The sequence below is a fragment of the Micromonospora sp. NPDC050695 genome (assembly GCF_040654415.1).
Lineage (GTDB): Bacteria > Actinomycetota > Actinomycetes > Mycobacteriales > Micromonosporaceae > Micromonospora.
In genome coordinates, this window is the sequence record NZ_JBFAHZ010000046.1 from 1 (window position 1) to 43314 (window position 43314).

General features: G+C 70.7%; 36 protein-coding genes and 4 pseudogenes. 17 read left to right on the forward strand and 23 right to left on the reverse strand.

Annotated features, from left to right (window positions below):
- Positions 1-92 precede the first annotated feature (92 nt).
- From AB0H52_RS25290 to AB0H52_RS25315, 6 genes and pseudogenes are all read right to left on the reverse strand, one after another.
- Positions 93-269: a hypothetical protein gene (locus AB0H52_RS25290; RefSeq protein ID WP_192580188.1), complete on the reverse strand. Its 177-nt coding sequence runs from the start codon at positions 267-269 to the stop codon at positions 93-95.
- 515 nt (positions 270-784) lie between these two features.
- Positions 785-1249, reverse strand: coding sequence for a GNAT family N-acetyltransferase (locus AB0H52_RS25295; RefSeq protein WP_151488977.1), 465 nt, complete (start codon positions 1247-1249; stop codon positions 785-787).
- A 190-nt stretch (positions 1250-1439) separates the two neighbouring features.
- Positions 1440-1853, reverse strand: a complete 414-nt coding sequence (locus AB0H52_RS25300) for a contact-dependent growth inhibition system immunity protein (protein WP_357950494.1) — start codon at positions 1851-1853, stop codon at positions 1440-1442.
- Between the two features lie 508 nt (positions 1854-2361).
- Complete coding sequence (locus tag AB0H52_RS25305) at positions 2362-3585, reverse strand: hypothetical protein (RefSeq protein WP_192580189.1); 1224 nt, start codon at positions 3583-3585, stop codon at positions 2362-2364.
- 146 nt (positions 3586-3731) lie between these two features.
- A pseudogene (locus AB0H52_RS25310) lies at positions 3732-3809 on the reverse strand (DUF1330 domain-containing protein); the annotation flags it as partial.
- Positions 3810-3941: 132 nt separating this feature from the next.
- Positions 3942-4709, reverse strand: coding sequence for a TetR/AcrR family transcriptional regulator (locus AB0H52_RS25315; RefSeq protein WP_357950497.1), 768 nt, complete (start codon positions 4707-4709; stop codon positions 3942-3944).
- Between the two features lie 110 nt (positions 4710-4819).
- Here AB0H52_RS25315 and AB0H52_RS25320 point away from each other — a divergent pair, with 110 nt between their 5' ends.
- Positions 4820-6016, forward strand: coding sequence for a DUF418 domain-containing protein (locus tag AB0H52_RS25320; RefSeq protein ID WP_151488981.1), 1197 nt, complete (start codon positions 4820-4822; stop codon positions 6014-6016).
- 79 nt (positions 6017-6095) lie between these two features.
- On the opposite strand, the gene zwf is transcribed toward AB0H52_RS25320, so the two are convergent.
- Positions 6096-7589 carry a glucose-6-phosphate dehydrogenase gene (gene zwf / locus AB0H52_RS25325; protein ID WP_151488982.1) on the reverse strand — a complete coding sequence of 498 codons (1494 nt, stop codon included), beginning with the start codon at positions 7587-7589 and terminating at the stop codon, positions 6096-6098.
- A 298-nt stretch (positions 7590-7887) separates the two neighbouring features.
- Positions 7888-8946, reverse strand: a complete 1059-nt coding sequence (locus AB0H52_RS25330) for a toprim domain-containing protein (RefSeq protein WP_192580190.1) — start codon at positions 8944-8946, stop codon at positions 7888-7890.
- On the opposite strand from AB0H52_RS25330, the gene AB0H52_RS25335 reads away from it, so the two are divergent.
- The 3 genes from AB0H52_RS25335 to AB0H52_RS25345 all read left to right on the forward strand — a co-directional run bounded on the left by AB0H52_RS25335 (position 8917) and on the right by AB0H52_RS25345 (position 11070).
- Complete coding sequence (locus AB0H52_RS25335) at positions 8917-9378, forward strand: PhzF family phenazine biosynthesis protein (RefSeq protein ID WP_225854238.1); 462 nt, start codon at positions 8917-8919, stop codon at positions 9376-9378. The genes AB0H52_RS25330 and AB0H52_RS25335 overlap by 30 nt on opposite strands.
- A gap of 238 nt (positions 9379-9616) precedes the next feature.
- Positions 9617-10846: a cytochrome P450 gene (locus AB0H52_RS25340; protein ID WP_151488984.1), complete on the forward strand. Its 1230-nt coding sequence runs from the start codon at positions 9617-9619 to the stop codon at positions 10844-10846.
- Positions 10843-11070 (forward strand): ferredoxin, encoded by a 228-nt coding sequence (locus AB0H52_RS25345; RefSeq protein ID WP_151488985.1) that lies wholly within the window; start codon positions 10843-10845, stop codon positions 11068-11070. Before AB0H52_RS25340 ends, AB0H52_RS25345 begins: the two co-directional genes overlap by 4 nt.
- A 195-nt stretch (positions 11071-11265) precedes the next feature.
- Here the strand turns inward: AB0H52_RS25345 and AB0H52_RS25350 are convergent, their stop codons facing one another.
- The 4 genes and pseudogenes from AB0H52_RS25350 to AB0H52_RS25365 form a co-directional block, all read right to left on the reverse strand.
- A complete protein-coding gene (locus AB0H52_RS25350; protein ID WP_255473660.1) occupies positions 11266-11400 on the reverse strand; it encodes a hypothetical protein in 135 nt (44 codons plus the stop codon).
- Between the two features lie 215 nt (positions 11401-11615).
- Complete coding sequence (locus AB0H52_RS25355) at positions 11616-12041, reverse strand: hypothetical protein (RefSeq protein WP_357950502.1); 426 nt, start codon at positions 12039-12041, stop codon at positions 11616-11618.
- Between the two features lie 376 nt (positions 12042-12417).
- The gene (locus tag AB0H52_RS25360) at positions 12418-12684 is read right to left on the reverse strand and encodes a hypothetical protein (protein WP_151488987.1); all 267 of its coding nucleotides are present in this window, start codon (positions 12682-12684) and stop codon (positions 12418-12420) included.
- A gap of 131 nt (positions 12685-12815) precedes the next feature.
- Positions 12816-13322 (reverse strand): annotated as a pseudogene (locus AB0H52_RS25365) (response regulator transcription factor); the annotation flags it as partial.
- Here AB0H52_RS25365 and AB0H52_RS25370 point away from each other — a divergent pair.
- Positions 13312-15003: a multicopper oxidase family protein gene (locus AB0H52_RS25370; RefSeq protein WP_225854239.1), complete on the forward strand. Its 1692-nt coding sequence runs from the start codon at positions 13312-13314 to the stop codon at positions 15001-15003. The pseudogene AB0H52_RS25365 and the gene AB0H52_RS25370 overlap by 11 nt on opposite strands.
- Positions 15004-15244: 241 nt before the next feature.
- Positions 15245-18430 carry a penicillin acylase family protein gene (locus AB0H52_RS25375; protein ID WP_357950505.1) on the forward strand — a complete coding sequence of 1062 codons (3186 nt, stop codon included), beginning with the start codon at positions 15245-15247 and terminating at the stop codon, positions 18428-18430.
- Between the two features lie 90 nt (positions 18431-18520).
- On the opposite strand, the gene AB0H52_RS25380 is transcribed toward AB0H52_RS25375, so the two are convergent.
- The 4 genes from AB0H52_RS25380 to AB0H52_RS25395 form a co-directional block, all read right to left on the reverse strand.
- Positions 18521-19075 carry a hypothetical protein gene (locus tag AB0H52_RS25380; protein WP_151488990.1) on the reverse strand — a complete coding sequence of 185 codons (555 nt, stop codon included), beginning with the start codon at positions 19073-19075 and terminating at the stop codon, positions 18521-18523.
- 98 nt (positions 19076-19173) lie between these two features.
- Positions 19174-21021, reverse strand: a complete 1848-nt coding sequence (locus AB0H52_RS25385; protein WP_151488991.1) for a glycoside hydrolase family 15 protein — start codon at positions 21019-21021, stop codon at positions 19174-19176.
- A gap of 95 nt (positions 21022-21116) precedes the next feature.
- Positions 21117-21941, reverse strand: a complete 825-nt coding sequence (locus tag AB0H52_RS25390; protein ID WP_151488992.1) for an SAM-dependent methyltransferase — start codon at positions 21939-21941, stop codon at positions 21117-21119.
- A 185-nt stretch (positions 21942-22126) separates the two neighbouring features.
- On the reverse strand, positions 22127-22444 hold the full coding sequence (locus AB0H52_RS25395) for a DUF6331 family protein (RefSeq protein ID WP_357950509.1): 318 nt from the start codon (positions 22442-22444) through the stop codon (positions 22127-22129).
- Positions 22445-22596: 152 nt separating this feature from the next.
- Here AB0H52_RS25395 and AB0H52_RS25400 point away from each other — a divergent pair, with 152 nt between their 5' ends.
- The 4 genes and pseudogenes from AB0H52_RS25400 to AB0H52_RS25415 all read left to right on the forward strand — a co-directional run bounded on the left by AB0H52_RS25400 (position 22597) and on the right by AB0H52_RS25415 (position 26673).
- Entirely contained in the window at positions 22597-23199 is a 603-nt protein-coding gene (locus tag AB0H52_RS25400) for a hypothetical protein (protein WP_225854242.1), read from the forward strand.
- Between the two features lie 77 nt (positions 23200-23276).
- A pseudogene (locus AB0H52_RS25405) lies at positions 23277-24508 on the forward strand (aminotransferase class I/II-fold pyridoxal phosphate-dependent enzyme).
- Between the two features lie 825 nt (positions 24509-25333).
- Positions 25334-25663: a hypothetical protein gene (locus tag AB0H52_RS25410; protein WP_357950512.1), complete on the forward strand. Its 330-nt coding sequence runs from the start codon at positions 25334-25336 to the stop codon at positions 25661-25663.
- A 227-nt stretch (positions 25664-25890) separates the two neighbouring features.
- Positions 25891-26673: a DUF2336 domain-containing protein gene (locus tag AB0H52_RS25415; protein ID WP_151488996.1), complete on the forward strand. Its 783-nt coding sequence runs from the start codon at positions 25891-25893 to the stop codon at positions 26671-26673.
- A 158-nt stretch (positions 26674-26831) separates the two neighbouring features.
- Here the strand turns inward: AB0H52_RS25415 and AB0H52_RS25420 are convergent, their stop codons facing one another.
- Together AB0H52_RS25420 and AB0H52_RS25425 are read right to left on the reverse strand one after the other, a co-directional pair.
- Positions 26832-28067: a hypothetical protein gene (locus AB0H52_RS25420; protein WP_151488997.1), complete on the reverse strand. Its 1236-nt coding sequence runs from the start codon at positions 28065-28067 to the stop codon at positions 26832-26834.
- Positions 28068-28129: 62 nt separating this feature from the next.
- Positions 28130-29158: a hypothetical protein gene (locus tag AB0H52_RS25425; RefSeq protein WP_225854245.1), complete on the reverse strand. Its 1029-nt coding sequence runs from the start codon at positions 29156-29158 to the stop codon at positions 28130-28132.
- A gap of 148 nt (positions 29159-29306) precedes the next feature.
- Here AB0H52_RS25425 and AB0H52_RS25430 point away from each other — a divergent pair, with 148 nt between their 5' ends.
- Together AB0H52_RS25430 and AB0H52_RS25435 are read left to right on the forward strand one after the other, a co-directional pair.
- Positions 29307-29672: a DUF2207 domain-containing protein gene (locus tag AB0H52_RS25430; RefSeq protein WP_151488998.1), complete on the forward strand. Its 366-nt coding sequence runs from the start codon at positions 29307-29309 to the stop codon at positions 29670-29672.
- Positions 29673-30281: 609 nt separating this feature from the next.
- Positions 30282-30791 (forward strand): annotated as a pseudogene (locus AB0H52_RS25435) (ATP-grasp domain-containing protein); the annotation flags it as partial.
- A gap of 452 nt (positions 30792-31243) precedes the next feature.
- Here AB0H52_RS25435 and AB0H52_RS25440 read toward each other — a convergent pair.
- Complete coding sequence (locus AB0H52_RS25440; RefSeq protein WP_151488999.1) at positions 31244-32755, reverse strand: PLP-dependent aminotransferase family protein; 1512 nt, start codon at positions 32753-32755, stop codon at positions 31244-31246.
- A gap of 74 nt (positions 32756-32829) precedes the next feature.
- Positions 32830-33690 carry a helix-turn-helix transcriptional regulator gene (locus AB0H52_RS25445; protein WP_151489000.1) on the reverse strand — a complete coding sequence of 287 codons (861 nt, stop codon included), beginning with the start codon at positions 33688-33690 and terminating at the stop codon, positions 32830-32832.
- A gap of 140 nt (positions 33691-33830) precedes the next feature.
- Here AB0H52_RS25445 and AB0H52_RS25450 point away from each other — a divergent pair, with 140 nt between their 5' ends.
- The gene (locus AB0H52_RS25450; protein ID WP_151489001.1) at positions 33831-34517 is read left to right on the forward strand and encodes an SDR family NAD(P)-dependent oxidoreductase; all 687 of its coding nucleotides are present in this window, start codon (positions 33831-33833) and stop codon (positions 34515-34517) included.
- Between the two features lie 82 nt (positions 34518-34599).
- Here AB0H52_RS25450 and AB0H52_RS25455 read toward each other — a convergent pair whose 3' ends face one another.
- The 3 genes from AB0H52_RS25455 to AB0H52_RS25465 form a co-directional block, all read right to left on the reverse strand.
- Positions 34600-35745, reverse strand: coding sequence for a DUF6596 domain-containing protein (locus tag AB0H52_RS25455; protein ID WP_151489009.1), 1146 nt, complete (start codon positions 35743-35745; stop codon positions 34600-34602).
- Positions 35746-35753: 8 nt separating this feature from the next.
- The gene (locus tag AB0H52_RS25460) at positions 35754-36161 is read right to left on the reverse strand and encodes a YciI family protein (protein WP_151489002.1); all 408 of its coding nucleotides are present in this window, start codon (positions 36159-36161) and stop codon (positions 35754-35756) included.
- Between the two features lie 168 nt (positions 36162-36329).
- Positions 36330-37358, reverse strand: coding sequence for a glycoside hydrolase family 11 protein (locus AB0H52_RS25465; RefSeq protein ID WP_151489003.1), 1029 nt, complete (start codon positions 37356-37358; stop codon positions 36330-36332).
- 678 nt (positions 37359-38036) lie between these two features.
- Here AB0H52_RS25465 and AB0H52_RS25470 point away from each other — a divergent pair.
- From AB0H52_RS25470 to AB0H52_RS25485, 4 genes are all read left to right on the forward strand, one after another.
- Positions 38037-39263: a sensor histidine kinase gene (locus tag AB0H52_RS25470; protein WP_151489004.1), complete on the forward strand. Its 1227-nt coding sequence runs from the start codon at positions 38037-38039 to the stop codon at positions 39261-39263.
- Positions 39251-39907 (forward strand): response regulator transcription factor, encoded by a 657-nt coding sequence (locus AB0H52_RS25475; protein WP_151489005.1) that lies wholly within the window; start codon positions 39251-39253, stop codon positions 39905-39907. Before AB0H52_RS25470 ends, AB0H52_RS25475 begins: the two co-directional genes overlap by 13 nt.
- 111 nt (positions 39908-40018) lie before the next feature.
- Positions 40019-40780: an ABC transporter ATP-binding protein gene (locus AB0H52_RS25480; protein ID WP_151489006.1), complete on the forward strand. Its 762-nt coding sequence runs from the start codon at positions 40019-40021 to the stop codon at positions 40778-40780.
- On the forward strand, positions 40777-42771 hold the full coding sequence (locus AB0H52_RS25485) for an ABC transporter permease (protein ID WP_357950520.1): 1995 nt from the start codon (positions 40777-40779) through the stop codon (positions 42769-42771). Before AB0H52_RS25480 ends, AB0H52_RS25485 begins: the two co-directional genes overlap by 4 nt.
- Positions 42772-43314: the final 543 nt, after the last annotated feature.

Here is a 43314-nt window from a genome sequence, read left to right on the forward strand (position 1 = left end):
ACCACCGCACGCCCCACGAAACGCGTGCCTGCTACCGTCAAGCCCACGCCCTCGCGGCATGAAACCCCGGTGACCGGTCCCAGGGTGGAACTTCAGACCTCGTCAAGAACATGCCGTGGTACGTAAAGGCGCACCGCGCCGTGATGCAGCGCCGCGAGCAAGCTCGTCAGGCTTGCGCGGCGGGTGCCTTCGAAGACCTCATTGACCAGCGCGCACGTGTCACCAACGAGGATCCGGGAGGTACTCAGCGGTGCGTGCGAAACGTTCACACGAGCAATGTAGGGCGGAGGTCCGACATGACGCATCGGCATATCGTCCGCCCCTGTTCAGTGGCGATTTGGCCGGGTCAGCCCAGACGTGGCTCATGCACATGCTCACGGCAACGAATACCTAGCGGGGGCCGGTCACCCAGCGGGAGCCGTGGTCGGCGGGGGTCGTCGGCGATGTTGGTGGGCATTGGTGCGACAACTCCTTTACTCGGCTGGTTTATACTTCAGGCGACCTGGACAAACGTGCGTGAGCATGCCGCTGGGCCACCGGACTACTGGGGGTCAAGGGGTCGTCGGTTCGAATCCGGCCGTCCCGACGCAGGTTAGAGGGCTGATCCGGATATCGGGTCGGCCCTTTCGCCGTTCTGGGGACCAAGATCATTAAAGTTGGAGCTCGCTGGCGCTGCTTAGCCGACGGTCAAGTCTCAAGTGTCCAGCCGGGATGGCTGCCGAATCGTTCGCTTTCTGGATCGAGGCGGCCCGCAAGCGGGCCGCGCCGGCCGGCCTGTCGTGAATCAGGGCAGAGTCAGACGGTAGACCTGTCGAGATCCACCTTCCGGACCCGGATCCGCAGCCTCCGAAGCAGTGAAGCCGAGGCGCTCGTAGAAGACGCGGGCACCACTGACGTAAGCACCCGGATGGTCTGCCCCGAAAGTGACGACTTCTACGCTGCCTGGCGGTCGCACGAACCTACGGAACGCGTCGCTCAGCAGTGCCCGCCCGACTCCTTGTCCCCGTGCCTTTTCCGAGACGACAAGCCAATGAACGTGGTGCACCGGGGGCTTCGCCGCGAACATCAGGCCGCCGAGGAGATCCGAGTCGGGGGACGCAGCGACGAGCGCAGTGGACCGGCGAATCTGCTTGGTGACGGCGTTGTGGAAGCCAAGATCCTCGACCATCGGGCCAAGCCAGTGCTCGACCTGAGCTGCCAGGGCGAGGAAGCCGGGGAAGTCTTGCTCTTCCGCGAGTCTGACGATCACGTAAGAAAGTCTGACAGGAACAAGGCCGGTCTCTGTGCACCAGGACCCCAAAGACCTCGGGGCTCCGCCCCGAACCCCGACCCTCAGAGATGCCGCCCGCGGGTCCCCTCGGCGGGCACCACAAGGGCTACCAGCCTCCCCGTCCGGGGAGGCTGGACGGTCTACGACTGCCCGACGAGGAGATTCGCTCTCATCGACCTAAGAATCGCAGGATGGCGTCACGAATCTCTCGGTACGGATCACGAGGCCTAAGGTCAGGATCGGAGAACGGGGGAGTAGCTACGAGCTTGGCCAGCACCAGCACCAACCTCTCGCGTTCCGCTCGAAGGTTCGACCAGGCCGAGCCGGGCAGCCGCAGCACGTTGCGGAGCAGGTCGCCCGGATAGTACTCACCTTCTGCCAGGGGCTCGCGGAGCAGGACTTGTACCGCGAGAGGCAGCAGAGCCGGCACACCGATCTCTTGCCCGAGCATGATGCGCAGGTCTTCAACCGTGAACTCAGCCAACGGCTTGCGTCGCAGTTCGGTGCAACGTCTCACGAGGAACGTGTCGTCCGGGTGGGGCTCCGGCCACACGTCCCGTTCAAGCTGCTCGACGGTCGTCACGGCGGTCAGGGTAGTCCGCACCAACCTGGGATGCCGACGAGGATGGCGGGCCATCCACGGGCCACAAGGTGGTGTCGCGGGAGGCCAAACGAGGCCATCGCCGGCCAGGTCGACAAGGCGAAACGCCATGCCCTGAGCCGATCTTGTGCAATTCCCAAGCTGACAGTCGGCCCGTGCCCGTTGCGTGCCCGTCGCGATGGGCGACGGCGGTGAACGGCGGTCAGTTCCTGGGTGTAGATATCGGCATGAAGCAGGCCGAGCCAGGTCATTGCCGAACGACTTCGGGCCGTGTCCACATTTCCTCCCGGTGCGCCCCACCCGTGTCAGCGTCCCGGGGACCAAGTGGGGACCACGCGGCCTGCACGATGGTGCGCGGCACGACGTGGACCGCACGGCCTGATCTTGGGGAAAGCGTGTGTGGCGTGCGTGGACGTGTGGCGAACGGGGGAAGCTCAAATACACGCCCCTGCCAGTCCCAACCCTGGAGCAGGTGGCCCGGCCTCGCCGGTCAGCACTGAGACGGCGTCAGTGCCCGGAGGGGAAGGACCGCCAGCCGGGCCACCGCCTGGACGTACGGCACGTACACATCGGGATCCGCGTGGTCCACCATTGGCGTGCGCACGTGGCGGTACATCCCGTACTGCTCCGTGTAGGAGATCCAGGCGGGCACGAGGCTGTTCGCGAAATCCTCGGGGCCTTGCTTCCACCACCTGTGCCGCTGTGCCATGCCGTTGGCGATGCTCTCGGTGGTGACCGTGGCGAACTGGTACCCCGACATGGTCGGCGTGAACAGCCTCCGGTCCGGCAGGTACAGGTCGTAGTCCCACCTCCCGCCAAGCAGATGGCCGACCGGCATGTCGGGCGGGACGCGCAGTACCGCGCTGTCGGGCAGGCCCGACCAGTCGAACGCGATCCACCAGCCGAAAAGCTGCTCGTTGGGCGCTTCCTTGTCGGCTATCAGGCCGGGTCTGCCCGCCGCGTCCAGCGCGGCAGCGGTGGCGTTGATCGCCTCAAGGATGTCGCGCACGGCCCCGGCGCGCGCCTGCTCGTTGCGGACCGACGCGCGCAGGCCCGACCACCACACGCCGACGTCGGCCACCTGCGCCACCAGCTCCGCCGGCCAGCTCGCCGGCTCGTCGCCGGTGGCCGCCAGCTCGCGCGGGGTCGGCCCGTCGGGCAGCGGCCGGTCCGCAAGCGCCTGACGCCGCTCCCACTCTCGGAACCGGACCTCGGCCTTCTGCCGCCGGCGCTCCTGCTCCTCGTACGCCCGGACGCCGGCCGCACGATGGGCCGCCGCCTGCTCCGCCAGCCGCCGCTCGATGACCTCTCGGACCGGCCCGTAGGCGGTGTCGGCCGCGCGCACTCGGGCCAGGTGGACCTCCCTTGCCTTCGCGTACGCGGCTCGCGCCAGCCCGCCGGTCAGCCGCCGCCGTCGCCGGCGCGACGTCCGCTGGGCGACCACGCGCAGTTCGGCGGCGGCTGCGGCGACCGCGTCCAGGTATTTGCTCGCCGCCGCGGTCCAGTCGGCGATCTCGTCCGAGGTGGCGGGCGGGTCCACCGGTTTGTGGGACATCGCGTTGCCGAGTGACTTCCGCAGCGGGCCCGAACGCCAGTCCGGCTCCTCGGCAAACCAATAGAGCGTGTGGGATTCCGCGCTGTACGCCGAATAGCTGTGCCATGAGATCCGGAAGGCCACCACCCGATCATGCCCCAGTCCCACACCGAATGCCATCTGTCCACATCGATCTGGTCAGCCCCGGGCTGCTGCTGCGCCGGTCGATGCAGGTCGCTGGTGCGCGCGCGGCGCCTGGGGAATCTTGGCACCGCCGCTCGGAGGCGTCTCTCGTACGGTAAAAGCGAAAAAGATCCAACGCACTCCGCCAGCGTGTTGTAGGCAGTCAGCGTCTCAGGGTCGGAAATGGCGGGGTAGACGCTGACCCAGTAGCCCTTGGCCATGGAAACCTCCTGTGTTCGACCGGACACGTCCGATCCGTGCCATCGCCAAAGCCCTGTCGCACGAGCTGCACTGGCTGCCGGACTGACGCGCACGAGGTCAGGCGAGACGGACGGGGTGCAGCTTGGACGATCTCACGGGTTCGCGACGATGGGCGTCGGCCGATCGTCAGCCTTGCGGGCTATGAGCGCTTCGATGCCGTCGAGCAGCAAGCTGAGGCCGAAGGTGAAGTCGGCGTCGTCGATCCAGACCTCGGCCGCGCCGAAGGCGTTCGCCCGAACGGCGTCGTCGAGCGCCGGGAACTCGGCGGGGTCGAGCACAGCGCCGAGGATCTCGCCGTACTCGACCAGCCCGCCGACCTCCTCGCTCACGGTGCCAGTGGTCGCGGTCATCGCGTGGGTCAGGGCCGCCTGACGCGAGGCGTACCCGGTCAGGGTTGTGGTGATGTTGATGCCCTCGGCGTGGCTGAGGCCGGTGCTCTCGAGCGCGGCGAGGGCCCGGTCGAGCCAGCGCAGCGTGCGCGGGCCGAGCGGCGGGGCGTGCTGGCCGAGCGTCAGCAGCCAGGGCCGCTGGAGGAGGAAGTCGCGGTTGGCCCTCGTCCACCCGGTCAGGTAGGGCCGCCAGGCCCGGCCGTTGATCGGGGGCGGCTCGGGGGTCGCCGCGTCGGCCATCACGACGAGCAGTTCCTCTTTGCTGCCGACGTAGCGGTACAGCGACATGGTCGCCACCCCGAGCTCCGAGGCGAGACTGCTCATCGTCACACCCTCCAGGCCGTCACGGTCGGCCAGCCGCACCGCGGCACCGACAACGGTGTCCAGCTCGAGGCCGGGTCGGGGGCCACGCCTGGAGGGGATCTCGCGCCCCCACAACCGGGCCACGACGGGTGGGAGCCTGCGTTCCACGTCCCTGACCTTTCCCCTAAGTCGGCCGCCCGGTCTTGTCCTCAACGCTCCGACCAGAAACTCTGTATTGCATACAGTGTACGCGATACAGAGTTTTGGGAGGTACGGGTATGACAAGACGTGTCCTGGACGTGGACGCTGTTCGAGGCTTCGCACTTCTCGGCATCTTCGCGGTCAACGTCACCTTCATGGCGTCGGGCTTTCCCGGAAATCTGGTGACCGATCCCCGCTTCAGCTCGGCTCTGGACGACCTGGTCCGCGCGCTGTCCTCAGTGTTCATCGACATGAAGTTCTATGTGCTGTTCTCGTTCCTCTTCGGCTACAGCTTCACGCTGCAAATGGCCGCGGCCGGCCGGGCCGGCGCATCCTTCACGGCCCGCATGCTGCGCCGGATCGGCGGCTTGTTCATCATCGGCGCGCTCCATACGGTTCTGCTCTACGGCGGCGACGTCCTTATGACGTACGCGGTGGCCTGCGTCGGCCTGCTGCTGCTCAGGAAGACCAGGGACCGTACGGCGATCGGCGTCGCCGTCGGCCTCTATGTGATCGTGCTGGCCGGTCTGGTCGCCGGCGCGTTCCTGATCGACCGGACGGCGTATTTTCCCAGCGAGGCGCAGGCGCTGGTCAACGGCGAGGCGGCCACCAGGGCGCTTCTCGGCGGCTGGGCCTCGAACATCGGCGAGCACCTGGCCGGCCTGCCGCTGCTGATCTTGCAGGCGGTCACCCTGCAGGGCCCGACCGCCCTGGCGCTGTTCCTGCTCGGCATGGTCGCCGGCCGCCGGCAGTGGCTTGCCCGGATCACCGGCAGCGAACCTGTCCTCCGCCGCCTCCAGCGAATCGGCTTTCCGATCGGCCTACTCGGCGCCCTCGTCTACACCACAGCCGGCGGCAACGGCAACTCCCTCGGCGTCGCCGCCAGCGTGGCGACTGCCCCACTGCTCACCGCGGCGTACGTGGCAACGCTGCTGCGACTCATGCACAGCCGCCGGACGAGCCTCATCAGGTCCGCGCTCGCCCCCGCTGGCCGGATGTCGCTGAGCAACTACATCGGCCAGTCCCTGATCGGCCTGATCGCCTTCTCCGGCATCGGGTTCGGGCTGGCCGGCTCGCTCTCGCCACTGGAGCTGTTCGCCTTCGTCGCGGCGGCCTTCACCGGGCAGCTGGTGTTGAGCGCGCTCTGGCTACGCCGGCTGCGATACGGACCGCTGGAATGGGCGCTACGGTGGCTCACCATCGGTCAGCGCCCGACGCTCGTGGCGCCCCCGGACGGGCGGCCCCTGCCGGAGGGGCGACACATGCGAGTGTGACCTCTCCCCTCCAGGATGTCCGCCGCGGTTACGGCCAGGCCGTGGCGGACGCCCGGCGGTTTCCGGGGCACCGGTTGGGTCACGCGGTGTTGCGCCAGGTGCGGCCGTGCCGGCCGATGAGCCGGTCGGCGTCGGTCGGGCCCCAGGAGGCGGCCTCGTAGGTGGGGATCGGCGAGTTGTCCTTCGCCCAGTTGTCGATGATCGGGTCGACGATCCGCCAGCACTGCTGCACCTCGTCGCTGCGGATGAACAGCGACGCGTCACCGATCAGCGCGTCCAGGAGCAGACGCTCGTACGCCTCCGGGGACTCCTCGACGAACGTCTGGTCGTAGGAGAACTCCATCGTGGCGGTGCGGACCCGGAAGGAGTGGCCCGGCACTTTGGCACCGAAGCGCAGCGAGATGCCCTCGTTGGGCTGGATCCGCAGGATCAGCGCGTCAGCATCGAGGCCGGTGAGCTGGTCGGTCGGGATCGGCAGGTGCGGCGGCCGCTGGAACTGCAGTGCCACCTCGGTGAGCCGGGCCGGCAGGCGCTTGCCGGTGCGTACGTAGAACGGCACTCCGGCCCAGCGCCAGTTGTCCACGTTGAGCCGCATAGCGGCGTAGGTTTCGGTTCGGGACAGGGGGTCGACGCCGGCCTCCTCGCGGTAGCCGGCCATCAGCTCCTCGCGGGTACCGCCCCGGGTGTACTGTCCCCGGACCGCGGCCTCGGCGATGTCCCGGTCGGTGGGGAGCCGGATCGCCTGCAGCAGCTTCACCTTCTCGTTGCGCAGGCCCTCAGCCTCGAATGAGGCCGGTGGCTCCATCAGTGCCAGCGCGAGGACCTGGAGCACATGGTTCTGCACGATGTCCCGCATCGCCCCGGCATCCTCGTAGAAGCCGCCGCGGCTGCCGACGCCGAGGGTCTCGGCGACGGTGATCTGCACGTGGTCGACCCACGAGCGATCCCAGATGGGCTGGAAGATCGAGTTGGCGAAGCGCAGCGCCAGCACGTTCTGGACGGTGTCCTTGCCCAGGTAGTGATCGATACGAAAGACCTGGTGCTCGTCGAACGCGCTGTGCACGACGCCGTCGAGCTCGCGGGCCGTGACCAGGTCGCGTCCGTACGGCTTCTCGATGACCAGGCGGGAGAAGGAGCCGTCGCGTGGTTGGTTGAGCCCGACACCGGCCAGTCCGTTGATCACCGGCTCGAAGGCTCCGGCCGGGGTGGACAAATAGAAGAGCCGGTTGCCGGACGTGCCCCGCCGTGCGTCCAGCTCGTCGAGGGTCTCCACGAGCCGCTTGTAGGTCTCCGGGTCGTCGTAGCCGCCGGCCACGTATCGCACGCCGCCCTGGAGTTGGCGCTTACTGGCGAGGGTGCGTTCGCCGAGGGCGCTCTCGGCGAACTGCTCGTCGGTCATCGGCGTGCGCGCGACGCCGACCAGCGCGAACTGGTCCGGCAGCCGCTCATGCCGAGCCAGGCTCTCGACCGCGGGCAGCAGCTTACGCCGGGTCAGGTCACCGGAGGCACCGAAGATCACCAGCGTGGCCGGCGGGGCACTCCGCTCCTGGATGAGCTGAGACGCGTGGTCCATGGTCTGCGTTCCTCCGGGCACAAAGAGGGGGTGGGGGTGACGTGCTGTCATGCCAGGAATCGTGCGGCTGTGGCGGTGGTGACCGGGGGCCACGCGGCGTGGGCCCGTTGGTCGCCGAACTTGAGCGTCGCATGCCGGGCTGATGGGTGGGCGACCAGGTGGCGACTCGGTGCGGGCAGTGCCACCGCGTCACAGCCTGGCAACCGCGACCTCGGTCGCCTGGGCGATGAGGGCGTTGTCGTATTCGGCGTCGTTCTCATCGCGGCTGGACGGGACCGAATCTCTGCGGGTCTGCTCGTCATGCCGTCTCGGGCCCCGCGCTTGCGTCGGTGCCGGGCGGGACATGTCGTATCGCGTCCTCCACGTGTTCGAGCGCGGCGATCACGACGGTGTCGACGCCGGTGCCTGTGTGGGCGACGATGCGCCGGCCGACCCGGACCGCCTCGTCGGGGCTCGTCGCCTCGAACAGCAGCGGCACCAGGGCGCGCACCGCTGCGCACCTGCCGCCAATGTCCTCCAGCAGCCGAGGGTGCCGGTTGACGAGCCGGGCGAGGCGGTGGTCGACCACCGCATCGAGCATGGGCACCGCCCGCCGCTGCAGCGCGGCCCGTAGCTGAGCCCGGCCGTCCGGCCGCCGCAGCAGGTCGGCGGGGTCAGCGCCGGCGCTGAACTCGGCCGCGCGCAGCGGGCCGGGCATGCGTTGCTGCCGGAGTAGCTGCCAGGCGCGGTCCACCGCCTTACGGCCGGCCGGGTCGCCATCGAATGCCGCCACGACGCCCCGCCCGGCGCCGGGTAGCTCCCGTAGGATCGCGGCTTGGGTGTCGGTCAGCGCAGTGCCGCAGGGCGCGAGGGCGACCGCGCCGGAGCGGCCCGACCGGGAGTACGACAGCCACACCGCAAGAACGTCAGCGGGCCCCTCGACAAGGACCGGCACCCACCGTGCGTCGAGGCGCTCCTGCTGCTCCGCGACACCGAACAACAGTCGCCCCTTGGTGTAGATCGCGGTGTCCGGGCTGTTGATGTACTTCGGCACACCGTTCGCGGAGCCAGGGCCCGCGCGACCGAGGAACGCCACCGCATGTCCGACCTCGTCGCGCACCGGGAACATGATCCGGTCCCGGAACATGTCGATCAGTCGATCCGGATGCCGCCGGCTGTGCGTCGACAAGCCCGCACCGACCAACTCCTCCGCCGTGAAACCGGCGGCGATCAGGTGGCGCGTCAGCGAACTCCACCCTGGTGGGGCGTACCCAACCCGCCAGGGCCACTCCCGCTGAACAACAACACCGAGGCCGCGTCCGGCGAGGTAGGCGCGCGGACCGCCCGCGTGATCGAGCTGGGCACGGTAGTACGTCACCGCGGCCTCGGCGGCTGCCAGCAGCCGCGCGGGCTCGAGCTGCTCGTACCGGTCAGATCGCTGCCGAACCTGTTCGCCATACGGCCCGACCTACGTCGACTCGCAGCCGAATGCCGCCGTCTCGGCTATCTCGGCTGCTTCGTCTACCAGCTCGGCCCGACCGGCGGCGCAGCGACCGCGCGCATGTTCGCACCAGCGATCGGCGTCGACGAGGACGTCGTCAACGCCAACAGCACGGGATGCCTCGCCGCGCACCTGTTCGCGAGCCGCGGCCAGAGCAGGATCGACGTCGAGCAAGGACACACCGCCGGCCGCCCCTCGTCAGTCTTCGCCACCGCCTCCGCCACCCCGGAAGGCATCTCCGCCAGGGTTGGCGGGATGGCGACCATCCGATCCGGTCCCGACGGCACGGCAGGCGGGGAAGCGCCGTAGGTCACCTGCTGCCGTCCTCCCACGTCGATTCCGCGGCCAGCGCCAGCCCATCTTGCCGAAGCTCGGCAACGGGCCCGCCTCCATGGCGATCATCGACATCTCTCGCTACGATCCGATATCGGAATATCACTGAGCGTTGATGCGTGACTCTTCGCAAGCCCTGGCCGCTGGCAATCCGGCACCGTAGCGACCGTGGTGCCGGCCTGAGGATCACGCCGTCTCGACGAAGGGAATCCGGATGACGGAGAGCGCGCAGACCGCCGACAGCCGAGTCGTTCCGCCCGCGCGGCCGTACCCGTTCAGTGTGCCCGACCGCCTCGTCGTCGATCCGACCTATGGCGAGCTGCGCGAGAACGAGCCGATGACCCGGGTGAAGCTCCCCTACGGCGAGGAGGCGTGGCTCGCCACCCGGTACGAGGACGTCCGCACGGTCCTCGGCGACGTGCGGTTCGGCCGCGCCCCGGCCGTCCAGCGCGACGAGCCCAGGCTCACCCCGCGCCAGCAGTACAGCGGCATGCTGACCATGGACCCGCCCGATCACACCCGGCTGCGCCGGCTGGTGGCGAAGGCGTTCACGGCACGGCGGGTGGAGGCGCTGCGACCCCGAGCCCAGGAGATCGCCGACGCACTGGTCGACGACATGGTCCGGATCGGTCCTCCGGCCGACCTGGTGGAGCACGTTGCCACGCCGCTGCCGATCCAGGTGATCTGCGAGCTGCTCGGAGTCCCGTACGCCGACCGCGACCGCTTCCACCTCTGGTCCGAGGCGATCGTCTCGACCACCTCGCTGCCGCCGGAAACGATCCAGGAGTACCTGAACAATCTCTGGGGCTACATCGGTGATCTGGTCGCCGAGCGCCGCCGCGAGCCGGGTATCGACGACCTGCTCGGCGTGTTGGTGCGGGCCCGCGACGAGAATCAGGATCGGCTCAGCGAGACCGAGTTGGTGGAGTTGGCCGCAGGGCTGCTCGCGGCCGGCCACGAGACCACGGTGACCCAGGTCCCCAACTTCGTCTACGTCCTGCTGAACAATCCGGACCAGCTCGCACGGCTGCGGGCCGACCCGTCGCTGGTGCCGGCCGCCGTCGAGGAACTGTTGCGGTACGTGCCGCTCGGCGTCGGCTCCTCCTTCGCCCGGTACGCCAAGGAGGACGTCGAGGTCGGCGGGGTGCTGGTTCGGGCAGGTGAGCCGGTTCTGGGCTCCCTGTCGTCGGCGAACCGGGACGGTGCCGTCTTCGCCGACCCGGACCGGCTGGATCTCGGCCGCGAGCAGAACCCGCACCTGGGCTTCGGGCACGGCGTCCACCACTGTGTCGGCGCGCAACTGGCCCGGATGGAGTTGCAGGTCGCCGTCGCCACCCTCGTGACTCGCCTGCCCGGACTGCGGCTCGCCGTGCCGGAGGCCGAGCTGCAGTGGAAGCGCGGCATGTTGGTGCGGGGTCTGCTCGGCATGCCGGTGGCCTGGTGAGTACCGCCTGGCGGATCGGGGTGGACTCGCGCCGCTGCATCGGCACGAGCATCTGCGCCGGTACCGCGCCCGAGCACTTCCGCCTGGTCGACGGCCTGTCCGCGCCGCTGGCCGACGTCGTCGCCCCGGCCGAGGTCATCATCGACGCCGCCGACTCCTGCCCGGTGGAAGCGATCACGGTCCGCGACGCCGCCGACGACCGGCTGATCGCCCCGGAGGAGTGACCCGACACGCAGCGCGGCCGTCTGCGCACGGCCCAGTGCCGAAGGAGTGACCGACACCGAGCCCGGCCGACGGCGCACGGTCCGGTGTCAGTCGCCGAGATGCTGGATCAGGAACTCGCCGGCGTCCGTGAAGGCCTTGGCCTGGTTGTCGCGGCGGAGCAGGCATTGGCCTTCGTCCGGGAAGACCTCGTACCGTCAGCGCCCGGTAGGCACGATGTTTGAGGAGTGCCCGTTCTGCTCGTCGCGCTTCAGGCGCTTCGCAGTCTGCTTCTCCTTGATCGTCTTACCCTTCTTCTTGACGTTCGCCTTGGTCGTCGAGTCCTTGGACATGATCGAACCTCCTGGAACAGGTCGGTGAACGTGCAGCGTGGTACTCGCCTGATCGCGGCGTGCAGGTGACGGAAGGCCCGCGGCTGGCGGGCAGTCTTCCACTGCATGCCGACCCTACGCTTTTCCAGCTCTTACCGGCGGTGGGAAGTGCACCGCCGGTCGTGGGGCGATATTTCGTGTCGCCCTACCGGAACGACATCCATTCCTCTGATCCGTCAGCCGCCCGGGCAGCGGTTGTCCCCGCCACTGTGTTCCACGCAGTGCCCGGGCGGGCCGGGCGTCGGTGCCGGTGCCGAATCGAGGTCCCAGCCGGAGAGGACGGCGATCGGTACGGCGGGCACGGCGATCACGACGGTCAGCACCAGGAAGACGACGGCGGTGCGTGTCAGCCGTAGCCGGTACGCGACGAGCGCGATGACGGCCGGCCCGGCGGTCGCCACCAGCCCGACGACCAGCAGAGCATCTCTCACCCGACGTTGGAGGTCCTCGACCTCGCCGGTCTGGCCGTCGTAGCTGACACTCCACTGCTCCAGGCTGATACCCACCACCGACACAGCCGCCGCGATCAGCCCGCAGATCCACACCAGGACCAGGAATCCCACGAGCGGGCCGCCCCGTCGACCGACCGCTTCCGACGTCATGCGGTCCAGCCTCGACGGCTGCACCCCGCCCGGGCATGAGTCGAGGTACTCAGGTTTGCGCGGCGAGGACGCGGGGGCGCTCCACCCGGTCGCACGGGTTGCCGCCGGGGGGTGAGGTCCGCACCGGTACGAGAGTGGTCACTCTGCGACGATCGCAGCATGACCAGTCACGCTGGTGACGAGCCCTGTCCCGAGTGCGGGCACGCGTCCCGGGTGCACCCGAGGCCGGACGGTCGGGACCTGTCTATCTGCGCGTCCTGCATCTACGAGGAGGACGAGGGGCTACGCGATGTCGAAGCCATGTGTACGAGGGTTGTTCCGGTGGCGGACCGCTCAGCCAGCTCCATCGGGTAGCCCCACCCTCACAGCGAGGACGTCAGCCCATCCGGCACCATATCTCGTCACGTACCAGCGGAACGAACGCCGAACGGCCCCCGTCATCCACGGCCACCACCATGCGGATACGCCCATCGCCCTCGTCGAGGGCGTAGCTGACCACGCTGTACCGCTTGCCGTCCTCGCCAAGCACCTGGCGTACGTCCTTGTCGTCGAGCATCGCGCGCCACTCGTCGTGGCTGACGCGTTGCCACTCCGCCAGACGTGCGTCGGCGAGCCGCGCTGCTGTCTCCGTATTCAGCCCCACGTACTCAAGCCTCTCACCCGGACGACGCCCGCCGCACGAACGTCATCGGGCGGTGGACGCCGGTCCGGTCGGTGGCATGCCGCGAGGGTCGAACCGAACGAGAAGACGACCAGGGGCAACAGCGGAGAACGTCACCGGCGGCGTGGCGTGACCAGTCCCGATTCGTACGCCCACACGACCAACTGGGCGCGGTCGCGGCAGTGCAGCTTCGCCATCGCCCGGTTGACGTGTGTCTTGGCGGTCAACGGACTGATCACCATCCGCTGGGCGATCTCGTCATTGGCCAGCCCGCGGGCGACGAGTTCGACGATCTCCTGTTCGCGGGCGGTCAGAACCTCGCGTCCGGCCGCCGGCTCGGCCGCCGGCTCGGCCGCCGGCTCGGCCGCCGGCTCGGCCGCCGGCTCGGCCGCCGGCTCGGCCGGCGGTGGACCGGACACGAACTCGCTGATGAGCGTCCGGGTGACGGCCGGGGCGAGCAGCGCGTCGCCGCGAGCCACGACGGCAACGGCCTGCAGCAGGTCGGCGGGGTCGGCGTCCTTGAGGAGGAAACCGCTGGCGCCCGCGTGGAGTGCGGCGAACACGTAGGAGTCGAGCCCGTAGTTGGTGAGGATGAGGACGCGGACCGCGGTGAGGTCGGGGTGGCTGGGCGGTGGCGCGGCGTCCGCCGCGCGGCGTCGCCCGCTCGCGCTGGGGCTGGCGGTCCTGGCGCTGCTCGCCACCCTCGCCCGGGCGGTCACCATCACCGCGCTCGCCCGCGCCGGCTGGTGGTTCGCGGCGGAGAAGATCCTCATCGCCGCCCCCCTGTCGCTCGCGGCGGTGGCCGTCGCCGGGCCGCGGCTGCTGCGGGCCCCGGGCGACATCCGGTCCGTCGCGGTCGCGCTCCTGTTCGCCGGGTACGCCCAGAGCGCCGCCCTGCTCGTGACGCTCCTGCACGGCTATCCCGCGTCGGCGGGAGTGGGACTGCTGGCCGTCGCCGGGGTGCTCGCGGCCACCGCGGTCTCCTGGCTCGCCCTCGGGGCGCGCCCGTCCCGCACGATGTCCCGAGTGGCCCTCGGGCTGGCCGCCGCGGCGCTGGTCACCGGAACCGGGCTGGTCGTCGCCCCGGGCGCCGCGCCCGGCGTACCGCATGCTCACGCAGATCGGGATGCGCGGACCGTCGGCGAACCGACCAGGCGGTTCACGCTGACGGCCGCGACCGCCACGGTGCGGGCGGGCGGCCGGGACGTCGCGGCGTGGGCGTTCAACGCGCAGGTCCCCGGCCCGGAGCTGACGGCCGCCGTCGGCGAGGTCATCGAGGTGACGGTGCGCAACCGGGACATCGATCGGGGCGTCACGCTGCACTGGCACGGCTACGACGTGCCGAACAGCCAGGACGGTGTGCCCGGCGTGACCCAGGCGGCGGTCCTGCCCGGGCAGGAGTTCGTCTACCGGTTCCGTGCCGACCAGGTCGGGACGTACTGGTACCACACGCATTCGGTCTCCGACGTCGGCGTGCGGATGGGCCTCTACGGTGTCCTGGTGGTGCACCCGGCACCGGTGACCGGCGTCGACGTCACGGTGCCGGTGCACACGCTGGCGGGCCGTGCGCTGCCCGAGCCGAGGACGGAGGCGGTCGGGGCGGGAGTGCCCGTGCGGCTACGGCTGATCAACACCGACAGCACGACCCACCGGTACGCGTTGGCCGGTGCTCCGTTCCGCGTCGCCGCGATCGACGGATCCGACCTGCGCGGCCCGACCTCGCTGGTGGACACCGCCGTGCAGATCCCGGCCGGGGGCCGCTACGACCTGGTGTTCACCGCGCCCGCCACGCCGGTGGCGCTGTTCGTCGACGGACGGGCCGTCTACTCGACCGGGCCGGTGTCGGCGGTGACCGCCGCCTGGCCGGTGCTGGATCCGCTCACCTACGGCGTCAGTTCGCCGGTGCCATGGCCGCGGTTCGACAGGCGGTTCACCCTCGTTCTCGACCGTGGTCTCGACCTGCACGGACTGCTTCCGCGCTACGCCCACACCGTCAACGGCGCGGCCGACCCGGACATCTCGCCGCAGGTCGTCCGCCTCGGCGACGTCGTGAGGTTCACGATCGTCAACCGGTCCCCGGTCGTGCACCCGTGGCACCTGCACGGACATCACGTCCTGATCCTGTCGCGCAACGGCCGGCCGGCGACCGGCAGCCCGTTGCGGTGGGACTCCTTCGACGTACGCCCCGGCGACGTGTGGGAGGTGGCGTTTCGGGCCGACAACCCGGGGATGTGGGCAAACCACTGCCACAACCTGGCGCACGCCGAGGCCGGGATGATGCTGCACCTGATGTACTCGTGATTCTCGGTGGGACGCCCGTCGGTCGAGGTGGTGAACGCGACGGGCGGTGGATGGCGAAACGTCGGCATTGGCGCGTGGTGAACGACGGCTATCCCGGACGGTGGTCCTGCATCGATCATTGCGACAGATCGATGTGAGTCATTCTCACCTCCTGGTGGACGCCCGGGCGCGGAGGGCGAGAGGTCGGCACCGGCAGCCGGGCGTACCGTACGGCCCGACTCCGCGTCCCCGGAGGATCGCCATGCCCAGACCCACAGTTCGTACCCGACTCGCGGCGCTCACCGCCGCCACGTTGACCGCGAGCGTCCTGACGGTCACCCCGCCGTCGCCGGCGCTCGCGGCCACCACCTTCACCCCCGACGACTACTGCCTCGGCCAGTGCGCCGACATCCTGCCTCCCGGGCAGAACGGCAACGCCACGCTGGTCGCCATCCTGGCCCACCAGGCGCTCGGCACCCGCCCGGCACACTCCAGCGACCAGCTCGACGAGTACGCGAACCTGGTCTACAACTACGCCGGGCTGACCGACGAGCAGATCGCCCACTTCTACAACGACGCCTCGTTCGGCGTCCCCGCCGCCCAGGTCGAGAGCACCGTGTCGCCACGCTCGGACGTCACCATCGTGCGTGACAAGGCCACCGGCGTCCCACACGTCACCGGCACGACCCGCGCCGGCACCATGTTCGGCGCGGGCTACGCCGGGGCTCAGGACCGGCTCTGGGTGATGGACCTGCTGCGCCACGCCGGCCGCGGCACGCTCACCTCGTTCGCCGGCGGCGCACCCGGCAACCGCGAGCTGGAGCAGAGCATCTGGGCCAACTCGCCGTACTCGGAGGCGGACCTGCAGGCCCAGGTGGAGGCGCTGCGCACCAAGGGCGCCCGGGGCCAGCAGCTCTACACCGACGTCGTCGACTACATCGCCGGCATCAACGCCTACATCGACAAGTCGATCGCCGACGACAACTACCCCGGCGAGTACGTGCTGGCCGGCGCCGGCAAACCGACGCACTTCACCATGACCGACCTGATCGCCACCGCCGGTGTGGTCGGCGGGCTCTTCGGCGGAGGTGGCGGCAGCGAGATCCAGTCCGCACTGGTCCGGGTGGCCGCCCGAGCCAGGTACGGGGCCACCGAGGGCGACCGGGTCTGGCAGGCGTTCCGCTCACAGAACGACCCGGAAACGGTGCTCACGCTGCACGACGGGCAGAGCTTCCCGTACGGCGCGACACCACCCGGTGCGACCGGCGCGGTGCTTCCGGACGCCGGCACGGTGACCGCCGAACCCCTCGCCTACGACGCCAGCGGCGGTGCCGCCGCCCGCACCGGCGGCAGCACCGCCACCCAGGGGTTGCTCGGCGGCCTGGCCAACCTGCGCGCGCACGGCATGTCCAACGCCGTGGTGGTCTCCGGGCGGCACACCACCACCGGCAACCCGGTGGCCGTGTTCGGCCCGCAGACCGGTTACTTCGCCCCGCAACTGCTCATGCTCCAGGAGCTGCAGGGGCCGGGGATCAGCGCCCGCGGTGCCGCGTTCGCCGGGCTGAACCTTTACGTCCTGCTCGGCCGCGGCCAGGACTACGCGTGGAGCGCCACCTCCGCCTCCCAGGACCTGACCGACACGTACGCGGTGCCGCTGTGCACCACCGACGGCAGCGCGCCGACGCTGCGCACCAACCGCTACCTCTACCACGGGCAGTGTGTCGCCATGGAGGCGTTGGAGCAGCGCAACTCCTGGTCGCCGACGCTGGCCGACTCCACCCCGGCCGGCTCGTACACGCTGCGCGCACTGCGCACGAAGTACGGGCTGGTCGCGTACCGGGGGTTGGTGAACGGGCAGCCGACCGCGTTCACCAAGCTGCGCTCCACCTACCGGCACGAGGCCGACTCGGCGATCGGCTTCCAGGCGTACAACGACCCGTCGGCGATGGGCAGCGCGGCGGCGTTCCAGGCGTCTGCGGCCAGCGTCGGGTACGCGTTCAACTGGTTCTACGTCAACTCGACGGAGGCGGCGTACTACAACTCCGGGTCGAACCCGGTCCGACCCGCCAGCGCCGACCCGAATCTGCCGACGAAGGCCGAGCCGGCGTACGAGTGGGCCGGCTGGAACCCGGACACCAACGACGCCAGCTACACCCCGGCTTCGGCCCATCCGCAGTCGGTCAACCAGGACTACTACGTCAGCTGGAACAACAAGCAGGCGAAGGACTTCGGCGCGGCCGACGGCAACTTCAGCTTCGGCTCCGTACACCGGGCTCAGCTGCTCGACGGCCCGGTGCGCGCCGCGATCGCTCAGCGCAAGCTCGGCCGCGCCGACGTCGTCACGATCATGGCGGACGCGGCGGTGACCGACCTGCGCGGCCAGCAGGTTCTCGGCGAGCTGCTGCGGGTGCTGGACAGCGCGCCGGTCACCGACCCGGCGCTGGCCGACGCGATCGGCAAGCTGCGGGCCTGGCAGCAGGCCGGCACCCGACGGGTGGAGACGGCCCCCGGCTCAAAGGTCTACCAGCACGCCGACGCCATTCGGATCTTCGACGCCTGGTGGCCGCTGCTGGCCTCGGCCGAGTTCCGCCCCGGCCTCGGACCGGACCTCTACGCCGCGCTGGTCGATGCCATCGAGGTGAACGAGGCGCCGTCCGGCGGCCAGAACGGCGGCCGTGACGGCACGGTGAGCTGGGCGTTGCAGGGGCAGGCGCACAAGGGCTCGTCGTTCCAGCACGGCTGGTGGGGCTACGTCGACAAGGACCTGCGCACCGTGCTCGGCGACCCGGTGGCCGGCGGCCTGGGCCGCGCGTACTGCGGCAACGGCAACCTCGGCGCCTGCCGGCAGGCGTTGCTCGACGCGCTCGGCCAGGCCGCGACGGTGCCGGCCGGCACGGTCTATCCCGGCGACAAGTCCTGCGGGGCCGGTGACCAGTGGTGCGCCGACTCGATCGCCCAGTCCGGCCTGGGCGGCATCACCCACCCGCTGATCGCCTGGCAGAACCGCCCCACCTACCAGCAGGTCGTCTCGTTCCCGGCGCGTCGGGGCGACGACCTCACCAACCTGGCCCAGGGCCGCCCGGCCACCGCGTCGAGCACCCAGTTCCTGACCAGCTACACCCCGGGCAAGGCGGTCGACGGCAGCCTCGGCAGCCGGTGGGCCAGCAGTTACAACGACAACCAGTGGCTCCGGGTCGACCTCGGCGCGGCCCGCACCGTCAGCCGGGCGGTGCTGCGGTGGGAATCCGCTCACGCCACCTCGTACCGGATCGAGGTCTCCGGCGACGGCAGTTCCTGGACGCCGGTGTTCGCCACCACCACCGGCGACGGCGGCGTCGACAACGCCACGTTCGCCCCGGTCAGCGCCCGTTACGTTCGGGTGTACGGGGTCAAGCGGGCCACCTCGTACGGGTTCTCGCTCTACGAATTCGAGCTCTACGGACGGTGACCCTGACCGCGGGGCCGGCGGGAACCACCCGCCGGCCCCGCGGGGGCGTGCGGCGTCGGGCTGCCACCGGTCGCCCAGGTGCGACTGGGGTCAGCTCAGCGTGAAGGACGTGTCGTCGACGTCGAAGGCCGTGGTGCCGTTGCCGGCCGTCTCGCTGGCGACGAAGCTGACCGTCGCGGTGCGCTCGGTCGTCGCCGTCCCGGTCGACATGCTGTATTGACGCCACTGCGACCCGCCGTCGAAGGCCAGCGAGAACCTCGTCTTCGGAGGTATCCCGGTGACCGCCATCCCGACGTTCAGGTAGTCACCGCGGGTGGTTTCCGTGGTGGTGGTCCGCACCGAGAAGCGGACCGTCAGGTCGCAGGTGGCCGGCACGGTGACGGTGGTGCGCAGCAGATCGCCCCGCGTCACGTCCAGTCCCGCGAAGGTGGCGTACGCGTGGCCGGTGTGCGCGGGCCGGGTCGCGTCGCCGACCACGACGATGCGGGGCCCGGCGGTCCAGCCGGTGGCGCCGCGCTCGAACCCCGGGTTCGGGTGGATCTGCCCGGCGCAGGGCACGTCGGCCGCCGGCTGGCCGTAAGTTGCGCCGCTCGTCGCCAGAAGCAGCAGGGCTGCCGCCGAGGCGGTGGTGACGAAGACCTTCATCAGTCCTCCCCGTGTCGATACATTCGTAGCTGTCGATGCAGGTTGACCATGCGTGATGGACGCCGACGCGTCAAGCCCTTCCCGGGGACCGGCCCGCGCTACCGGCGGCTGCGGGCGGCGGCCTCCTCGTCGAGCAGGTCGTTGAGCGTCAGCGCTGAGTTGATCAACGAGAGGTGACTGAACGCCTGGGGGTAGTTGCCGATCTGCTCCCCGGTCTCGGCGATCTCCTCGGCATACAGGCCGAGGTGGTTGCTGAAGGTGAACATCTTCTCGAACGTGAGTCGGGCGTCGTCGAGGCGGCCGGATCGGGCCAGCGCCTCGACGTACCAGAAGGTGCACATGTTGAACGTGCCCTCATGGCCGGGGAGCCCGTCCGGGGAGTGGACCGGGTCATACCGGTGGACCAGGCTGTCGGAGACCAGTTCGCGTTCGATCGCCGCCAACGTGGACTGCCACAGGGGGTCGCTCGGGGTGACGAAACCGACCGACGGCATGGCGAGCAGGGCCGCGTCCAGCACGCTCTCGTCGTACGCCTGCACGAACGTGCCACGGCCCCGGTCGTATCCGCGAGCCATGACCTGGTCGTAGATGTGGTTGCGTTGCTCGGTCCAGCCGGTGACGTTCCCGGGCCGGCCGGTCCGAAGAGCCAGGCGGACGGCCCGGTCCAGTGCGACCCAGGACATCACCCGGCCGAAGGTGTAGTTACGGGGGTGGTGGCGGCTCTCCCAGATGCCGGCGTCGGCCTGATCCCAGTGCTCGCAGAGCCAGTCGACAAGCCGGACGGTGCTCTTCCACACCTGGTGCGAGACGCGGATACCCTGCTCGTCCGCGAGATGCATGGCGTAGAGCGCCTCGCCGTGGATGTCGAGCTGGAGCTGGTCGGCGGCACCGTTGCCGATCCGCACCGGCCGCGAGCCGCGGTAGCCCTCCAGGTGATCGAGAACCTCCTCGTGCAGGTCGGAGGAGCCGTCCACCCGGTACATGATCTTCAGGGGGTCCTGCATGTCGCCGGCCTCGCGGATCCGCTCGTCCAGCCAGTCCATGTACCGGCTGACCTCCTCGGTGAAGCCGAGGCCGAGCAGCGCGTGCACCGAGAACGACGTGTCCCGGACCCAGGTGTAGCGGTAGTCCCAGTTGCGGGTGCCGCCCACCAGTTCGGGCAGCGCGGCGGTGGGCGCCGCGATCATCGCGCCGGTCGGCGCGTACGTCATGAGTTTCAACGTGATGGCGGAGCGCTCGACCATCTCCCGCCAACGGCCGGTGTAACGGGAGCGTTCGAGCCAGCGCCGCCAGTAGTCCCGGGTCCACTCGAACATGCCCTGGATCTCCTCGGGCGGGATGATCCGCGGCTCGGTGCCGGCAGTCTCCAGGACCACCCCGCCGGTGTCGCCCTCGTTCAGGGTGCCGTACCCGACGAGGTCGCCGCCCTCAATGCGGATGCTGCCACGTTCGGAGATCAACCGCCGTGCCGGGTCGACCGGGTTGAATGTCAGCGACGTCGACCGGCCGCGAAAGACGTAGCCGTTGCGGTGGGTTTCCAACCGATGCTCTTCGCGGGCGTAGTCGAACCGCGGCCGGCACTCCACCCGGAAGCGCATGCTGCCCCGGACCATGGTGACGATGCGGACCAGACGGTGCGCGTCGGTGGCCCGCTCGCCGGTGACCGGCATGAAGTCCATCACCTCGGCCACCCCGTCGGCGCTGATGAACCGGGTGATCAGGATCGGTGTGCCGGGGAGGTAGAGCTGTTTGGTCACGTACCGCACGTCGTGCGGCGCGATCCGGAAGTAGCCGCCCTTCTCCTTGTCCAACAGGGCGGCGAAGATGCTCGGCGAGTCGAAACGCGGTGCGCAGAACCAGTCGACCGTCCCGTCACACGTCACCAGCGCGGCGGTCTGCAGGTCGCCGATGAGTCCGTGATCCTCGATCGCCGGATAACTGTCCACGTCTCTCCCCGGTTCGGCTGCGTCCTGCGCATCGAACCTAGGGGGAGAATTGTCGAGTCAGGCGAGATTCACGTTCCGCCACCCGGCCGCGTGCGTCAGCGCTTGCGGGCGACCCCAGCGAGCATGGTGTGGTAGCTGTCCTTCTGCTCGGCTACGGCCTCGCCGTCGGGCCGCCACTCGGCCAGCGGCACCAGCCCCGGCTCGATCAGCTCGAAGTCGCCGAAGAACGCCTCGATCTCGGCACGCCGGCGCCAGCGCCCGGTGCCGAGGCTCTCGTTGAACACCCGCTCGGCGTCCCGCACCTTCGCGGACGTCTCCGGATGCTCCTCGGCCGGATCCCAGAAATGAATGATCGCCAGATGGCTGCCGGGCGGCAGCGCGTCGCGCAGGGTCGCCGCGATCGCGCCCGGGTCCTCCGCGTCGTTCAGATGGTGCAGGACCGAGAAGAGCAGCAGACCGATCGGTTGGGTGAAGTCGAGCCTCTCCCGCACGACGGCGTGCCCGAGGATCGTCTCGGGGGAGCGGATGTCCGCCTCGATCAGCACGCTGGTGCCGTCGCCGGCGAGCAGCGCGTGCCCGTGCACCAGCACCGACGGATCGTTGTCGACGTAGACGACCCGCGCCGCCGGATCGACCTCGTGCGCGACCTGGTGCACGTTGGTCTCGGTGGGTAGCCCCGAACCGATGTCGAGGAACTGCCGGATGCCGGCCTCGGCCGCCAGATGACGCACCACCCGGCGCAGCAGGGCCCGGCACGCGCGCCCCGCCTCCTGCGCGTCCGGCATGATCTCCAGCGCGCGCTGCGCGACCATCCGGTCGACCGCGAAGTGATCTTTGCCGCCGACGAAGAAGTCGTACACCCGGGCGATGCTCGGGGTGGAGACGTCGACGCCCAGGGGTGCTGCCTCGTCCGCGGCCATCCTTGCCCTCCCTAGAGGAATCGCAGGGTCCGGCATCGAGGATAATCGAGGGACGTCGTTGCGGTGGGGCCGTAGTCGTCCTCGCCAGGTGCGCAAGGGGCGTAATCGGGGCCCTGGGTCCAGGTCCACCACGGTGATGCCGTTTCCAGGCGTCAGTTGACGACAGTCCGCATCACGTGGACCACTCATGCCTCGTCCGCGGTCGCCAGTCCCGCCTCGAACGCGGCCAGGAAGTCCAGCAACTGACGCCGCCCGGCATCGTCGTACGTGCGGTGGTTCAGGAAAGTCGACGTGACGCGTTGTGAGCGATCCTCGACCACCTCGATCAGCTCGGCGAGCTGAAGCCGAGCCTCGAGCACCGCGTCCGGGCCCACCCGCCGGCACCACGCCCCGATGAGGGCGGGATCGGTGGAGACGGCGTCGATCCCGCAGCACCCGCGGACACACACGACCTCGCAGAAGATGATGCACTGGCTCAGGGGCGATGGGACCTCGACCGACACGTACGTCACTGCCGCTCCCTCCCCGGGCCCGCCGCCGGCCACGGGTGGCCGATGATAGGCGAAGCCTCCTCGCGCGTGCCGGCAGTGTCCGAGCTGGCTCCGCCGGAGGGTGCCAGACTGTTCCGGGCTCCGACCATGGGGGATCCATGTCCGTGGACCTGCAGGCAACGACGCCGGTCGCCTTCTCCGTCGCCGCTCTGGTGAGGACGACCCGGGAGATCCTGACCGAGCTGCTGGGCGGCTGTCCGGTGCCGGTGATCGCCGTACGTGCCGGCCGCCGGCACGACCGCGGGAGGTTGGTCGATCCGGGTCGGGTGCTGACCCCGGTCGAGCAGGAGACGACCATCGTGGGCACCGATCTGGTGGGGCCCGACTACGCCCGCTCCGGCCCGGACTACCACGTCGTGGTGGGCGACGAGGACGACGGCGCGTCCCTGCACACCAGCGCGTACCCGGCCTGTCCCGAGTTCGATGAGCCCGCACAAACCGTCCTGTGGTGCACCCCGGACCGGACCTGCGTGGGCGTTACCGTCGGGGCGGCAGTCACGCTGGCGGCGGCCATTCGCGGTGGCGGCCAGATCGAGGAATGCCAGCTTCAGCTGTTTCCGGTCAGCGATCCACGGGCGGCGATCCAGGCGCTGCGACTGAGTGACGCGGGAACGGGGTTCGTCGACCAGTGCGTGCGGTTCGTGCGTGCGATCGACGCGCTCAACGGCTGGCCACCGACGGTCAACGCCGCTGTGTGGCCCCGGTGAGGACGCGGCGTACTCGGCCTGGCGGCGCAGGCGGTCGACGGGGCGCGCCAGGCGTCGGGGCGCAATAGGCTTCGGCCATGAGTGGCCTGCCGAGCGGCGTCCGAGACGCGGTGAATCCCCTTCGCCAGCTCACGATCGACCAACTCCGGCAACGGACGAGCCTCAAGTGGCGGGAGTATCCGGCCGACGTGCTGCCGCTGTGGGTGGCCGAGATGGACGTACCGCTGGCCGACCCGGTCGTCCGGGCGATCACCGACGCCGTCGCGCGCGGCGACACCGGCTACACGGCGGCTCGGCGTACCCCCAGGCGCTGGCGGAGTTCGCCCGGCGGCGGTGGGGTTGGGACGGGCTGGCCGTGGAGCGCACCGCGGCGGTGCCCGATGTCATGCACGGCGTCGTCGAGGCGCTGCGGCTGGTCACCGAGCCGGGGGACGCGGTGGTCGTCAACTGCCCGGTCTACCCGCCGTTCTACGAGTTCGTGGCGCATGCCGGCCGCCGGATCGTGGAGGCGCCGCTCGGCGCGGACCTGCGGATCGACATCGGCACGCTGGAGGACGCGTTCCGGCAGGCGCGGGCCGACGGGCGGCCGGCGGCGTACCTGCTGTGCAGCCCGCACAACCCGACCGGCGTCCTGCACACCGGGGACGAGTTGGCCGCCGTCGCCAGCATGGCCGGGCGCCACGGGGTGCGGGTGATCGCCGACGAGATCCACGCTCCGGTGGTGCTCGGCGGAGCGCGCTTCGTGCCGTACCTCTCGGTCCCCGGCACCGAGGACGGCCTGTCGCTGATGTCCGCCTCCAAGGGGTGGAACCTGGCCGGCCTGCGCGGTGCGCTGCTCATCGCCGGCCCGGCCGCGGCGGCGGACCTCGCCCGCGTCCCGTTCGGCACCATGGTCAGCACCAGCCATCTCGGCGTGATCGCCCACACCGCCGCCTTTCGCGACGGCGACGAGTGGCTCGACGCCTTGTTGACCGGCCTGGACGACAACCGCCGGCTCCTCGCCGCACTGCTCGCCGAGCACCTGCCGGCGATCCGTTACCGCCCCGGTCAGGCCACCTATCTCGCCTGGCTCGACTGCCGCGCCCTGGGTCTCGGCGACGACCCCGCCGCCGTGTTCCTCGACCGTGGTCGGGTGGCGCTCAACTCCGGCACGGCCTTCGGCGCCGGCGGCGCCGGTCACGTCCGGCTGAATCTGGCCACCGCGCCGGAGCTGATCACCGAAGCGGTACGCCGGATGGCCGCCGCCGCCGCCGCGCCACCGGCGCCCACCGCAACCTGTTCACCGCATGCGAGCCCAGTACCGCAGTGATAAGCGTCGAGCCGTAGCCTCACCACGGATCCTGCCTCGCCTGCACAATCACACTCGAGCTTCCATCAACACACGCATCGGAATGAACCGTTCCGCAACGCTACGCGTTGAAGATGCAGATCGCATAGAGGAGGATGTCGTCCCCATGACACAGCCAGACCACCCGAAACAGCCGGAAAAGAACCTTCCGTCGGTGAGGAGGAAGGCCAACGGTTTCTTCGTACCGATCGCCAGCACACCTCCCCTGCTGCCGCCTGAACCGGGACATCACGTCATCTTGGAACCAGTGGCGTCAGCCGGCCTAGTACAGGAGGCATTGAGCTTCTTTTTACGAGGGAAGACAGCACCTCCCAGTGGCCAGAGCCCACAAGGAGAGCCGGCGTCCGATCCCAGGCGCGGCCACCCGGCCGTTGCCCCCGCTACGGCCAGGACGGCGCCGCCGAGGGCTGCAGAAGCTCCTCGACAGGACCTCGGCCCGCACGCAACCGGTGCCCCGACTTCCCGAAGGGGACAGCGGACCGTGAGGCCGGACAGCGGCCTCGCGTTCGGCCACTGGAACGGCTTCGCGTCCCTTGCAGGACTCGAATCTCCGGCAGCGCGACAGTCAGGCGCACCCGCCACCAGCCAGCACAAAGCCTCACCTGGCGGCCAACCCCCACTGAGGCCGGGAAATCCGTCGATCGACTCCGCGCCCCCGAGGACTCGCTCGCCTCGCTGACCGTCCAACAGGACGCCGATGAACACCCGCAGCTCAACCCATACGAGCTGAGCATCGGCGATCCTGACCCGGCCCGTGATAGAGCTGAGCTGAGGAGCACCCGAACGATGGACGACCGGACCCGCGAACTCCTCGACGCGGCCGTACGCGAACAGCTCCATGCCCACGGGCGGATCCTGCCGCCGTGGCGAGCCCACCCGCAGATCGAGCGGTACAGCATTGGCTGGCGCATGGGCGACGGTGAGTGGCATCTGATGGTGTGGTGGCACTGGTGGGAGGCCGCGCCCATGGACGAGGCTGAGGGGATCGCCTACTTCCAGGCCGATGAGCCGCCGCGCGCGTGGCGGGACTGGGTCGCGCACCAACTCTGGCCGGAAATGGACATCGGCGAAGGCGTACGCCGGCTGGCCGAGCATGGGATCGGCACTGCGGGGTGACGATGTGTGCTGACCGGAGATGGGCTGCCACAGGTGCGGCGCCGTCGTAAGCGCTGGTCACGCCCGCGGTCCCCCAATCGGCTCGTGACATGATGGCGCCCATGGGGAAACAACAGGACGTCGGCGGGCCCAATCGTCACAGTGCGTCAGGTGCCGCCACGGACGGTGCGACGGGTGGCGGCGCCGCTATGCGGCTCGTCGTCGCGCAGGACCCCACGACCGCACAGATGACCCTCATCGACCTGGCGTCCGACCCGTCGGCCGTGGTCCGTAAGGCGGTCGCATCCCGCACGGACGCGCCCGCGCAGGCACTGCGACCGCTGGCTCGGGATCATGATCGTCACGTCCGAGAGGCCGTGGCGAGAAATCCCTCGACCTCGATCGGCAATCTCCTGCTCCTCGTCAAGGACGCCGACCGGTGGGTCCGCTGGGCGGTCGCCGGCAACCCAGCCTGCGACGAGTCGATTCGCCGGGTGATGACGGAGGCCCCCGACAAGGAGCTTCGCGGTCTCCTCGCCGAGACGCGCGACCTGGAGCCCGAGTTGGCCGCGCGGCTCGTCAACGACGTCTCACCCGAGGTACGGGAACGACTCGCCACCCACACCCACGACCCGGACGTGATCACCGCCCTGATGGCCGATCGCACCGTACGCGTACGCAAGGGGCTCGCCCGCAACCCGCGGACCACCACTGCCCAGCGCAGCGCACTTGCCCAGGATCCCGCGGTGGATGTCCGCGTCGCGCTGGTGCTCGCGCTCGAACTGGAAGAGGCGGATTTGCGCCGCCTGGTTGATGACCGCTCCGTACAGGTGCGGATGTCGATGGCGACGTCGGCGGTGGTCCCGCCGCACATCCGGCAGGCGCTTGGTGGCGATTCCGACGAGATGGTCGCCAGCGCGGCTCGGGACTTCCGCCCCGGGTCTGGCACCTCCCCGGTGGTGCGGGCGCCGCGCATCGATCATCGTGCCTCCGGAGCGGGCCGAGGTCGACCGGGCGGCACCCCCCGCTGAGGCTGGCGACGCCCTCGCCCTCCGGGAAGCTTGCCCGATGGCCAGCAGGTCGTGGCCGGCTGTTCTCGCGGCGTGTGGTCGCGGATTGTGTGATCGCGAGGTTTGCAGGGGCGGGTGTGCGGGCGGCGTTGGTCAGCGCGCCGCCCGCACGGGTGGTGTCAGGTGCCGGCGACCACGACGACGGCGCCGGTCGCCGCCTCAATGCGGTGGATCGGGTCGAACTCGGCGTAACTGCTGCGGTCGGAGCACGTGATGCTGCCCTCGGCGACGAGGTCGTTCGTCGCTGAGGTGGCGGAGTTCCACCTCGTGACCGGCCCGCCCGAGTCACCGCCGAGCACGGGGCCGTCCTGCGCGTGCCCGGTGACGGTGTCGACCTCGACCACCGGGGAACCGGTGCACCCGGTGTTGCCGGTGTCGGTGACCCTGCCGTACACCAGGCCGCCGTTGGAGCCGGAGATGTAGACGGCGGACCCGACGGCGGGCCAGCCGGTCAGCTTCGCCGTGACCGGGTTGGCCGTCGACGCGTCGCGCTCGCCGAACCAGGAGTACCGGCTGAAGTAGGCGCCGTTCTCGCCGGCGACCATGGAGACGTCCGTGCCCAGGCTCAGGTAGTTCGAGCTGACGCGGAGGTTCCAACCACCGTTGTGCCAGAAGGTGGTGCCGTTGGAGCCGCAGTGCCCTGCGGTCGTCACCCAGTTGCTGTTCGTGCCTCCGCGAGTCATCCGGAAGCCGGTCGTGCAGTACGCGTCCACCGTACGCGGATTGCCTCCCGCGGCGGTCACGTTGTAGTTGAACATGGCCAGCCCGCCGTAGTAGGGGGCGGTGTCGACCCGGCGGCTGGCGGGCGTGATCCCGGCCTTCGAGATCGACACCCGGGGCGTCACGCCCGTGGCCCTGACCGCGGCGGCGACGAGTGCGTCCGCGTCACCAGAAGCGTGGATGACGACCTGTGCTGCGAGGCGGTCCAGCTTGACCCGGTCAACGCTGGCCGCGTGGGAGCCAGCCCAGGTGCGGCTACTCTCCAACCGCGCGACTGCGGCTTCCAGTCGCTTGATTGGTACCGCGGTGGTCTCGAACCGGACCGGGACCTCTCCCGCCTGGCGCGAGCGCGAGCCCACTGCGGAGCGCAGCCGGTCGCCCTCGGTGTTCTGCACCTGGCGGACGACCAGCTGCCCGGTCTGCTCGTCGAAGTAGGTGCCACCCGCACCGTCGGGGTGCGCGGCGGCAACGGCTTCCAACCGGTGGAACTGCGCGGTCATTGCCTCGACGTCGACGGCCGCGGCGAAGCCGGTTTGCGGGGCTGGCCCGGCTGTGGATTCGTTCGCCTGGGCGGGGGACGATGTGACCACGATCGTGGTGACTACGCAGCAGATCAACACCATGCGTCTCCGCATAGAGCCTCCTTAATGGACGGTGCCAGCATCGTATAGCTCCGCGTCGATGGTGGTGGGCCCCGTCAGAAAATGTTCATGGCGATGCCGTTCGTGAGCGACGTGGTGCTCTGCACGCCGTCGATCTTGATCGGGTTGCCGGAGACATGCTGCACGAAGATCCGCATGATGAAGCTGCGGGTACCGCAGGTCGGGTCGATCGGGATACCGGACAGGGCGAAGTTCGCGACGTAGTGGTGTGCGTCGTCGCGGATCGCCTTGCGGGACGTGGCCGTGCTCGTCGTACGACAGGTGTGCGCCGTCGTGTCGAGCTGGATCATCTCGAAGCGCACATCCACCACAGCGTTGGTGCCGCGCGGCATCTCGTACGCGTCGATGCTGCTGCTGCATGAGGCGGTGCCCGTGTAGCAGGTGGTGAGTTCGAGGTTGGCCAGCGCCTGCACGCTGGTTGCGTTGCTGGCGGCGTTCCACTTGTACACGGGCGTGCCGTCGTTGTAGAACACCCAGGCCGTGGAGGTGCCCGCGCCGATGTAGGTGCAGGTGCTGGACGTCCCGGTGCTGTTGCAGGAGGGGTTCTGCCACCACCGCGCGCCCACCTGGTTGATGTCGCTCACCTCGAGCCAGGTGTTGGTGGCGACGGCGGTCAGGTAGTAGTCGGTGAGCGAGCTGGAGGCCGTGTATCCGTAGAGGCCGCAGGTGTAGGTGCCGGCCGACGGTGCGGTGAACAGCAGGTCGGCGTAGATCGGCAGATGCCCGGGCGTCGCGTAGTACGTGGTGTCCGAGCCCTCGTGGTTGCGGGACGACGTCGAGGTGGTGCCGACAACGGCACCGCCCGCGTCCACACACTTGAGCGTGTTGTTCATCGCCACGATCTGCGTCACGCTGCTCGTCGCCTCGAGACGGCCCCGTACGTGCCGCGACTCGCCGGCCGAGAGCGTGACCGTCCTGCTCAGCAGACGCTCCTCGACCCTTGAGGAGAAGGTGTTCCCGCTCGTCAACGTCGCTCTCGTCACCGGCCCCGCATCCGCGTGCGCGACCTGCGCGGACCCGGCGATGAACAGCACCGCCACGAGCGTGCTGAGTACTTTCCGCACGTGTCGACTCCTTCGGGGTGGGGAGGGGCACCCAGGAGGGCACCGCATCTACCGAAACCCCGGCCGTGACCCGATCGGACCACAGTTCGAGGCGAGTGGATGGTAGTGCCACAGTGCCGACGTTTGTGGGGCGATCAGCTCACGTCACGTGACAAGCCGGTCGGGTGCTGGGTCGTTTGTTCAGGAGCAGGGCCGGATCGAGCAGCGCCTGCAGGGGCACGATGAGCACCTGCGGCAGATCAACGGTTCGATCGATGATATGACCCGGGCCATGCAGGCCCTCACCGAGGAGTTGCGCGCCAACGCCACCCTCCCGAACGCGAGCGTGACCTCGGGTCGCCGGGACGCCGACGAGCGGGGCAGGATCGCGGCGGTCCGGTTGGAGGAGGCGGTCGCCGTCGAGGCCCAGAAGACAGTGCGGTGGACGGCGTGGCAGCGGTGGTTCGCGGTCGTGGGCGCGATCATCCTGGTCGGGAACTTCGGTCTGGGCATCTACCTGGCATTCGGGCGCTGATCCGCCTGCCGGTGGCGGGACCCGCTGGTTTCTCAGCCGCGCGCTGGACGCCGGCACCGGCCCGGGGTCAGGCCCGGAGGTCGTCGCGCCGCCGACCGCCGGATTGGCCTCACCGGATCACCCCGAATTGGACACACCCGGAGGTCGTCGTGCTGCGTACGGTCGGACCGACCAGCGGACCCGACCTTCACGAGGATCACGATGACCCAGCTCAGCGGCGGTGCGGACACCAGGCGCGTCGATGACCGGGTGTCGAGGGCAGTGCCGGACCGCGCGATCCTGGTGATCTACCGGCCGGCTGCCGGCCGGTACGAGGCCCAGTTCCGCAGCGTGGTCGCCGCCGCCACCGAGCTGGGTGTGGCCACCGTCGCGCTGCTGCCGACCGGGCAGCCGGCCGCCGAAGCCGCCGGTCTGGCCTGCTATCACGCCGACCTCGACGACTCCGACACCGTCCGCTCGACGGTGGCGACGATCGTCGCCACGCATCCGGTACGACGCATCTTCCCGCTCTTCGAGGGCGACGTGCTCACCGCCGCGTACTGCCGGCGCGACCACGGGATCCCGGGGCTCGACCCGGAGGAGGCGCTGGCCTTCCGGGACAAGAACGTGATGCACCGCCGGGCCACCGAGCTGGGTGTGCCGGTGGCCCGCTCGTGCCGCCCGGACACGGTGGGGGCGGTCGCCGAGTTCGCCGCCGAGGTGGGCTGGCCCGTGGTGGTCAAGCCGTACGCTGGCTGGGCCTGCGGCGACACCCACCGGGTGGACTCCGCGGCGGACCTGGCCCGGGTCTGGCCGCTGATCGCCGACGCCCGGCACGACTACCGGGTCGAGGAGTACGTCCGGGGCGCCGAGTACCACGTCGACTCGTTGCTGCGCGGCGGCGAGGTGGTCTTCGAGCAGCTCTCCCGCTACACGTACTCGGTGCTGGAGTTCCGCGACGAACCCGGCGGCACGGTCTCCCGTAAGCACGATCTGACCTCGGCGGAGCGCCGCATCCTGGCCGCCAACGCCACCGTGCTGCGCGGCTTCGGGATGCGGACCGGTGTGGCGCACGTGGAGTTCTTCCTGCGCGACGACGGCGAGCTGGTGTTCGGCGAGGCGGCCGCCCGGGCCGGAGGTGGGTCGATCGTCCCCGCCATCGAGGCCGGCCGGGGAATCAACCTGGCGGGCGAGTGGTGCCGCCTCGAACTGGACCCGGGGCACCGGGATGGCCGTGCTGGTGGTCGCGTTCTCGCTGCCCGCCGTGCTGCTCTCCACCGTGGTCTGGACCCTCGGGGAGATCATCGCGTCGGTGGTGGTGCCCACCTACATCGCCGACCATGTTCCGGAGCACCGCGTCGGCAGCTTCATGGCCCTCAACGCCGTCGTGCTCAGCTCCGCGCGGCTGGCCGTGCCGATGGGTCTCGGCTTCGTCTGGCAGGCCCAGGGGCACCGGCCGGTCCTCCTGCTGCTCCTGCTGATCCCGGTGGTCGGCGTGGTCGCGTTCGCGGCTCTGCGGATCCGACCGGCCGCCCGGCCCGCGCCGTCGCCCGCCGAGCCGGCCACCGCCAGTCGCTGACGCCCACCCCGCCTCACCGAGCCGGCACGTCCCGCAGCGCGGCGGCCAGCAGAGCCACACCCTCGGTGATCCGGGCGGCGGGCAGCGCCGCGTACCCGATCAGGAAAGTCGGTGCGGTCGGGGGCCGGGTGACGAAGTAGCCCGACGCCGGGTAAACCCGGACGCCGTGCGCCGCGGCGGCGCGCACGATCTCCGCCTCGTCGGCGTCGGGCGCGCCGGCGAAGGTGACCAGCACGTGCAGTCCGGCCGCCGTGCCGGAGACGCGCACCCCCGCGCCGAACTGCTCGTCCAGCGACTCCAACAGCCGGGCGCGCCGCTGCCGGTAGAGGCGGTCCATCCGGCCGATGTGCCGGGCGTACGCGCCGGAGGCGATGAACTCGGCCAACGCCTCCTGGGTCAGCGTCGGCGTCAGCCGGTCGGTGATCCACTTGACCCCGAGGAACGGCCGGACGAGGTGCGGCGGCAACACCGCGTAGCCGATGCGCAGGGAGGGGAACAGGGTCTTGCTGAAGCTGCCGACGTAGACCACGTCCGCGTCCTGCGGGTCGGCGGCCAGCGACGGCAGCCGCTTTTCGACGAAGGTGAACTCGTTGTGGTAGTCGTCCTCCAGCACCGTGGCCGCGTGTTCGCGGGCCCAGCACAGCAGCGCTCGTCGACGCCGGTCGGACATGATGAACCCGGTCGGAAACTGGTGCGACGGGGTGACGTAGACCAGACGGACCCGGGCCGGATCGAGGCCGTGCGCGCGGACCCGGCAGTCGATCTCGTCGACCCGCAGGCCCTCCTCGTCGACCGGCACCGGCACCACGGCGGCCCGCGAGTAGCCGAAGATCTGCCGCAGCACCGTGTGGCTCGGATCCTCGATGACCACCACGTCGTCGGGCCCGACGAGCAGCCGGACCAGGATGTCCATGGCCTGGGTGGCGCCGCTGGTCACCACCGTGTTCTCGGCGGGGGCGTCGAGCGCCCGGCTGCGCCGCACCAGCGCGGTGATCTGGGTACGCAACGACGCCGAACCCTCGGCCGGGCCGTAGCCCAGCGCCACCGCGTCGGCCCGGCCCACCGCGTCGGCGAGCGACTGCCGCCACCGGGCCACCGGGAAGCTGGCCAGCGCCGGAGTGCCGTGCCGGAAGTCGTACGTCCCGTCCGATCGGTGCATCGGCGCCGGTTCCCACGGCTTCCACAACGCACTCCCGGCGTCGGTGGGCAGCGGGGGCTCGGGCCGCAGGTCCACGCGGGCGGCACGCCGGGCGGGTGGCGGGGCGTCGGTCAGGGTGGCGCTGACCCGCGTGCCGGATCCACGCCGCGAGCTGAGCACCCCGTTGGCCCGCAGCAGCTCGTAAGCCCGGGTCACCACCGTCCGCGAGACCCTGAGCTGGTGCGCCAGCTCGCGGCTGGGCGGCACCGGATCGCCGGGGCGCAGCCGACCGGCCCGCACGGATCCGCTGATCTGGTCGCAGAGTTGCTGCTGCAACGGGACCGGACTGTCGCGGTCCAGTGTGACGAGAAGCTGGGACGAACTCACCCGCGCACGCTCCCCGGATCGACGCCGGTGGCGAGTCTAGTCGCGCCGCCGTCCGGGGACGGCCCGGCCGTTCGTCACGTGGTGGTCTGTTGGAGCCGGTGTCCACGGCCTGTCGTGGGTAGGCCGGCCGAGGCCAGGAGCGCCAGCTTGTCGGCGTCGCTGGAGCCGGCGTCAGGGTGGTACACGACGAGCATCAGACTCTCGGCCCCGCCGATGCTGAGCCGTTCCCGGTTGAGGGTCAGCTCCCCGATCTGCGGGTGATTGATCCGCAGCGCCGTCCCGCTCTGTCCGCGTACCTCGTGGCGGGCCCACAGCTGGCGGAACCGGGGGCTGGCCAGGGACAGCTCCCTGGTGATCTCGACGAACCGGGGATCGTCGACGTCGGTGCCGACGGACTGTCGCAGGTTCGCGACGAGGCACTCCGTGACGTCCTTCCAGTCCGGGTACAGAGCCTGCTCGGCCGGATCCAGGAAGAGGTCTCTGAGCTGGTTGCCCCCGACGGCGAGGCGCGACGAGAGCGCTTCGGCAAGGGCGTTCGAGGCCAGGATGTCGAAGTAGCGCCCCTCGATGAAGGCGGGCTGGACGAGGGAGTCCAGGAGCTTGAGCGCGCCGGGCGGCACGGTCTCCCGGCGCGGTCGGCGTCCGCGCTGCCGGGGGACCTCGGCGACCAGCGTCAGCAGGTGGGTCAGGTGGTCGTCGTCGAGGTGCAGCACACGAGCCAGCGACTCGAGCACCTGCACGGACGGGTGCCGGTCACGGCCCCGCTCCAGGCGCAGGTAGTAGTCGGCGCTGATGCCGGCGAGCATGGCGACCTCCTCGCGCCGCAGCCCCGGCACACGCCGCACACCACCGTCGGGGATGCCCGCCTGCGCGGGCGTCACCAGTGCGCGCCGGGCACGCAGGTACGCGCCGAGGGCATTCGTCGTCCCGCTCACGAGGCCAGCCTGACACTCCGTGGGGCGGACAGAGGGGGGTCTGTCACACCCCAGGCTGGACGGGGCTCTGGTTGCAACGAGGCGCCACGCATAGCTTTCGCAACGGCCCGGTCGGGCCACATATTTCGGGGAGGACACCCATGACCGTCACTCTGATCACCGGGGCCAACAAGGGCATCGGGTTCGAGACCGCCCGCCAACTACTGGAGCTGGGGCACGTCGTCTATCTCGGTGCGCGCGACGTCGAGCGGGGTGAGAAGGCCGCGGCAACGCTCGGCGCCCGATTCGTCCAGCTCGACGTGACCGACGACGCATCGGTGCGCGCCGCGCTGGCCACCATCGACGCGGCCGAGGGCCGGCTCGACGTCCTGGTGCACAACGCCGGCATCCTCGACACCGGAGTCGCCGACGGTCCCACGGCCCTGCGGATCTTCGACACCAACGCGGTGGGCATCGTGCGCGTCACCGAGGCGGCACTCCCTCTGCTGCGCAGATCCTCGAACCCGACGGTGGTGACCGTGTCGAGCAGCGCCGGGTCGTTCTGGGCGGTGAACAACCCGGACCGACCGGAGTTCCACCTGCCCACGCTGCTCTACTCCGCGTCCAAGTCGGCAGCCACCATGCTCACCGTCCAGTACGCCAAGTCCCAGCCGGGGATCAAGTTCAACGCCCTTGAGCCCGGCTTCACCGCCACCGACATGACCGCGGGGTTCGACGGCGGACGCTCCCCGCAGGAGAGCGCCCGGACCGTGGTGCGTCTGGCGACCCTCGACGTGGACGGCCCGACCGGCACCTTCCAGGACGAGGCCGGGGACTTGCCCTGGTAGGGGAGCCGCAACGACCGGGCGATGCGCCGGCCACCCCTGCGGTGCGGGCCGGCGCATCGGGACCGGTCCCGGATGTGGCCGGTCAGCGGCGCCGGCTGGTGTTGAGCCGAGCGGCCTGACGGGTCAGGTGGTCGCGCTCGGCGAGGTTGGGGGCCTTGCGGGCCGCCTCGACGTACAACCGCGCCGCCGTCGCCAGGTCGCCGTCGCGCTCGTGCAGGTACGCGGCCACCGCCGTGTGGCGGGGCAGCGAGTCGTCCAGCGCCGCGAGCGCCGCCAGACCGGCGCGCGGTCCATCGGCCTCGCCGACGGCCACCGCGCGGTTGAGCCGTACGACCGGGTTGTCGGTCAGCCGCGCGAGCTCGTCGTACCACTCGACGATCTGCACCCAGTCGGTCTCCTCGGCGGTGGGCGCGTCGGCGTGGAGGGCGGCGATGGCGGCCTGCGCCTGGAACTCGCCCAGCCGGTCCCGGGCGAGGGCGGCCTGGAGGATCTGGACGCCTTCGGCGATCGACGCGGTGTCCCATCGGCGGCGGTCCTGCTCGGCGAGCGGCACGAGGCTGCCGTCCGGTGCGGTACGGGTGGCGCGCCGGGCGTGGTGCAGCAGCATGAGGGCGAGCAGCCCCGCCACCTCGGGATGGTCGATCGTGGCGGCGAGTTGCCGGGTGAGCCGGATGGCCTCGGCGGCGAGGTCGACCTCGCCGGAGTAGCCCTCGTTGAAGACCAGGTAGAGCACGCGCAGCACGGTGGCGACGTCGCCGGGCTGGTCGAACCGCACGCCGGAGACGGTGCGCTTGGCCCGACTGATGCGTTGCGCCATGGTCGCCTCGGGCACCAGGTAGGCGTGGGCGATCTGGCGCGTGGTCAGCCCGCCGACGGCGCGCAGCGTGAGCGCGACCGCCGACGACGGTGTCAGCGACGGGTGGGCGCACAGGAAGTAGAGCTGCAACGTGTCGTCCACGGTCGGCGCGGGCCCGGGTGCCGGCTCGTCGTCGACGAGGACCTCACGCCGTCGGCGGGCCGCGTCCGCCCGGGTCGCGTCGAGGAACCGGCGCCACGCCACGGTCACCAGCCACCCCTTCGGATCCCGCGGCATGTCGGTCGGCCAGACGCGGACCGCCTCGACCAGCGCGTCCTGCACGGCGTCCTCGGCCGCCGCGAAGTCGACTCCGCGGCGGCCGAGGATCCCGAGCACGCTCGGCGTGAGGCTCCGCAGCAGAGCCTCGTCCAGCTGTGCGGTCATTCCGTGATGGTGGGCGGTTCGGTGAGGAACGGGCGCAGCTCGAGCCACTCGTGGATCGGCTTCCCGCCCGCCCCGGGGGCGGCCGACAGCTCCCCGGCCAATTCGACGGCCCGCTCGTACGTGTCGACGTCGATCACCATCCAGCCGGCGATGAGGTCCTTGGTCTCGGCGAACGGGCCGTCGGTGACCGGCGGGTTCCCCTCGCCGTCGTACCGGACGAACGTCCCCTCCGGCGCCAGTGCCTGACCGTCGACGAACTCACCGGTCTGCTCGAGCCGGGCGGCGAAGTCGTTCATGTACTGGATGTGCGCCGAGATCTCCTCCGGCGTCCACTGGTCCATCGGCACGTCGTTCACCGCGGCCGGAGCGCCCCGGTAGTGCTTGAGCAGCAGGTACTTGGCCATCGTCTGTCTCTCCTCGGTGCGGCTGCGACCCATCCTGGTCGCGTTCACCTCGGGGACGGAGCCGGGGTCGAGATCTCGACATGGCGGCGCGAACTTTTTCTGACACGTCTCTGGCGTGGCGGCCGGGGCCGCCACGCCGGAGATGCGGTGTCCGAGGAATGCTTCAGGTCAGCCGGTGCTGCAGGTGACGGTCGGCCAGGTCCAGTTGCCGTTGGCCATGATCGTTATCCCGAAGGTGTTGCCGTTGCCGTTCGGTCTGGCGGTGACGGTGCCGCTCGTGCCGCTGACCGACGCGTTCCAGCTGTTCTGGATGCTCTGGCCGCCGCCGAGGCCGAGGCTGACGACCCAGGTGCTGGTGCCGCTGACCGCCACGTTGAGGTTGAACCGGTCGCCCCACTGCTGGCCGGCGGAGAGCGTCGCGGTGCAGTTGCCGGTCCCCGGATTGCCGGTGGTGGGCCCGGAGGTCGGGTTGCCGCCACTGCCCTCCCGGACGGTGATGTCGGAGCTTCCGCTGCTCTGGTAGCCCTCGGTGGCCATGATCTGGTAGCTGTGGTTGGTGCCGAGGTTCAAGCCGGCGCGGGCCCAGGCGTCGAAGTGGTTGGCGGTGGTGATGGTGCCGCTTGAGCGCTTCTGCTGCCGGACGCTCCAGTACTGGTAGAACGTCTGGTTGCCGTCGATCGACGGGGCGTTGACCCGCTGGCTGCGCAGGATGTCGTAGGTGCCACCGTCGGTGGTGACGGTGCCCATGCGTTGGGCGCCGCTGCTCGGGTTGTAGCTGCCGAAGTTCTCCACCACGTAGTACTCGATGAGCGGGTTGCGCGTCCATCCGTACAGCGCGAGGTACGTGTTGTTGTTGCCCGGGTTGTAGCTGCCCGAGTAGGTGACGGTCCGGCGGCTGCCGGTGGCCCAACCCTTGCCGCCGACCCAGTTGTTGGTGCTCCTGTCCCAACTGCTGCTGTATCGGCCGTCGGCCCGCAGCGTCATGCTGGCGTTGCCGCTGTCCTTCCAGAAGGAGAAGAAGTAGCCGTTGTGCGTGCCGGTGAGGTTCGAGGTGAGGGTCCGGTCGGCCTCGGCGTACGCGTTGGTGGCCGTCATCGTGCCCGTGACGGCCAGGACGGCCGCGCATGCGGCGCCGAGGAGCAGCCGTATCCGGCCGCGCCTCCTCGGTGGGGTGGGGGTGTGACTGGTGTCGGTCATGAACCTGTTCCTCCTCGTGGCGGCCGGCTGTCGGTGGCCCGGTGACGGCCACCGGCGTGGTGCCGCCTGGTGGTGGTGGCCGGTCGTCCTGCGCGACGACCGGAGGAGTGGGTCGCGGTGAGTGGCAGTGACGACAATCGAGCGCCGTCGATGGCGACCGTATTGACCCGGTCGTCATCCTGTCAACAATTTCCGGAAACATCGCGGCAACCTCGGCCCGACGGAGGGGCACCCGGGGGAGTGTCGTCCATCCTGGTCAGTAATTGATCAGCGCTCGCGAGATCACCTCAGCGTCCCGATGGTCGGATCAAGATCCGAAGAGCTACCGCCGAAATTTTCCGGAGAAGTTCCGGACCGTCCGGCCGGACGTCCAGGAATGCCGAACCGTTCGTCCTGAACGAGGGGCACCTCGCGGTGCCGACCGGGCCGGGCATCGGGGTCGATCCGCTGCCGGAGGTGCTGGCCGAGTTCACGACCAGCACCGAGTGGCTGCCGCTCTGAGCGGTACGACGCACCGGTCGGCCGGGTGATGCGACGACACCATCGACGCTAGGCAGCCGCCCCGGCGGCGACGATCCCACCAGCTCGACGATCGGCGGTACAGCAGGCTGTACTTTCCGCGGCGGGCGCCGTCACCGGGGCGGTCGGTGGCCTATGTTGGCGCTGGAGGTGGGGTGGATGGCGTACGTGTGGCGCCGCATCCGCGTCGTGGTCGACGCCATCGAGCGCCTCGTCGGCGGGCTGGGCACCGCCGTGCTGGCGCTGGGCGCGCTGCTCTGGGCGCTGATCGTGGCGGTGGCCTGCCTGGCCGGGGTGGGGCTGCTGGCGGCGCCGGGCGCGCTGCGGGCGGTGCGCGCGGTGGCCGACCGGGAGCGCGCCCGGCTGTCCCGCCGGGGCACGCCGATCCCCGCACCGGGGCCGGTGCCGCTCGGGTTGCGCGCGGCGGTACGCGACCCGTTCGTCCGCCGGGACCTCGGCTGGGTCACGCTGCACGCGATCACCGGCCTGCTGTCCGGGCTGGTCGGCCTCGCGCTTCCGCTCTACGCCCTGCAGGACATCACGTTCCCGCTGTGGTACCGGCTGGTCCCACCCGAGGACGGCGCACCGGGCATGGGCTGGTGGCGCATCGAGAGCCTCTCCGAGGCGTTCGTGGTCGGGCTGGTCGGGCTGGGCTGGCTGGCCGCCGCGGTCGGGTTCAGCCCGGCCCTGGCCCGCGTGCAGGAGTGGCCGGGCCGGTGGCTGCTGCCTCCGCCGCCGGGGGTCGACCTGTCGCTGCGGGTCGCCGCGCTGACCGCCACCCGGGCCGCGGCGCTGGACGCGCACGCGGTGGAGCTGCGCCGCATCGAGCGGTCGCTGCACGACGGCACCCAGAACCGGCTGGTCGCGGTCAACGTGCTGCTCGGCGCCGCGCGCCGGGCGGTACGGCGCAACCCGGAGCGGGCCGACGAGATCCTCGGGCAGGCACAGGACGCGGCGGAACAGGCGCTCGGCGAACTGCGTACGGTGGTGCGCGGGATCCTGCCGCCCGTGCTGGACGACCGGGGCCTGGCCGGAGCGTTGGCGGGCCTGGCCGGCAGCTGTGCGGTGCCCTGCCGGCTGGAGGTGGACGTGGCGGTGCGCTGCGCGGCCTCGGTCGAGGCCACCGCGTACTTCGTGGTGGCCGAGGGGCTGACCAACGTGGTGCGGCACAGCGGTGCGAGCCAGGTGGACGTGACCGTGCGCCGTGAGCAGGGTCGGCTGCTGGTGACCGTGCGGGACGACGGGCACGGCGACGCCGACGAGGCCCGCGGCTCCGGGCTCACCGGCATCCGCCGGCGGGTCGAGGCGTACGACGGCCGGATGACGTTGACCAGCCCGCCCGGGGGCCCGACGAGGATGCACGTGGAGCTGCCATGCGGATCGTGATCGCCGAGGATGACCCGCTGCTGCGCGAGGGACTGGCGCTGCTGCTGCGGGCGGAGGACCTGGATGTGGTGGCCACGGCGGGCACCCCGGGCGAGTTCCTGACCGCGGTCGACGCGCACGCGCCGGATGTGGCGATCGTGGACGTACGGATGCCACCGACCCACACCGACGAGGGCATCGTGGCGGCGGTGGAGGCCCGGCGGCGTCGACCCGGCCTCGCCGTGCTGGTCCTGTCGGCGTACGTGGAGCAGGCGTTCGCCACCGAGCTGTTCTCGGTCGGCGCCGCCGGGCTCGGTTATCTGTTGAAGGAACGGGTGGGCCGGGTCGAGGAGTTCCTCGCCGCGCTGCACCGGGTCGCCGACGGCGGCAGCGTGATCGACCCGGAGGTGGTGGCGCAGCTGCTCGCCCGCAACCGCCGGACGGACACGGCGCTGAGCGAGCTGTCGCCGCGTGAGCGCGAGGTGCTGGGGCTGATGGCCCAGGGGCTGGGCAACACGGCCATCGCCGAGCGGCTGTTCGTCACCGACGGCGCGGTGCACAAGCACATCCGCAGCATCTTCGCGAAGTTGCAGCTCCCGCCGGACGACCGTGCCGACCGCCGGGTCACCGCGGTGCTGCGCTACCTGGACGGCGGCCAGCGGTAGCGCCTGCTGTACCCGGACCTGGCAGCCCGCGGGATGGTCGCTGTTCTCCCAGCTCAATAGCGTTTCCGGTGCCCGCAGTTCCGGTCGCTGACAGGGAGAGAGGCCAGCAGAATGCCCGACTATTCGGGACCATCCATCGACGCCGCCGTCCGCGTCGAACACCTCACCAGGGTGTACGAGGCCGGCCACACCCGGGTGACCGCGTTGGCCGGGGTGGACGCCGAGTTCGGTCGCGGCACCTTCACCGCGGTGATGGGGCCCTCCGGCTCCGGCAAGAGCACGCTCCTGCAGACCGCCGCCGGGCTGGACCGGCCCTCCGCGGGCCGCGTCCTCATCGGCGGCACCGACCTGTCGCGGCTGTCCGAGACCCGCCTCACCGAGCTGCGGCGCACCCGGATCGGGTTCGTGTTCCAGGCGTTCAATCTGATCGGCGCGCTCAGCGTCGAGGAGAACATCGTGCTGCCGCTGCGGTTGGCCGGCGTCCGTCCGGACCGCGCCTGGTTGACCCGGGTGGTCGAGCGGGTCGGGCTCACCGACCGGCTGCACGACCGGCCGGCCGCCCTGTCCGGCGGCCAGCAGCAGCGGGTGGCGATCGCCCGGGCGCTGGCCACCCGCCCCGAGGTGATCTTCTGTGACGAGCCCACCGGGGCACTCGACACGGGCACCGCGGCGGAGGTGTTGACGCTGCTGCGCGCGGTCGTCGACGAACACGGGCTGACCGTGGTGATGGTGACCCACGATCCGGTGGCCGCGTCGTACGCGGACCGCGTGCTCGTGTTGGCCGACGGCCGGATCGTCGCCGACCTGCCGCAGTTGGGGGCCGCCCGCATCGCCGAGCACCTGGCGTCGCTGGACCGGCGGGCCGTCCGATGACCGCGCTCGCCGCCCGGCTGCTGCGCCACCGTGGCGGTCCGGCCGCCGCCACGCTGCTCGCCCTGATCGCCGGGGTGCTGATCCTGGTCGCCATGGGCACCCTCGTCGAGTCCGGGCTGCGGTTCCGTCCGCAGCCGCGGCTCTGGGTGACGGCCGACCTGGTCGTCGCCGACCGCACGGTCAGCCACACGATCAGGGAGTTCGACGGCGGGACCAGCACGAGCACCGTCGCGCTGCCCGAGGGCGGCACGGTGGACGCCGCTCTGGTGGAAGAGATCCGGCGGCTGCCCGGCGTCGCGCAGGTGAGCGGCGACGACCGGGTCGTGCTCGGCGCGCCGGCCGGCGTGGGGCACGGCTGGGGCACGTACGGGTTCGCGGGTCGCCCGATCGTTGCGGGCGTCGCGCCCCGGGTGGATGACGAGGTGCTGGTCGACTCTCGGCTGGGCGTTGCTCCGGGCGACCGCATCGACCTGGTCGCCGGCGGGGTCAGTCGGCCGTACCGGGTGAGCGCGACCGCCGACACGGGCGCCGCCGGGGTGTTCTTCACCGACGCGCAGGCCGCGCGGCTGTCCGCGCACCCGGGCCGGGTGGACGCGATCGGCGTGCGGGTGGCGCCGGGCGCCGATCGCGGCGCGGTGGGCGACGCGGTCCGCCGGATCGCCTCGGCGGCCGGCGCCAGCACGTACGCCGGCGCGGACCGGGGGGAGGCCGAGCAGTCCGCGAACCTGGCCGCCCGGTCGCTGCTGATCGAGGCCGGGGCGGCGTTCGGCGGGTACGTCATCCTGCTGATCGTCTTCGTGGTGGCCGGCACGATCGGTCTGTCCGTCCGGCATCGGCGGCGCGATCTGGCGTTGCTGCGGGCGGTCGCGGCGACGCCGGGCCAGATACGTCGGATGCTGATCGCCGAGGCCGCGCTGCTGGGTCTGGTCGCCGCTGTCCTCGGCGCGCCGGCCGGCCTGCTGGCCGCCGGCTGGGTGCACGGCGAACTGGTCGGCCGCGGGTTCGTCCCGGCCGACTTTCCGATGACCGGTGGGCTCGTCGCGGTGCCGGCGGCGGCGGCCACGGCGGTGCTCGTGGCGGTGCTCGCCGCGCTGGTCGCCGGGCGGCGGGTCGCCGGGATCAAGCCGGTCGAGGCGCTCGGCGAGATCGCCGTCGAGCCTCGGCCCAGCGGCCGGGTACGGCTGATCGCCGGTGTGCTGACCCTCGCCGCCGCCGTCACCCCCGGGGCGTTCACGTTCGGCGGCACCGGGCCGACGGCGGCGTTGGCCGGCGCGGCCGGCATGCTCTACCTGTTCGTCATCGCGGTGGCGCTGCTCGCGCCGAGGCTGAACGCGCACGCGGCACGCCTGCTCACCCCGGCGCTGTCCCGGAGCTGGCGGGTCAGCGGCCACCTCGCTGCGGCCAACCTGCGGGCCAACGCGCAGGGCATGGCGACCGTGCTGACCGCCCTCGTGCTGTCGGTCGGGTTCGGCGGCTCGGTGTGGTTCCTGCAGACCAACCTTGAGCGGGAGACCGTTGCGCAGAGTGCTGCGGGCACGCTCGCCGAGCGGGTGGTGTCCGCGCCGGGCGGGCTGGCGCCCGAGGCGGCGCGGGAGATCCGCGAGCTGGCCGGGGTACGGGCGGCCACCGGTGTACGCCGCACACAGGTGGTGGTGCGGTCGTTCGACGGGATCGAGCCGGTCGCCGCTCAGGCGGTCGACCCGACCGGGATCGCGTCCACGATGGATCTCGGCGTACGCGACGGTGACCTGGCCGACCTGGCCGACCTGGGCGCGGACACGGTCGCGCTCTCCGCGCCCCAGGCGTCGGCCTCCGGTTGGCACGTCGGCGAGGCGCCAGAGCCCGGTTCGCGACCAGCGCGAACAGCACCCGCTCCACGTCGACCTCCCGCCGCGCCGAGCCGACCAACGGCCGTAGGACGGTGTCGATTCGCAGCCGGCGCCACAGCCCGTCGAGCAGCCACGCCCCGCCCAGCGGCCGGGACTCGGTGAACGACAACCCGGCCGGCGCGGCCGCGGCGAGGGCGTCGGCCGGGGCCAGCAGCCGCGACAACGCGTCCACCAGGCGGCGGATACCGGCCACGTCGAGCTGGTCGGCACGGCCGAACGAGTACAACACCCGGGTCTTGGACGCCTTCGCGGCCGGGTCCCACTCGTTGTGGGCCAACTGCAGGTAGCGGATCGTCTGCCCGTCACGGGTCTTGCGTGTCGACGCCTTCACGTACACGAGGCACGACCGTGCACCGACTATGAGACCAGGCATAGATCAGCAGCTCATAGAAGTTATCCACAGGCAGGCGTGTCACTAGGCGTTTTCGCGGCTTCCGCCAGGCCGCAACGCTTTGACCTGCGCCTTCACGCCGCGACGCCGACTATATCGACGCTGAGCTGCGGAACGCAGGATAGGGCGTTACACAGAAATTCGGACAGGCTCGCCTGCGGAGTTGTCGGTGACGTAGCGTTCGATCAGCCAGACCTGGTTGACGTGCGGGAACGGCAGGTCGGGCGGGGCGGGTAGGACCCGGATGGTGCGGC

What these genes read in the sequence shown, in the direction of transcription:
- AB0H52_RS25305 (WP_192580189.1), bottom strand. Translation starts at nt 3,585, where the DNA reads ATGGCATTCGGTGTGGGACTGGGGCATGATCGGGTGGTGGCCTTCCGG.
- AB0H52_RS25320 (WP_151488981.1), top strand. Translation starts at nt 4,820, where the DNA reads ATGACAAGACGTGTCCTGGACGTGGACGCTGTTCGAGGCTTCGCACTT.
- zwf (WP_151488982.1), bottom strand. Translation starts at nt 7,589, where the DNA reads ATGGACCACGCGTCTCAGCTCATCCAGGAGCGGAGTGCCCCGCCGGCC.
- AB0H52_RS25340 (WP_151488984.1), top strand. Translation starts at nt 9,617, where the DNA reads ATGACGGAGAGCGCGCAGACCGCCGACAGCCGAGTCGTTCCGCCCGCG.
- AB0H52_RS25350 (WP_255473660.1), bottom strand. Translation starts at nt 11,400, where the DNA reads ATGTCCAAGGACTCGACGACCAAGGCGAACGTCAAGAAGAAGGGTAAG.
- AB0H52_RS25355 (WP_357950502.1), bottom strand. Translation starts at nt 12,041, where the DNA reads ATGACGTCGGAAGCGGTCGGTCGACGGGGCGGCCCGCTCGTGGGATTC.
- AB0H52_RS25375 (WP_357950505.1), top strand. Translation starts at nt 15,245, where the DNA reads ATGCCCAGACCCACAGTTCGTACCCGACTCGCGGCGCTCACCGCCGCC.
- AB0H52_RS25380 (WP_151488990.1), bottom strand. Translation starts at nt 19,075, where the DNA reads ATGAAGGTCTTCGTCACCACCGCCTCGGCGGCAGCCCTGCTGCTTCTG.
- AB0H52_RS25390 (WP_151488992.1), bottom strand. Translation starts at nt 21,941, where the DNA reads ATGGCCGCGGACGAGGCAGCACCCCTGGGCGTCGACGTCTCCACCCCG.
- AB0H52_RS25410 (WP_357950512.1), top strand. Translation starts at nt 25,334, where the DNA reads ATGGACGACCGGACCCGCGAACTCCTCGACGCGGCCGTACGCGAACAG.
- AB0H52_RS25415 (WP_151488996.1), top strand. Translation starts at nt 25,891, where the DNA reads ATGACCCTCATCGACCTGGCGTCCGACCCGTCGGCCGTGGTCCGTAAG.
- AB0H52_RS25420 (WP_151488997.1), bottom strand. Translation starts at nt 28,067, where the DNA reads ATGCGGAGACGCATGGTGTTGATCTGCTGCGTAGTCACCACGATCGTG.
- AB0H52_RS25450 (WP_151489001.1), top strand. Translation starts at nt 33,831, where the DNA reads ATGACCGTCACTCTGATCACCGGGGCCAACAAGGGCATCGGGTTCGAG.
- AB0H52_RS25460 (WP_151489002.1), bottom strand. Translation starts at nt 36,161, where the DNA reads ATGGCCAAGTACCTGCTGCTCAAGCACTACCGGGGCGCTCCGGCCGCG.
- AB0H52_RS25465 (WP_151489003.1), bottom strand. Translation starts at nt 37,358, where the DNA reads ATGACCGACACCAGTCACACCCCCACCCCACCGAGGAGGCGCGGCCGG.
- AB0H52_RS25470 (WP_151489004.1), top strand. Translation starts at nt 38,037, where the DNA reads ATGGCGTACGTGTGGCGCCGCATCCGCGTCGTGGTCGACGCCATCGAG.
- AB0H52_RS25475 (WP_151489005.1), top strand. Translation starts at nt 39,251, where the DNA reads ATGCGGATCGTGATCGCCGAGGATGACCCGCTGCTGCGCGAGGGACTG.
- AB0H52_RS25480 (WP_151489006.1), top strand. Translation starts at nt 40,019, where the DNA reads ATGCCCGACTATTCGGGACCATCCATCGACGCCGCCGTCCGCGTCGAA.
- AB0H52_RS25485 (WP_357950520.1), top strand. Translation starts at nt 40,777, where the DNA reads ATGACCGCGCTCGCCGCCCGGCTGCTGCGCCACCGTGGCGGTCCGGCC.